The sequence below is a fragment of the Polaromonas sp. DSP2-3-2b2 genome (genome assembly GCF_049895905.1).
Taxonomy (GTDB): Bacteria; Pseudomonadota; Gammaproteobacteria; order Burkholderiales; family Burkholderiaceae_C; genus Polaromonas.
Genome location: NZ_JAFCTH010000020.1, coordinates 1 through 56,356, shown reverse-complemented (window position 1 = coordinate 56,356; position 56,356 = coordinate 1). Strand labels below are relative to the sequence as shown.

Genomic DNA, 56,356 nt, shown 5'->3' with positions numbered 1-56,356 from the left:
TTTTGCACTCAGCCCATGGGCTTGCAAGCGGCGAACACCGGCGACCGGTAGAAACAGGGGTTGTGTTGCACCGCAACAACTTGCCGGGCCACGCCCTGCCCCGCCTGGCCGCACGTTCAGTCGTAAACTTCGGCATCCGGATCGGTCGCTTCCAACTCGTAGCTGGCCGCCAGCATGGCCAGCCGGGCCACCACGCCGTACATGTAGAAGCGGTTCGGGCCGCTGGAACCGGGCTTTTCACCGTGTTGCGGCAGCCGGCCGCTGTCTGAAAAGGCCAGCGGCTCGTAATGCGCACCGGGCGCGTTGAGGTTCTCGTCCACGCCGCGCTCGGCATGCACCCGGTAAAAGCCGCCGACCACATAGCGGTCCATCATGTAGACCACCGGCTCGGCCACGGCATCATTGATGCGTTCGTTGGTCAGCACGCCTTCCTGGATGATGATTTCAGACGGCGCCATGCCGTCGCGGGCCGCGCTGGGCCGGGCTTTGGCCTTGCGGCCAAGCGCTTCGAGTTCCTTGGCGTCATGCACGGTGATGACGCCCAGGCCCGAGGTGCCGTTGTCCGGCTTGATCATCACGAACGGCTTTTCGTTGATGCCGTATTCCTTGTACTTGCGCTTGATGCGCGACAGCAGCGCATCGACATGCGTGCTCAAGCATTCCATGCCCCGCCCCTGGGCCAGGTCCACGTCGTCGCACTGGGCAAACATCGGGTTGATCAGCCACGGGTCAATGCCCAGCAGCTTGCCAAAGCGCTTGGAAATCTCCTCATACGCCTTGAAATGGTTCGACTTGCGGCGCACCGTCCAGCCGGCGTGCAGCGGCGGCAGCAGGTACTGCTCGTGCAGGTCTTCCAGCATGCCGGGAATGCCGGCCGACAGGTCGTTGTTGAGCAGGATGGTGCAGGGATCGAAATCCTTCAGCCCGAGCCGCCGGTCGGTGCGGATCAAGGGTTCGAGCACCAGGCTTTCGCCGTCGGGCAGCTGCACCGTGGTCGGCTCCTTGATGTCTGGGCTCAGCGAGCCGAAACGCACATTCAGGCCGGCCTGGTGAAAAATGCGCTTGAGCTGCAGGACGTTGGCCAGGTAAGCAGGGTTGCGCGGCTGGTGTTCGGGCACGACCAGCAAGTTGCGTGCTTCGGGGCAGATTTTTTCAATCGCGGCCATGGCGGCCTGCACCGCCAGCGGCATCATTTGCGGCGTGAGATGGTCCCAGCCGCCCGGAAACAGGTTGGTGTCCACGGGCGCGAGCTTGAAGCCGGCGTTGCGGATATCGACCGAACTGTAGAACGGCGGCGTGTGCTCCATCCATTCGAGCCTGAACCAGCGCTCGATGGCAGGCGTGGTGTCCAGGATGCGCTGTTCCAGTTCGTTGATGGGGCCGGTCAGGGCGGTGATGAGGTGCGGAACCATGCGGCCACTTTCGATGGGAATATCGTTATCTTGTTCGGTTGTTCCGAATTCTAGGGCTTATGCAATACGCGCCTTCCGGCTTGCGTGCCAGATGCGGAAATGGCCTACAGGGCGCAAGGCGCCAGCGGATCAGGTGCGCACTTCGCCCTGGCCCAGCACCACGTACTTGAGCGAGGTCAGGCCTTCGATGCCGACCGGCCCGCGCGCATGGAACTTGTCGGTGCTGATGCCGATTTCCGCGCCCAGGCCGTATTCAAAGCCGTCGGCAAAGCGCGTGCTGGCGTTGACCATCACGCTGGCCGAATCGACTTCGCGCAGAAAACGCTGGGCATGCAGGTGGTCGCGCGTCAGGATGGCGTCGGTGTGGTGGCTCGAATAGCGGTTGATGTGGGCAATCGCCTCGTCCACGCCATCGACAACCTTGATGCTGATGACCGGCGCCAGGTATTCCTCAAACCAGTCCTGCTCAATGGCCGGAACAATTTTTGCTATTGATTCAATAGCTGTCTGTGCCCGCAGGATGTGCGCTGAAGCCTGATCGCAACGCATTTCCACACCCTTGGCGGCGTAGAGGGCGCCGATCAGCGGCAAGAACTCGGCAGCCGCGCCGCGCGCCACCAGCAGGCTTTCGAGCGCATTGCACGGGCTGTATTTCTGCGTCTTGGCGTTGTCGGCGATTCTCACGGCCATGGCGATGTCGCACGGGTCATCGACATAGACGTGGCAGTTGCCGTCCAGGTGCTTGATGACGGGCACCTTGGCATCGCGGCTGATGCGCTCGATCAGCCCCTTGCCGCCGCGCGGGATGATCACGTCCACATACAGCGGCATGGCGATGAGAATGCCGACGGCTGCGCGGTCGGTGGTGCCGACCAGTTGCACCGCGTCCGCCGGCAGCCCGGCCGCCTCCAGCGCCTGGCGCACCAGTTCGGCCAGCGCCTTGTTCGATTCGATGGCCTCGGAGCCGCCTCGCAGGATGCAGGCATTGCCGCTCTTGATCGCCAGGCTGGCCGCTTCGATCGTCACGTTCGGCCGGCTTTCGTAAATCATGCCGAACACGCCAATCGGCACGCGCATCTGGCCGACGCGGATGCCGCTGGGCTGTTCCTTCATGCCGATGATTTCACCAATCACGTCAGGCATGGCGGCCAGCTGCTCGCAGCCGAGCGCGACGGTTTCCAGGTCCTTGGCGCCAAGCTTGAGGCGGTCCAGCAGCGGCCCGGCCAGTCCGCCGGCGGCGGCCCGGTTCAGGTCGCGCTGGTTGGCGGCCTGCAGTTCGGCCAGGCTTTGCCGCAGCAGTTTCGCCAATCCGAGGAGCGCTCTGTTTTTAATAGCTGCAGGCGCCCGCGCCATATGCGAAGAAGCCATTTTTGACTGTAAACCGAGGGTCTGCATGTATTCGGCGATGTTCAGGGCGTTCATGAGTCAGGCTTTCGTTCGTTCTTGAATCTGGTCCAACCACTCCACCAGTTGGCGTGCAGCAGCTTGCGCGGCCGACAAAGCCAGCGCCTGACGCAATGGATCATCGGGATACTCATGCGTCAGGATATTGCGCGTGCTGCGCTGCAGCGCCCATTGGTCAACCATCAGGTAACCGCGCCGCTCCAGCAAATTGAGCACGTCGATAAAAGCCGAATCCTCTACGGGTTCGGCCAGCACCTGCACAGCGAACTGACGAAGGACATGCGTTCCCAGCGTATCTTGCAGTTTGATGAACCGCATCACGAACTGGTCCAGCAGGCGGATCAGTTCAGGAGAGGCCTGGTGCAATTGCTCCCCCGTCAGGGGAGAAGGAATCTGGCTCAGCGCGTCATTCATGATGCTGGCGTGCCGCTCGCACTGGCTCAGCGCAACGTTCAGTGGCAAGCTCATAACCAGACTCCCTGCTCGCGGGCAAGCTGGTAAATCGGCAAGTCCAGCCGCCCGGTGTTGACGACGATGTCAATCTTGCGCTCCCCGAGCGCACGGTACAGCTCAGCCGCCATCTGGGTTTCGCGCTGGAAAGCGTCTTGCGGGGACAGGCTCGCTTCAATGTAAAGATCAATATCGCCGCCACGGCGCGCATCATCGACGCGCGAACCGAACAAGCGCGGCGGCACGCCGAACCAGCGCAGGCTGGCGTCATGCAGGGTTTGCTGTTCGGTGGAGGTCAGGCGCATGGATTAAATGAACAGGGTTGAGTGAAATTTAAGAGATGTCGGGCGAGTTCTTACCTGTAGCGTCGCTGTCATCACGTCCTTTTTCCAATTCCTTGGGTTGACTGACTTTCCAGGCCTCGGTCAGCGCCTTGAGAAACATATCATCGTATTGATAAGCGTTCACATTGGAAATATGGATCGTGTCTCTGAAGTTAGCCCGCCCGTTGCGCACAAGGTAACAAACCTGACCGTCACATATCTTGGGAAGCGGGTCAACGGTGATGAATTTAGGATTGTTGAGAAATGGAGCGGTAGCTTGCGCAATTTCGCGTCGTACAGCGTCCTGAAGCAGTTCGGGCGTAGCATCCAAACGCCATTCATCAATTGCCCGGCCAGCACGGAACTGATTTTCCATCCATTGCTGCGACACATCGAACCCAATTTTAAGAGAAGGCAGAATCAAGACGACTGTTTTACCAGACGACAAAAGGCGGGTAACGAGTTCTGCCACCTCTTTGGCGCCACCGCCGCCCCAATTGCGTCCCAGAATCACGATGTTGGGCTGCTCGGCAGCACTGACAAATTCCATCACTTCCCGGTTGAACTGATTGCAGGTCTGCGGAACCCCCTGGTCTTGCGCAGAAACGTCCAGAAAAGCGCGGCAGCCGCTCTGCGTGGCAATCAGCCCCTGCAAACCCACGCCGGATGTCGCATGGGTAATAGGTTCCAGGTATTGATTGGCAAGCGAGTCTCCCCACAAGATGACGCTTGGCTTGATGTGGCCGACAGTTGGTACGCCAAACTCGCAAAACCGCTCAGAGGCTTGCTTGGAAGAACTTGCGTTTCGGAAACATTCATCACGTGGCGTATTGGTGCGCCGAGCAAGTTCCGCACGCTGCTGGTAGTCTGGCAGTCGGCCGGGAAATCCATGCGTCTTGAGAACACTAACCGTAAACAACATGAATCCTAAGAAGGCCAGCGCGCAGCCGCTTGCCAAACGCCGTCCTGTCCAAAAGCCACGGCGCGAGCGAAAGGGCTGCTCCACATAGCGATAGGACAGATAGCCCAGCACCAGTGTCACGCCAAGAAGTCCCAGCTTGTGCGCCCATCCTATTGAAAAGCCATTGAATGACGCCCTCTCCAGAAAGAAAACCCAGAGTGGCCAATGCCACAGGTAAATCGAATAGGACCAGTCACCGATGCGCTGTACAGCGGTATGGCCAATGATGTGCTGGCCGATGGACCTGTCGCTGGCGCCCACCACGAGCGCAGCGCCACTCAATGGCAAAAGGGTCAACAGGCCCGGCCAGTGCCCGGATGGCAATGAAGACACGGTACTGATTGCGATCAACAGCCAGCCCAGAGCAACCACATAAGAGCGGTAGCGTGAAACGGCCGATCCGGCATTTTCCGTTGCACGGCTTTTTAAATGCAAATGCAAGCCTGCAATGACGCTGCCAGCCAGTAATTCCCAGGCGCGCGCGCGAAGAGAGAAAAATCCGCTGCCGGGATCCATCATGCCGCGCCACAAGCACCAGGACAGTGACGCGATGGCAACAAGCAATAACCCCCATCGGGCAGCAGAGAGCTTGCTTGATGCCGGGGAGAGCCGCCAAATCATCAATAACAGCAAAGGCAAAGCCAGGTAGAACTGCCATTCAATGGATAAGGACCACGTGTGCAGCAGCGGCTTGGTCTGCGCAGCAGCATCGAAATAGCCACGTTGGCCATCCAGGGTTACGTTAGAGGCAAAGGCCAGTGCGGAAAGCGCCTGCCGTATGTGTTTGAGGTAATCACCCGGCATCGTGAACGCCCAACCCAGCGCCACGGCAAACACGGTCACTGCAAACAGTGCCGGAAAGATACGGCGCAAGCGGGATAGCCAGAAGCCAAACAGGGAAAAGCGTTTTTCCTGCAGCTGACTTAGCACCTGCCCCGTGATGAGATAGCCTGAGATCACAAAAAACAGATCCACGCCCACGAATCCGCCGGTAAAGCCGGGGATTTGAAAGTGATAACCCACGACCGCCAGCACAGCCCAAGCGCGCAGTGCGTTGATGTCCTGACGAAAAGCGTTGCCGCGCTGGCCCCCTTCAGCCCAGGTCGCCGCGTGCGTCATGCGTTGCTAAGGAAATGGCGCATCCCGCCGTTGCAAGGCCACATTGGAGTTCTCATACGCACTCGATCAGGCAGCCTCAAAATCACTCTATTTTCAATAGCAGTAACCTGAATAATTGCCTGCATTAAAGCCATTTTTCTATTGAAAAATAGAAACGCCAACAGACGCAAAAACTTACGACCCAACAGTAAATTTTTGTAAAAATTAAATGCATTCATGTCCGCATTTTGCCCGCGTCAAGAAGCAAAGGACAAAAACGTCACTGCATCGCAGAACGCGATGCTATCGGCAGCGGCGCTAGCGCGGTTTTGCCCTGACCGGAAAAATTGCCTGTCATTCGCGCGCAGGCGGGAATCCAGCCCGGTGTGTGCCGGGCGCACCGCCTTTTGAGCCGCGTCTGGATTCCCGCCTGCGCGGGAATGACGGCCCAGGGGAGCAGCCCGCCCTTGTTTACAACTCAGGACGAATGCGCTCTAGGTTTTCGGCGCAACGCCCCGGCGCTGCATCATGTCTTCGCTCATCGCCTCCAGCGCTGCGGGCGACAGGCTTGCCTCGGCGGCGGGATAGGCGATGCCATTTTCGTCGTCCAGGTGCTGGCGGTACGAGGCGGCAAACCGGTCCAAGGCGGCCGCTTGGTCAGGCGTGAGCGCCAGGCAAACGGAGTCAAGGCTGTCGGCGATGGCCTGCAGCGTGCATCTGGCGTCAACCCAGCGCGCCTCCATCTGCCGGTGGTCCTGCATCAGGCGCTGCGCCAGTTCGCGCAGCGCCGCGTCCGGTCCGGCCAGCAGCGGCGGAAACACATGCAGTTCCTCGTCCTGGTGGTGCAGCGGCGCGGCAATGTCGAAGTAGCGCATCACGTCGCGCGCCGCCTGGCGGGCCGGCTCGTCGCAGCCCTTGGCGCGCAGGTGTGACTGCAGTTTTTTCTGCAGCGCCAGCATGCGCTCGACCCGGTCGTGGCAGGTGGCCAGCATCTCGAAAGGTGCTTCGAATCCGGCGGCCGGCGCGCTATGGCCCGGAAGCTGAACCGGGTGGCGGGTCGATCGGGCAACAGTCCCCATGTCAGCCAATCTGGACGGTGTGGCCCTGGGTGTCGAAGGGAATGTAGCCGCCATGCTCGCCGCGCTTGATGGCCTCGACCATGCGCTGCAGCGGCTCCTCGGCCTCTTCGCTGGTGGGCGCCCGCTTGCCCTTGCCCGACAGGGCGGCGGCAAACACGATGCCCCAAGGCTGTGGGCCGAACTGGATCGATTCCTCGACCAGCGTGGCAAACGACGCCAGTTCGTCGGGGCGCTTGTCCACGCACATCAACGGATGCAGCGCGCCGCCCTGCCCGGCCTCGAAGCGTTCGCGCTGCTCTAGCGTGGCATCGTCGGGCAACTCGACGCCGGCAAAGACGAACAGCAGGCGCTGCGGCTCGGGCTGGGCGCGGGAGGCTTGCAAAAGATCATCAAAAGTTGAAATGTTCATGGAGGTATCCAGTCAAGAAAAAAAATGGAACAAGGCCGGTGTGGCCAGTCTGCTTAAAAACCCGCCGCCACGCCACCGTCCGGCGAGAGGGTACTCACAAAGTCGGCCGGCGCTGGCCGCAACCGAACGGTTTTGCGGGACTGCACCGTGCCGATGCTGACGAAGCACAGCGCATGTTCGCCCACCACCAGGCCGAACAGCGTGCGCAGGCCGGTCGACTTCAGCGCCTTGCCGCTGGTCAGCGCCGAGCCAAAGCCCAGCGCGGTGGCCGTGAGCAGCATGTTCTGGACTGCGCAGCCGGCAGAAACAATGCGCTCGAACAAATCAATCTCCGGGTCGCCCCGCAGTCCATCGACGATGACCAGCAACAGCAGCGGCGAGCGGTGCGCTTTCTCGCGTGCCTGCGCCACCTGCTCGGGCGTGGCGGCGGCGTCGCGCTCGATCAGCGCCGCGCCAAACACCTCGGCCAGACGGGCGCGCGCGGCCTGCGGCACTAGCACGAAGCGCCAGGGCAGGAGCTGGCCGTGGTCGGGCGCGGTGGCGGCAGCATCCAGGATCATGCCAAGCTGGCCCGCATCGGGGCCGGGTGTGGCCAGCCGCTTGGGCAAGATGGTCTGGCGCGACTGCATGAGCGCCGCAGTCATGACCGCCATGTCGTTGTCGGCCAGCGCAGCGGCCGAAGCCTGAACGGGTGAAGCCAGCAAGTTCATCGTTTTTCTCCTTAACCCAGGCGGCCGTCAGCACGCAAGCGGCCATACCAGCCGCCCAGCCGCAGACCCCAGACCGCCATGACGCCAGCCCAGAGCAGAGCCGCAGCCAGCAGCAGCCAGCCCGCAAACACAGTCTGCGCCGCACCAGCAATGCGCAGCAGCGTGGCCGCCTGCAGCAGCCAGAACAGCGACCAGACCAGGCGGTCAGCCACCAGGGCGCGTCCGCTGTGGCCGCAGGACACGCGCGTGACCATGGCGAGCATGAGCGAGGCCAGGCAGCCCATGGTCAGCGCATGCAGGGCGCCAAGACTGAGCACGGGAGCGGCTTGCGCCCAGCCCATCAATTGGGTGACGCCGCCCAGCACCAGCGCCAGGCCCAGCCAGAGAAAACCGATGTGCAGCATCGCAAGCAGGCGGTGCTGAAGGCTTTTCACCAGCCCCCAGGCCAACGCAAGCCAGAGCAACAAGCCGCCGGCGGCCAGTTCAAAAACGCCGCGAACGAGCATTCCTGCAGAACCGTGGGACAGGCCGCCCCATTCCGCCCACACGGCGGCCACTTCCCCGGCCGCCACCGCCAGCATCAGCCACAGCACCCAGGACGGATGCCATGCGCGCATCAGGGGCACGGCGCTGGAGGTGAAAAACGGAATCATGCGGTGCGCGACCGAGACATACACCACCAGTACAAAACCCCACAGGCCGGTGAATACGCAGGCCAGCGCGGCGGCGGGTGCCTCGAGCGCCAGGCTGAGCGCCAGTCCAGCCAGACTCAGGCACCCGACGATGCAGCCCGTGCCGATCGTAAGGGCATGCAAGCGGTCTTGCGCCTGACTGCGCCCGATGAGCTGCCAGAACAGGAGCGTCATCCAGGCCAGGCCGGCCCAGGCCGGCGCGAGCGCGGCGATCGCCAGTTCGGCATCGAGATGCGCGCCCAGGAGCCACAACAGCCAGCCCGCAGCCTGCAGCAGCATGGGCGCCAGCAGCCGGCCGATCGCGAGCGGCCGCGCGCCCAGCCATTTGGGGCCGGCCGTGAACAGAAAACCTGAAAAAAACAAGGGAATGAAACCAAAGGTCATCACCGCCCCATGCACCAGCGAGGGCGACAGCGCATAGGTCAGCGCCAGCGAGCCGGTCATGCGGTCCAGCTGAACCAGCGCCCACCACGCACCCGTCGCCACCAGCACACCCATGGCCAGGAAAAAACCCAGCCGGTGGGGCGCGAGCAGCAGGTAGCGGGCGCGCCAGCTGCGGTCCAGCGCTGCCATCGCCTCGGCGGAAGGCTTGCCATTGAGCCCCCGCACAGCGATGACAGGCGGTGGGTTCATCCGCAGGTGCCGAGGTGACCGCACTGGGTGCAGTAGTCACAGCCGTCCTTGCGAATCACGGCATGGGCGCCGCATTCGCTGCATTTCTTGCCGGCCATGACCGGTGGCGCCAAGGTGGACGACACTTGCGCGGGCTCAGCAGGCGCCAGGCTCACCGCCGACTGGGCAGCGCGCCGGGCCATGATGTTCTGCACCGCATAGGCAATCGCCGCCACTTCCGAGTCGTGCCACAGCGGCACGCGGGTTCCGTCGACTTTCTCGTAGGTTCCCAGCCGCACCGGGCCACGGTCCCAGGCGACCTTGCGCATGTCGCTCAGGGCGCGCTCCAGGAAGCCGCCGCGTGCGGCCAGCGACAGCATGCGCATGCTGGAGGTGATCCACTGCTGCGATTCGCCGCTTTGCCCCACGGGCATGAAAAATTCGATGGCGCGATCGACCATGCCCGCGCCGCTGGCCGCAGGCACCGGCAGGAAAGACACCACCAGGTAGAGCCGCTTGTGGCCTTCCTGGGTCCAGTATTCGACCTTTTCCGCAACCGCCGACAGCGCGCCCTTGGGACGGCTTTCGATCACCGTGCGCATCGGGTCCACCGGCGCGGCAACGGCTTCGGCTGCGGCGGGCGTGGCCTCGGGGGTGGCATGGACTTCCAGCACCGAACCCAAAATGGCATTGGGCCGGTAAGTGGCCAGTCCCTTAAGCCCGGCGCGCCAGGCCTGGTGGTACAGGCTCTTGAAATCGTCGTAGGCGTAGTCGGCCGGCACGTTGACGGTCTTGGAAATCGCCGTATCGATGAAGGGCTGCACCGCCTGCATCATGGCGATGTGGCTGGTCGCCGACATGTCGAGCGCCGAGACGAAATAGCCGGGCAGCTGGTCCACGTCGCCGCCGAGTTCGCGGTACAGGCGCCAGGCATGGTCTTCGACCGCGTAGTCGGTGGTGCTGCCGTCGGACTCGCGCTTCTTGCGCTTGTACATCCAGGAAAACGCCGGCTCGATGCCATTGGAGGCATTGTCGGCAAAGGCCAGGCTGACCGTGCCGGTCGGCGCGATCGACAGCAGGTGGCTGTTGCGGATGCCGCCAGCGCGAATCGCCTGCTGCAGCTCGGCCGGCAGGCGGCTGGCAAAGGTACCGGGGGCCAGGTAGCCGTCGGCATCGAACTTGGGGAAAGCGCCCTTTTCTTTTGCCAGCGCGACTGACGCGGCATAGGCGGCGTCGCGCATGCGCACGGCGATGCGCGCGGCCATGTCGCGGCCTTCGGGCTCGTCGTAGCGCAGGCGCAGCATGGTCAGCGCATTGCCCAGGCCGGTGAAGCCGACGCCGATGCGGCGCTTGGCGGCGGATTCGGCCTGTTGCTGCGGCAAGGGCCAGAAGGTCACTTCGAGCACGTTGTCGAGCGCGCGCACCTGGGTGGCGACGGATGCCTCGAAAGCCTCAAAGTCGAATTCAGGCTCGCCGTCGAAGCCGAACGGATGGCGCACAAAGCGGGTCAGGATGACCGGCCCGAGGTCGCAGCAGCCGTAGGGCGGAAGTGGCTGCTCGCCGCAGTTGTGGACGTAAAGGCCGTTGGCGTCGAAGGCATGAACGTCATGCACGGTCACGTCGAACACTTCTTCAAAGCCGTCGTCAGCCAGTGACTCGACCGTGGCCGCGAAGCGCTCGCGGTTCATTTTTCGGCTGTAGCCGCCCAGGGCCTGCTCCAGACGCGCGGCTTTGTCGGTGTCGGCAAAGCCGATGCGCTCGGCATAAACCCGCAGGTTGTCGCCGCTGATGCTGAGTTCATGCTGCGCGGCCGTGTCGTATAGCTTGAGTCCGCCGCGACCGTCCGGCAATGCGCGTTCTTGCGCCAGTCGGCGGTTCTGGTAAATCGTCGAGGCAATGCCCAGGCGCAGCAGCATGCGCTGCGCGGTCTGGAGCAGCGGCAAGTCGCTTTGCGACAGGCGCACGCTGACGCCTTTTTCCTGCGAGCCCTGCACCGAGCCGTCGGCATCGAACAGGCCGCGCAGCAGGCCGGCGGCAAATTCCGACGAGGTTTTTTCCATCGCCGGCGTGATCGTCTTGTGGCCGGGCCGCATGCCCATTTCATGCGCCAGCTTCCACACGGCGCTGGATGCCATGCGCGCCTCGCCACGACCGGCGACCGGACGCTGGAAACCGCCAAAGTCGGCCCGGTGGCTCAGGGTGGCGGCTGCGGCCTCTGCCGCTTGCACGATTCCGGCGGCGCCGGTCTGGGCAAAAGCCACCGCGCCGTTGCCGACCGCCTTCAACTCGGGCGCCCAGACGGAAATCACGGCCTTGTCGCTCTTGAGCGTCCCGTCGCCGACCAACAGTCCCAGCAAATAGCCTTGAGCCCCGGAGCCGATGCCGTCCCAGCCGCCCAGCGAGCGGTGATCGTTCAGCAAAATTTCATCGCCCGGCTGCAACTGGCCAGCTTCCACCCATTCGGCTTGCAGCAGGTAGCGGGTCTTGTGCGCCACGCGCCGTACCTTGTGCCCGGCGGTCAGGCGGAGCAGATGGCCTTCGCGGGTCTTCAAGGCCAGCACGGGTTGTTGGCCGGTGCTGAAAAAACCCTCGCTTTGCACGCTGTAGGCCTTGCCATCAACCACGGCATCAAAACGCCGGCCGATCAGGTCAGCAACCTGCGCCGGCCCGCCGTCGGTCATGACCCAGGTATCGGCGGTGACGCAGGGATTGGTCGCCGCAATCGCCTCACAGTAGCGCAGGTTGTTATCAAGGTTGATGTTGTCGAGGAACAAGATACCTGGCTCGGCGAAGTCGTAGGCCGACTTCATCACGGTGTCCCACAGCTCGCTCGCGGCCACGGTCCGGTAAACCCACAGGCCGTCGGCGCGCTGGAAGCCTCCTTTTGCGATCAAGGCGGCGCCGGGTTTGGCCTTGTGCACCAGTTCCCAGGGCTGGTCGTCGTTCAGCGCCTGCATGAAGGTATCAAGCATGCCGACCGACACGTTGAAGTTGTTCCAGCGGCCGGGCGTGCGCTTGGCGGTGATGAATTCCATCACGTCCGGATGGTCGATGCGCAGCACGCCCATCTGGGCGCCGCGCCGCGCGCCAGCGCTTTCCACCGTTGAGCACGACTGGTCGAATACGTTGATGTAGCTGCACGGGCCAGAGGCCATCGACGACGTGCCCTTGACCTCGGCATTGCGCGGGCGGATGCGCGAAAAGTCGTAGCCCACGCCGCCGCCGCGCCGCATGGTTTCGGCGGCCTCGCGCAGCGCTTCGTAAATGCCGGGGTAACCGCCGTCGTCAAAGCCCTGGATGCAGTCGCCGACCGGCTGCACGAAGCAGTTGATCAAGGTAGCCTGGATGGCCGTGCCCGCCGCGCTCATGATGCGGCCCGCGCCGATGGCGCCGGCATGCAGGTTTTCGAGGAACAGCGCCTCGTGCTTCTCGCGCTCGGCAGGCAGCTCGACCGACGCCAGCGCCCGCGCCACGCGCCGGTACACGTCTTCAAAGCCGCTTTCACCGGGCTTGAGGTATTTTTCCTTCAGCACGTCGTGGCTGATGGGCTGGGTGGCGGTCAGGTCTTGCGGCCGGCCGAAATGTTCGCGCTTCATGGAGTGTGTTCCTCAGGAAAAAAAGGGGAAAGACCGCGTGGCAGGCATTGCCTGCGGCTGTGGCAACCAGGTTCTGGCGCAGGCCTTGCCGCCGTAAAAAGCGGTTGCTGCGCAAAAGGTAAGAATAGACCTTTTTTACCGATGGGCTGTCGCAAGGACCATACAGGCCAGCGGACTCACGCACATTGCTGATGTAGCGCAACCATAGATCGGTACCGCTGTTTAAGAGAAAATATGGCTATTGCGCTTACCCCGCCTACAGCTATAGCTATTAAATATATAGCAATCCTGGAATGCTGTCTTTTCCGGGCGGAACCCGCTCAGCTGGATATGACCTGCCCGTCATGCTCCACATACGGCTGGTAAGGCCCGGTGCCGCAGTTCGAGGCCAGCGACGCCGGCACAAAGTCGCCCCGCTGGGCGTCGAAGATGTGGATTTCACCCTCCTCGATGACGTAATGCCAGCCGTGCAGGGTCAGCGTTCCGGCTTCCACCGCGCGCCGGACCATCGGATAGTCGAGCAGGCGTTCGAGCTGCAACACGACCGAGCGCTGTTCGGTGCGGCGCAGCGCCTCGGGGCTGGGTTGCACTGGCAACACGGCTTCCTGGACCAGCCGGAGCCAGGCTTTCAAGGCCACGGCTTCCTCCGGCACGCCTTCGTACGCCGCCCGGATGCCGCCGCACTGGCTGTGACCACAGACAACGATGCGCTCGACCTCTAGGCTGAGCACCGCGTACTCGATCGCTGCCGTGGTGCCGTGCAGGCCGTGCGAGCCGTCGTAGGGCGGAATGAAGGCGCCCACGTTGCGCACGATGAACAGCTCGCCGGGGCCGGTGCCGGTCAGCAGATAAGGCACCAGCCGCGAGTCCGAGCAGCCGATGAACAGCGTCTTGGGATGCTGCCCTTGCGACACCAGGTCCTGAAATCGCTGCTGGTGCAGCGGAAAATAGTCGGACTTGAAACGCCGCAGGCGCAGCAGCAGCTCGTCATTGGCTGCGGCGTTTTCGGTCATTGCACCAGCGGCGAATCCGCCCCTTCAAGGTCAATGCCCTCGACCAGCGCCTCGCCGACCAGCAGGCTCATGTACTGGTGCAAGGCCCGGGCGCGCGACTGCATCGCCAGCAGGGCGGCAATGCGCTCGCGCACTTCGGCGTAAGCCGGCTGCTTGCCGGCGCGGCGCTCAAGCACCTCGATGATGTGAAAGCCGAAGCGCGTGTGGATCAGGCGCGGATGCACGCCCATGCCCCACTGCGAATGCTTCTGGTGGAACAGCTCGTTGGCCAGTTCGGGCGCGCAGTCGTCCGGGCCGATCCAGCCCAAGTCGCCGCCCTGCTCGCTGGTCGGGCAGTTCGAGAGTTCTGCCGCCAGCTGGGCAAAGCGCCCGGGCAAGGCGTCCTTGCGCGTCAGTTCCAGCAGGGCCTTTTCGGCATGGATCGTCAGTGCATGCACATTCACGCCCGGTGTGACGGCAAACAAAATGTGCCGCACATGCAGCGCCTGGCCGACCATGAACTGCGACGCATTCGCCTCGTAGTAGCGCTGGCATTCGTCTTCGTTGGGCTGCGGGCTTTGGACCTCAGCATCGACCATGGCCTCAATGACTTTGCGCTCGGCCTCGCCCAGTTCAGGCGTGACCAAGCCGGTGTGGCGCGGCAACAGGCCCTTCGTCACGGCCTGCTGGCGCAGCAGTTCGGTGTAGGCCAGTTCGCGCAGCAAGCTGATGTCCGGGCGCTGGCCGGGCGGGTGCAATTCAATGCCGTTGACAGCGGCGGTCGGCAGCGCCGCCTGGCTGGACAGGTCTGGACTGGCGCACTGGCAACTGCTGCTGCCGCAGCCGGTCACGGTGGAAGTAGGCGTACTCATGAGAATTTGCTTTCTGGCTTCACCGAAGTGACGGAAGCCTGGCCGGCAGCCTTGGTGGCTTGCACAGGCTGCTGTGGACGCGGTGCCGTGCGGGTGGTGGCGCCGACATCCAGGCGGCGGCTGCGCACCACTTGGTAAGGCCGGAACAGGTAGCCGACCGAGGCAAAGCCGCTCCACACATGAACCAGGCGGCTGAACGGAAACAGCAAAAAGATCGTCATGCCAAACACCATGTGGAACAGGTAGGGCCAGGGCAACACCACCAGCGCCGCAGTGTTCACCTCACGCAAGGTGATGATGCGCTGCGCCCAGTCGGCCAGAATCAGCATCACGCTGCCATCGGCATGGCCGTACGAAAGCGGCAGGGTGATCAGGCCGACCGACAGCTGCACCCACAGGATCAGCAAGATCGCCAGGTCGGTCTTGTGGCTGGTGTAGCGGATGCGTTCGTCGAACATGCGGCGGTAGATCAGCATCGACAGGCCGATGAAGCAGATGAAGCCCGCCACGCCGCCCGCGTAGATCGCCATGCGCTGTTTCGTCGGGGCGTCCATGAAAACGCCGTACACCGCATGCGGTGTCAGCAAGCCGACCAGATGACCGAAGAACAGGAAAATGATGCCGAAATGGAACAGGTTGCTGCCCCAGCGCAGCAGGCCGGTGCGCAGCAGCTGCGACGAGTCGCTTTTCCAAGTGTACTGGTCGCGGTCGAAGCGGATCAGGCTGCCCAGCAGGAACACCGTCAGGCAGATGTAGGGATAGACCCCGAAGAGAAAACCGTGCAGTGAGGAGGTCATGCTTGTGCTCCTTGAGAGGGACGTGGCTTGCGGACGATGTGAATGGGTTGGGGCTGGTCGGGTTTGGACTGGCCCTTGGACGAGCAGCCGTCGAATACGACCGGCTCCTGCCAGACGGCGTCGATCGGCTCTTCGGCAGCGATCTCGACGGGCGAGGCTTTCTCGCCAGCCAGTTCCAGCAGGGCGCCCAGCACCGAGGCGTAAGGGCTGGCGCGCTGCTGCAGCGCGGCAAAGATGGCGTTGAAGATGTGCGCCATTTCGGCCAGGAATTCGCGCGCTTCGCGCGGCGGCTGGGTCGAGGTGAATTCGAGCACGACCGGCAGGAAGTCGGGCATTTCGCCTTCGCCCAGGTACATGCCGGCCTTTTCGTAGGTCTGCGCCAGGTCGATCATGGCCGGGCCCCGGTCGCGCGAGTCGCCATGCACATGCTCGAACAGGTGCAGCGACGTGGCGCGGCCCCGGTCGAACAGCTCGACGTAATCGGCCTCGGCTTCCAGCGCTGGCTTGCGCGCCAGCGTGTCGATCAGCGCATCGAGTTCGGCCAGGCGCTGGGGCGCCAAGGCTTTTTCTTCATGCAACGCGCCACGCATATCGGCCAGGTGGCCGCGCAGTTCGGCGTCCGGGTAGCCCAGCAGGCGGGCCAGCACGCGCAGGCTTTTGGTCGCCTTGGGAAGGGTGTTGAACAGTGCCATGGTTTTCAGACCTCTACCTTGATGGGAATCGTGCGTTTCTTGCTGCCGCCGAAGATGCTGACATCGCTGGCGCCGTCGGAGCAGCCATTGCCGAAGGTAAAACCGCAGCCGCCGCGCATGTCAAAAGCGTTTTCGGCGTACTCGCGGTGGCTGGTCGGGATCACGAAGCGGTCTTCGTAGTTGGCAATCGCCATGATGTGGTACATCTCCTCGACCTCGGCCACCGTCAGGCCGGCCTGCGCCAGCACGGCCAGGTTCTGCTCGTTGTCCACATGCTTGCTGCGCTGGTAGGAACGCATCGCCATCATGCGCTGCAGCGAACGGATCACCGGCGCGGTGTCGCCCGCCGTCAGCAGGTTGGCCAGGTACTGCACCGGAATGCGCATCTGGGCAATGTCGGGCAACTCGCCGTTGATGCCGATCTGGCCGGCGTTGGCGGCCGAGGTGATGGGCGACAGCGGCGGCACATACCAGACCATGGGCAGCGTGCGGTACTCGGGGTGCAGCGGCAGGGCGACCTTCCACTCAACGGCCATCTTGTACACCGGGCTGCGGCGCGCGCCTTCGAGCCAGGCTTCGGGAATGCCGTCGAGGCGCGCCTGCGCAATCACCGCCGGATCGTTAGGGTCGAGAAAGATGTCGAGCTGGGCCTGGTACAGGTCCTTGTCGTTTTCCACGCTGGCCGCTTCCTGGATGCGGTCGGCGTCATACAAGATAACGCCGAGGTAGCGGATGCGGCCGACGCAGGTTTCGCTGCACACGGTCGGCTGGCCGGCCTCGATGCGCGGATAGCAGAAGGTGCATTTCTCGGCCTTGCCGCTTTTCCAGTTGTAATAAATTTTCTTGTACGGACAGCCCGAGACGCACATGCGCCAGCCCCGGCACTTGTCCTGGTCGATCAGCACGATACCGTCTTCTTCCCGCTTGTAGATCGAGCCCGATGGGCACGACGCCACGCAGGACGGGTTCAGGCAGTGCTCGCACAGGCGCGGCAGATACATCATGAAGGTGTTCTCGAACTGGCCGACCATGTCTTTTTGCACCTGGTCGAAACTGTCCAGATTGGCGTCCTTGCTGCGCTTGGAAAACTCGCCGCCCAGGATTTCCTCCCAGTTCGGACCCCATTCGATCTTTTCCATGCGCTTGCCGGTGATCAGGCTGCGCGGGCGGGCCGTTGGCGTGGCCTTCATCTCGGGCGCTGACTGCAAATGGTCATAGTCGAAGGTGTACGGCTCGTAATAGTCGTCAATCTGGGGCATATTCGGGTTGGCAAACAGGCGCATCAGCATTTTCCACTTGCCGCCCTGGCGCGGCTCAATGGAGCCGTTGGCGTTGCGAATCCAGCCGCCGTTCCACTTGTCCTGGTTTTCCCATTCCTTGGGGTAGCCAATGCCGGGCTTGGTCTCGACGTTGTTGAACCAGGCGTATTCCATGCCTGGACGGCTGGTCCAGACGTTCTTGCAGGTGACCGAACAGGTGTGGCAGCCAATGCACTTGTCCAGGTTTAGCACCATGCCGATTTGAGCTCGTACCTTCATGCGGATTCTCCCAGTTGTTGCACCGCGAAGGCGCGTTCATCTTCCCGTGGCGTGTCAAGCCAGTCGACCTTGTCCATCTTGCGCACCACGACGAATTCGTCGCGGTTCGTGCCGATGGTTCCGTAATAGTTGAAGCCGTAGCTCAACTGGGCATAGCCGCCGATCATGTGCGTCGGCTTGAGCACAATGCGCGTCACCGAGTTGTGGATGCCGCCGCGCTGGCCGGTGATTTCCGAGCCGGGCGTGTTGACGATCTTTTCCTGCGCGTGGTACATCATCACCATGCCGGGCTTGACGCGCTGGCTGACCACCGCGCGCGCCGAAATCGCGCCGTTGACGTTATAGGCCTCGATCCAGTCGTTGTCCTCCACGCCGATCAGCTTGGCATCGTCTTCGCTCAGCCAGATGATCGGGCCGCCCCGGCTCAGGGTGAGCATCAGCAGGTTGTCGGTGTAGGTCGAGTGAATGCCCCATTTCTGGTGCGGCGTGATGAAGTTCAGCAATATCTCGGCATTGCCGTTGGAGCGAATGCCGTGCACACCGGCCGTCGCCTTCAAATTCACCGGCGGCCGGTAGCTGGCCAGGCCTTCGCCGAAGGCCAGCATCCACGGATGGTCCTGGTAGAACTGCTGGCGACCGGTCAGGGTGCGCCACGGGATGTATTCATGCACGTTGGTGTAGCCGGCGTTGTACGACACGGTCTCTGACTCGATGCCGCTCCAGGTCGGCGAGCTGATGATCTTGCGCGGCTGCGCCTGAATATCGCGGAAACGGATCTTTTCGTCCTCGCGATGGATCGCCAGGTGCGCGTGTTCACGTCCCGTCTGCTTGGACAGCGCATTCCACGCTTTGACCGCGACATGGCCGTTGGTTTCAGGCGCCAGCTGCAGGATCATTTCGCAGGCGTCGATGTCGCTGTTGATGCGCGGCATGCCTTGCGTCACGCCGGGCTCGGTCACCAGACCGTTCAACTGGCCGAGTTGCGTGACCTCGATGTCGGTGTTCCACGAAATGCCCTTGCCGCCATTGCCGATTTTTGTCAAGAGCGGGCCAACGGCGGTGAAGCGCTTGTACACGTTCGGATAGTCGCGCTCGACCACATGAATTTGCGGCGCGGTCTTGCCGGGGATCAGTTCGCACTCGCCGCGCTTCCAGTCCTTGACCTCGAAAGGCTGGGCCAGTTCGCCCGGCGTGTCGTGCATCACCGGGGTCAGGACAATTTCCTTCTCGACACCCAGGTGGCCGTCGCACAGTTCGCTGAATTTCTTCGCAAAGCCCTTGTAGATTTCCCAGTCGCTCTTGGCCTGCCACACCGGGTCCACGGCGGTGGACAGCGGATGGATGAAGGGGTGCATGTCGCTGGTGTTCAGGTCGTTCTTTTCGTACCAGGTGGCCGTTGGCAGCACGATGTCCGAATACAGGCAGGTCGTGCTCATGCGAAAGTCGAGCGTGACCAGCAGGTCCAGCTTGCCTTCAGGCGCCTTGTCGTGCCAGACGACTTCCTCGGGCTTACCTTCCTCGGCACCCAAATCCTTGCCCTGCACGCCGTTGCTGGTGCCCAGCAGGTGCTTGAGAAAATACTCATGGCCCTTGCCCGACGAGCCGATGATGTTGGAGCGCCAGACAAACATGTTGCGCGGCCAGTTGGCCGGATGGTCCGGGTCTTCGCAGCTCATCTTGAGCGAGCCGTCTTTCAGCGACTTGACCACGTAGTCTTTGGCGTCCAGCCCTGCGGCTTGTGCGTCTTTCACGACCTGTCTCGGATTGGTCTGCAGTTCCGGCGACGACGGTAGCCAGCCCATGCGCTCGGCGCGCACGTTGTAATCGATCATGCTGCCGCCGTATTGCTTCTTGTCGGCCAGCGGCGACAGCACCTCATCGACGCCGAGCTTTTCATAGCGCCACTGATTCGTGTGAGCGTAGAAAAAGCTGGTCGAATTCATCTGCCTTGGCGGGCGAATCCAGTCGAGCGCAAAGGCTAGTGGCGTCCAGCCGGTCTGGGGGCGCAGTTTTTCCTGGCCCACGTAGTGCGCCCAGCCGCCGCCACTTTTGCCGATGCAGCCGCACATCATCAGCATGTTGATGACGCTGCGGTAGTTCATGTCGCTGTGGTACCAGTGGTTCATGCCAGCGCCGATGATGACCATCGAGCGGCCTTCGGTCTTCTCGGCGTTCTCGGCAAACTGGCGCGCGACGGTGATGATCTGGGCACGCGGCACGCCGGTGATCTGCTCCTGCCAGGCCGGTGTGTAGGGCGTGTTGTCGTCAAAGTCTGCAGCGGCCAATTCACCCGGCAGTCCGCGCGGAATGCCGTACTGGGCGGCCTGCAGGTCAAACACGGAAGCGACCAGCACTTCGCGGCTTTCGCCGTCCTTGCCGACCGCAATACGGGAAACCGGCACCGTCCGCACCAGCACGTCGCCCTGCTCGTTGTTCGGAAAATGCTCGTGGTGGATGCCGCCGAAATACGGGAAACCGACGCGGGCGCTGTCGTGGCCGGCTTCGTCGCCTTCCAGCGCCGACAGCCTGAGGCTCACGTCGTTGCCGTCGCGCGCTTCCTTGGCTTCCAGGTTCCACTGGCCCATGTCGGCGCGGCCGTCCGGTCCCCAGCGGAAACCAATCGCGCCCTGCGGCGTGACGACCTGGCCTTGCGCATCGAATGCGACGGTCTTCCAGTCAGGGTTGTTGTCCTGGCCCAGCTGGTCGGCAAAGTCGGAGGCGCGCACATAGCGGTCGGGCACCAGGCAGGTGTCGCCGTTCTCCAGCGTGTGGGACTTGAGCATGACCAGCATCGGCAGGTCGGTGTAGCGGCGCGCGTAGTCGTCGAAATAAGCCGAGCGCGGCTTGCCGTTGCCGCCGAAGTAAAAGTCTTTCAAAATCACATGGCCCATCGCCATGGCGACGGCGGCGTCGGTGCCCTGCTTGGGGTGCAGCCACAGGTCGGACAGCTTGGCGACTTCAGAATAATCAGGCGTGATGGCGACCGTCTTGCAACCCTTGTAGCGCACTTCGGTGAAGAAGTGGGCGTCCGGCGTGCGGGTCTGCGGCACGTTCGAGCCCCACGCGATGATGAAGCTGGAGTTGTACCAGTCGGCCGACTCGGGCACGTCGGTCTGCTCGCCCCACACCTGCGGGCTGGACGGAGGCAAATCGCAGTACCAGTCGTAAAAGCTCATGCACACGCCGCCGATCAGCGACAGATAGCGTGAACCCGAGGCATAGCTGACCATCGACATCGCCGGAATCGGCGAAAAGCCGATGATGCGGTCGGCGCCGTGCTGCTTGATGGTGTAGATATTGGACGCGGCGATCAGCTCGTTGACCTCGTCCCAGGTCGAGCGCACCATGCCGCCCAGGCCGCGCACGCTCTGGTAGTCACGGCGCTTGGCGTCGTCCTGCACCACGGCGGCCCAGGCCTCGACCGGCGGCAGCGTGAGGCGCGCCTCGCGCCAGTGCTTGAGCAATCTGGCGCGGATCATCGGGTACTTGACGCGGTTCGCGCTGTACAAATACCAGCTGTAGCTGGCACCGCGCGAGCAACCACGCGGCTCGTGGTTGGGCATGTCCCACCGTGTGCGCGGGTAGTCGGTCTGCTGGGTTTCCCAGGTCACGATGCCGCCCTTGACGTAGATCTTCCACGAGCATGAGCCGGTGCAGTTCACGCCATGGGTGCTGCGCACCACTTTGTCATGCGCCCAGCGGTTGCGGTAGGCGTCTTCCCAGGTGCGGTCTTCGGCCGTGGTGACGCCGTGGTCGCCCGAAAATGATTCCCGGGGGTTGGAAAAGTGGCTGAGGCGGTCTAGAAAATGACTCATTGAGGTCTCCGGTAAGTCAGGAATTCTTTAAAAAAAACGGTCTGGCTGGATGGTTGGCTTCAGGGGTTCTTGATCTCGGCGCCAGCGCGCAGGTAGAACCACCAGTTCAGCACCAGGCACAGGGCGTAAAAAATCGCAAAGCCGTACATCGCGTTTTGCGGCGTTCCGGCCTTGATTTGGGCGCCGATCACCACCGGGGCGATGAAGGCGCCGTAGGCGGCGATGGCCGATGTCCAGCCCAACACCGGGCCGGCCTGCTGGCGGTCGAAAATCACGCCGATGGTTCGAAAGGTCGAGCCATTGCCGATACCGCTGGCGGCAAACAACACCACGAACAGCAGCATGAAGGCGAGGAAATACTGCTCGGGCGTGGGCGAGTTGTAGGCCAGCAGCATCACGTATCCCACTGCCACCGAGGCAACGACCATGACGGCGGAGATGGCCTGCGTGACGATGGAGCCGCCAACCTTGTCGGCGATCCAGCCGCCCACAGGCCGGATTGCAGCACCCACAAAGGGACCGATCCAGGCATAGGCCAGCACCGCCGGCGCGTTCGGGTTGTTCAGCGTGTGCTGCATCACACCGGCCGCGTTCGGAACATGGCTCACGCCGAAAATCACCTTCATCGCCAGCGGCAGCGCCATCGAAAAGCCGATGAAGGAGCCGAAGGTGACGATGTAGAGAATGGTCAGCGACCAGGTGTGCTTGTTGCTAAAGATGGCAAACTGCTTGGCGACGTTTTCCTTCATCGGGCCGAAGGCCGTGAGCTTGAGCACCATCAGGGTGCTGACGATGATCAGCGGCATCGCCAGCCACATGTTGAGCACGCCCAGACCCGACGGCTTGGGCAGATACAGGTACAGGCCGACGCCAGCGGGAATGAACGACAGGGTGTAGAGCCAGATGATCTTGAGAAAGGCCGGAATCGTTCCGCCAATGGCTGGCGAGACGGTTTTGAGATTGTTCATGCCAAACCAGCACAGGATCGACAGCGGCACCAGCGACAGCACCCACGCAAAGCCCGCGTTCTGGATCCAGGTGGGCGTGCCCGGGGGAATGGCGCCAAAAATCCAGCCGCTTTCCTTGAGCAGCGTCATCGGTTCGCCGCCGAAGCTGCCGAAGATATTCACCGTCATCACCAGTGGAATCACGATCTGCATCGTGGTCACACCGAAGTTGCCCAGGCCAGCATTCAGCCCCAGTCCCGTTCCCTGTAGGCGCTTGGGAAAGAAGCTGCTGATGTTGGACATGGAACTGGCAAAGTTGCCACCGCCCACGCCCGACCACAAGGCCATGAGTTGAAACGACCACAGCGGCCATTCAGGGTGCTGCAATACGATGCCGGTGCCGATGGCCGGGGCCAACAACATCGAAGTGGTGAGGAAAATGGTGTTGCGCCCGCCTGACAGGCGAATCAGGAAGGACGCCGGGATGCGCATCGTGGCCCCAGCCAGGCCGGCAATGGCGGTGAGCGTGAACAGCTCGGCCTGGCTGAACGGGTAGCCCAGGTTCATCATCTGCACGGTGATGATGCCCCACATGCCCCAGACGGCGAAACCGCACAGCAATGCCGGAATCGAAATCCAGAGGTTACGGTAGGCGATACGCTTGCCGGTGTTTTCCCAGAAGGTTTCGTCTTCGGGACGCCAGTCGGTGACGTCGGCGCTGGAACTGTTTTTTGTATTCATGATGGTTTTTTAGATCAACTGGTTACCTAGCGACCCTAGGAAAAATGTGTGTAATCGTCTGTGCGGCAGCCAACTTAGGGTAACTACTGACACAAGAGTGTGTCGCTCCGCATTTCAAGCCTGCGCGCCGGCCGCGTTGCGGCCCATGACTTCGGTGCGGCGCACTTCGGTCCAGTACATCCAGATTAGCGAGACCCAGACCACGCCGTACATCAGCATGAAGGCGCTGGAGCGAACGCCGGTAATGTCCATCAGCGCGCCGAACAGGATGGGCAGCACAAAGCCGCCCAGCCCGCCGGCCAGGCCGACGATTCCGCTGATGGCGCCGATGTTGTGCGAATAGTCGTCGCTGATGTACTTGAAGACGCTGGCCTTGCCAAAAGCAAAGGCCACGCCCAAGATGGCCATCAATCCGGTAAAGGCGTACACGTTCAGTCCCAAGTGAAAGGTTGAGGGGCCGTTGACGGTCAGCAGCGTGAAATCCATCTGCGGATAGGACAGCAGGAACAGGCAGATCCAGCTCACCCACATCACCCACCATGTCACGCTGTGCGCGCCATATTTGTCGGACAACACGCCGCCTACAGCACGTAAAACACCGCCAGGCAATGAAAAACAGGCCGCCAGCAGCGCCGCCGTGCGGATGTCCAGGCCGTATTCGCCGATGTAGTACTGCACCATCCACAGCGACAGCGCCACATAGCCGCCGAACACGATGCTGTAGTACTGGCAGTACTTGAGCACTTTCGGATCTTTCAGCGCCTTGAGCTGATCCTTGAAGCTGACATTGCTGGGCACCAGGTGCTTGGGGTCGCTGTAGCTGAACATCCAGAACAGCACCAGCGTGACGAGCATGATGACCGCATAGGCCTGCGGCACCATGGCCCAGCCAAAGGCCACCAGGATCACCGGCGCGACAAACTTGTTGACGGCAGCGCCCGAGTTGCCCGCGCCGTACACGCCCATCGCCGTGCCCTGCCGGCTCTTGGGAAACCAGCGCGCCACGTAAGGCGTGCCGACCGAGAACGAGCCGCCCGCCAGGCCGACGAACAGGCCGATGGTGAGGAAATGCCAGTATTGCGTGGCGTAGCTCATCATCCAGATCGCCGGCACGGTGATGGCCATCAGCACGGCCATGACGATGCGGCCGCCGTACTTGTCGGTCCAGATGCCCAGCGGCACGCGGACCAGCGAACCCGTCAGCACCGGCGTGGCCATCAGCAGGCCGAACTCGGTGGCGTTCAGGCCCAGCATCTTCTTGATCGGGATGCCGATGACGCCGAACATCATCCACACCATGAAACAGACGGTGAACGCCAGCGTGCTGACGATCAGCACCGACCACGCTCTTCTTGAATTGCTCAGCTCAGAGGCCATGTTTTTCTCTCCAGGGGACATGGCATGACTGTCGCGTTTTTCGCACTTCATCACCATCCGTCTGAAGGACGTGACGGCGGCGCCAAACGAACGATGTCGGCCCTGGCCGCCATCGTTCTGAAGGACTACTCCCCTTTCAATCGGAGGGAAGCTTGATCCAGGTCAACCCTGTTCGCGGCTGGCGGCGTACACAGCCGCCTGCACGCGCGACGTGAACTGCAGTTTGCGGAAAATGTGCTGGACGTGAATTTTCACCGTGGTTTCCGCAATGTCGAGCTTGCGGGCAATCAGCTTGTTGCTGTCGCCCAGCGCAATCAGGGCCAGCACCTCGCGCTCGCGTGCGGACAGCGAATCGCCGTTCTCGCGCACCGGCGTCAATTCGGGCGCCGCCTCGGCCAGCGTTTCGGGCAGCAGCGCGGCCTCGGTGGGCGGCACCGACGGCAGGCCGCGAAATGCGGTCACCAGCTTGGTCATCATCTCCGGGCTGACGACCGATTCGCCGGCCAGCGCCTTGAGGATGAATTCAGACAAATGGTCCAGCTCGACGGTTTTAAGCAGATAGCCATCCGCGCCGGCCTGCAAGGCGGCGGCCAGGTCGTTTTCGTTCTCGCTCACGGTCAGCATCAGGATGCGCACGCCAGGCGCGGTCTGCTTGAGCGAAGCAATGCCATCGATTCCCAACACGCCCGGCAGGTGGTTGTCCAGCAAAATCAGGTCTGGCCGATCGCGTTCCAGGCAGCGCAGCGCCTCGCCCATGTCGCCCGCCTGGCTGGTCACCTCAAAACGCGCATCCTGCGACAGCAGCGCCACCAGGCCCCGGCGAAACAGGTTGTGGTCATCGACCACCAGCAGCCGGACTGTCTTCATTCGCCGGCTCTCAAGCAGATTTCCTGCGTTTCCGACCGGGTTGCAAGGGCACATGAACAGCTACTTTTTTTATAGCTACTCCCGCCCTTGGATATTGTGCAAAAGGCATTATTCATTGTTTTTTTATCCTTGAATCGATGCTTGACGGGCCTGAAGTGCCGGCAAGCGCCCGGCAGCAGGCTCCGGCGCCATTTCCGGCATTTCAGGAATTTCCAGCATTGTCCGGCTGCCGTTCGCCACCGGATGCGCCGGCAGCGTCAGGGTGGTCAGGGTTCCCTTTCCCGGTCCCGACTCAAACGCCACCTCGGCGCCAATGCCGCTGGCGCGCTCGCGCATGATCTTCAGGCCCACATGCGAAGGGCCGTTGCCGTGGCGGGTGTCAAAACCGATGCCGTCGTCGCGCACCATGAAGCGCCACTGCGCGCCCTTTACCACCGCCATCTCGACGCTGGTGGCGCGGGCATGCTTGCGCACGTTGGACAGCGCCTCCTGCATCACATGCAACACCTGCACCTGCACATCGGGCGGCAGCGGCAGGCCGTCGCCCTGAACACTCAAGTGGGTGGGCAGGCCGGTCTGGTGCTGGAACTTTTGCAGCGTTTCCTGCAGCGCCTGCACGATGTCGTCGGTGTTCGTGCGGGTGCGGAAATGCACCAGCAGTTCGCGCACGTCGCCGATGCTCTCGCGCAATCCGGTGTCGAGTTCATCGAGCGCCTGGTTCATCTGCTCAACCTGTCCTTTCTGCGATGCGCCGCGCAGCAGCTGCACCTGGATTTTCAGGAACACCAGCGACTGGGCAATCGAGTCATGCAATTCACGGGCCAGCATCGCGCGCTCCTCGGCCACCGCCGCTTCTCTGGCCAGCGCGGCGGCGCGCAGGCTTTCCAGCGCGCTCGCCAGGTGGCTGGCCAGCGCGTCAAGCAGTTCGGTTTCTTCGGCGTTCAGCGTGACGGCGCTGCGAAAGAACAGGTTGAATTCGCCCAGCAGGCGCTGGTGCAGCCGGATGGGCACGCTGACCACGCTTTGATAGCCTGCCTTGGCGCAGCGCCGAACCGGGATTTCATCGTGGTTCAGGATCGGGATCACGCGCGTCCGGGATTCGGTTTGCAGGTTGCCGCAGGCACAGGCGCCGGCCAGCAAGGTACGCTCTTCTTCAAGCATGTCCTGTGGAAAGCAGTCGGAGGCCAGCATCAGGTAGCGCTGGCTGGCGTCGTCCGACCAGCGGACAGCGCCGGCGTCGGCCTTCATCAGGGTGCGCACACGCTGGGCAAAGCCGCGCGCCAGTTCCTCAATGCTGCTGGCCTGGGCCAGAAAAGCGCTGACTTCATAAAGCGCCTCCAGCCGCACGTGCTGCGCCTCGATGTGCCGGGTCTTGGCCTCGACCTGGGACTCAAGCCCGTGGTACATCGACTCCAGGGTGCCGGCCATGCGGTTGAAGCCGGCCGCCACCTGGCCGAACTCGTCTTCGGTGTCGACCTCGATGCGGGTCGCGAACTCGCCGGACTCGACCTTGCCCAGGCCCTGGCGCAGCCGGCTCAAGGGACTGATCACATACAGGTAGCCGGTGTAAAGCATGACTACCGCTCCGGCGATGGCCAGCGCCATCATGGCGAACTGAAACAGGTTCAGAATCGCGGTCAACCGCGCCAGGTGCCGCTCAATCGCCATCACAAACTGGTCAATGGCCTCGACAAAATTGCCAGCCGTCTGCAGCGAAGCATCCACCGGAAGGGCCGGCACGGCCAGCCAGTGCTGGCGCTGCACCTGCCACAGCGACTCGACCACGGCAAATTGCTTGCGCACCTGGTCATCCCAGGGAACGAACAGCGGCCGGGACGCATCGCCGCTGCGCAATACCGACAGACTCTCTTCAAACTTGCCGACCAGGCGCTGCAGATCAGCGGGGGGCATTCCGGCATGCACGGCGCTGGTCAGGCGCCAGGTCTGCATGCGCATGCGCCCGGCTTCGTTCACGGCCGCCGCGCCGCCTTCAAGCTGCCAGGTCACCCACAAGGTCAGCCCGATGGAGGCCAGGGCAAGCAGCAGCAGGCTGGCGCCGATGCGCAGCAGCTTTTTCGAAAGAGAGGCGGTGTGCAGCATTCGGCTGGTTCCTGGCCCCGGCCGGCAAGGGGCTGGCAGAACAAGGCGCCCGCGACGGCAGGGCGCACTGTTCACTTGAAGTAAACCGCCATCCTGGATGAGCGGTGGCGGAAATGGCATCGGGATTGCACGCAGGCAAGCCCTGGGCTTGAACAAATTATGACCGGGCGGGCGCCTTAAAAAAACTGCAGACTGACAATTCATGCCTTTCAAGGCTACAGCGCATGAATAGCATGCGCAGACAGCTATCAAAATCAGAGCATTTCAGCCCACCATTCGGGCAGTTGCCATGCGCATTCAATGCGTGATGACCACCAGCGCGCTGCAGGGCGCGTGCTCGATCAGGGCCGTGGACACCGGCCTGCTTGGCCTGCTTGTACATAAGGTTGCCCATCGCGGTGCGCCTTCACGGATTGGTTGGCCCTGACATGCGAAATCCCGGGCATTGCGGCAAGGCCAAGTGTCAGCAGAACGCATGCCTGGCCAGGTTTTATGAGGGACAACGTTCATTGCAGGAGTTAACGCTCAGCCGCTTTCTTTCTCCCCCAGGCGACCTCTTGCGGAGGTCTTGCGCCCCGAAGCAGGCACCACTGAACCCGCCTTGCCCAGCCCGAAGGGCGGCATGTTGACGTAGACCGACTCGAAGCGGCCTGGCGAAATGCCGTAGGTTTCATGCCAGATGCCGACAGCGCCATTTGTGCCCACCGCTTGATTGAACGCTTTCCACGCCGGCAGATGCTCTGCTTCACGGTTCGTGGCGTAGGCCAGGAGCTGCTCCATCGAGCGCCAATACTGAACCATGAGCAGCGTGCGCGAAAACCAGTTTTCGGCATGCAGCAAGCCGAGTTCAGGCTGGCGCGTCAACTCCTTGATCATGCGCGGCATCGCAGCTGCCACCGGCAGCCATTGATGAACCCGCAAGGGACGGTTGATGCGCATGCCGATGAGAAACACGACAAACTCCCCAGGCAATTCGGCGGTGACGCGTTCACGGATGAGCATGTTGTGGGCTTTGACGCAAAAAATAACTGAGCTACAGGCTGAGTGGTGCTTGTCAGGTCAAGCAGTTTCGGGCCATTGGATTTGCACTTTGCGGCTATTGGCCAGACAGTCGCGCAGGTAGAGCTTAATCAGGCTCTGGTAGGGAACACCCGGCTCATCGGCCATGGCCTTGAAATACTCGACCACATCTTCTGACAGCCGCATCGTGACGGGCTTTTTCAGTCTGGATGAATAGGGGTTCTTGCGGGACTTCAGTTTGAAGAGATCGTATTCTGCTTTCGTGGGGTTGGCCTGCGGCCCTCGCCCGCGCTTAAGAACCGGCGCGCCCAGCATGTCTTGGGTCCACGCTGGATTGTCCGGGTCGTTAACCTTAGCCGAGGTTTTCTTTGGCAACTTGGTGGTCGTAGCGAGCTTCATGTTTTTCTGCCTTTCGCAGCGACATCACGTGAGGCGCTTTCGAGCGCTCGGTGTAAACCATCACTGCCGCAGGCCGCAAAATGTCTGGTTGAGCGAATGATTAGGCCGCGCCTTTGCAGCATTGGTCTACACGGGTTGGGCGGTGAACTTGACCCCAAGCGCGCGCGCAACTTTCATAACTGTCTCGAAGCGAGGTTTCGCGCCGGGAGCAAGCGCTTTGTAAAGGCTTTCTCTACCGAGGCCTGCATCCTTTGCGACTTGCGCCATGCCTTTAGCGCGAGCCACATCACTAAGGGCCAAGAGAAGGAGATCAGGATCGTTTGCTTCAAGCACAGCGGTCATGTACTCAGCAATGGCCTCATCGTCGTTCAAATATCGTGCGGCATCGAACTCGATAAGCTTCATTGGGGCGAGGGCTTTAGTCATAGATCATCTCCGAGTTCTGAGGCAAGCTTAACTGCGCGACGAATATCTCGCTTCTGAGTTGACTTATCGCCTGCGTTGAGTAAAACCACGATCACCCGGCCACGACGAACGAAGTACAACCGATAACCGGGCCCATAGTGAACACGCATTTCGGAAACTTCGCCTTCAATTGGCTGCCAGTCACCAAAACTGCCTCCCTCCACTTGCCGAAGGCGAGCAGCGATTCGAATCTGCGCCTTCTTGTCCTTAAGATCGTCAAGCCAGGCGACGAATTTTTCTGTTTGACGAACGGTAAACATGAGCGACTGTATTCAATCGGATACACGCAGTCAACATGCGTTTTCAGCGCGGCATAACGTTTGACATGAGCGGTCCGCGAAGGCCGCAGGCCGGAGCGTGTCCGCTCGATGGAAGGGTTAGAAATCATTTGGGCAGAAGCTCGTACTGGCTCATGAAGACGATCAAAGCTTCGGTGAGATCTTCGGCCAAACGTGGATTCGCTCTGTGATTCTTTCCAAATTCAAGTTGAATGGCGTCAATTCCTTCGGAGTGCTGGCTGCCGTAGGCAAAGACCATATGGCCGCCAGCGAATCGCGGGTCTTCACGCAACGTTTCGGCTCCTACCGCTGGATTGACTTGGTAGCCTTTTGTTGCCAAAACGCCGGTGATGCTCTTTTCGCCCTGAAGTGCCGACTGACCAAAGCGAGCGAGCAGAACCTTTGCCGTCAATCCTCCCCGTGTGCCACGGAACGTCGTGTTCGGATCATCTGACTGACCGTGTACGTCCACAAGAAGCGACCCGGCGGGGAATTGCAACTTGACTTCGGATGTAAAGGCACGAACTTGGTCGTGGTAAGCCCGATACGCTGGCAGCGCGTCCTGCGACTCCATGGCGTCTTGCTCTGCGCGGTTCGCGTCTAGGAACTTGCGACTGAACTTGGCAATGACAATGTACGGCCGCTTGCCCAGACGTTTTTCAAGGAGAGATGCAACGTTTTCAGCGAGCTCTCTGGTGCCAGCATCGCGAACCAGGGCGCCCTTGGTTCGAACTGGTAGTAAGCCCAAGAATTCGCCCCCATCGTGGGGGACGGTCAGGATAAGCGGCAATGTGCCCTTGGAGGAGGCAACCAGGCTCGATGGATCGTAGGCGTGCGAAATCTTTGGGATGAGGGTGACCAGGAACAGAGTGAGAAGTGCGCGACGCAACATGAGTGATGATTCCTAACGTAATGTCAACCGCAAGCTCTGCGGTATATATCGGCAACTGCAATGTATTCTGGACATGGAAACCTCCTGAAACTGACTTGCTTATTGGGTTTTTTGTAAATAGTCTGGGATTTCATACGGCTGTCAATACAACCATGAAACCCCGCAGCCCGCCTTTGCAATCGATCCGTTTGCTTGACCAGGTACGGGAGCGGATTGGCTGCTTGCACTGTAGCCTCGCCACCGAGAAGGTTTACCTGTACTGGTTGCGGTTTTTCGTTCGCTGGCGTGACCGCCACGGCACCATGAAGCATCCCCGCAAGATGGGCGCGCCGCAGGTCAAGGCTTACCTGACATGATGCGTTGACGATTACTCCTGATTTGATAGCTGCCTGCGCAGGCATTCATTGCGCTAGCGGCTCAAATGACTGGAATCCTGGGTGTTGCGCAGCCGCGTTGCCATTCCATGAAGCGCCGGGCAACCGCTCTTTCATTGCCTAATCGGCCGCTCGCGCAATGAATACCTGCGCAGGCAGCTATCAATAACAGAGCGTTCGTTCAGCCCGGAACTGAACCGCTGCGGCAGCGCTTTCCGGCCAGCACGCAGCCCCGCCCCGCTCTAGCCTCTGCCGCCCGGCCCCGCGCGGACAGCCGCCGAAGCCCCGGCCCGCGACGGCGCCGCGCACTGCTCGCACACCATGCCCGCCAGCCGGTGCAGCGCCTGCCAGCCGCTGGCCGGCCAGTCGGGCTGCTTCAGGCCCTTGACGATGCCATCGACCTTTTGCGCGGCATCGAGCAGTTTTGCCAATGCGGCATCGCTCATGCCGGGCAGCACGCGTTCATAGAGTTTTTCCTTGGCGCCCCAGACCCGGTTTTCGCGCAGCGCCATCGGCATGGGCCGGCCGGCCTGAATCGCGTCCTTGACCCGCTTCATGCTGCGGATGTCCTCGCTAAGGGCCCAGTGCACCAGCACTTCGGACTCGCCTTCGGATTGCAGGCCGTCAATCATTCGGGCGGCACGAATCGCCTGGCCGCCGAGCACGGCCTCGGACAGCTTGAACACGTCGTAGCGCGCCACATTGAGCACGGCGTTTTCCACCTGCTCAAAGCTCAAAACGCCATCGCCGGTGACCGGGTAGAGCAGCGCGAGCTTCTGGATTTCCTGATGCGCGGCCAGCAGGTTGCCCTCGACCCGGTCGGCAAAGAACTGCAGCGTGCGCTGGCCTTCCTCGCCGCCAGCCACGCGCTGGCCCTGCTGCTGCAGGCGCTGGGCGATCCACTGCGGCAGCATGCGGCGGTCGATCGGGTCGAACTTGACGGTCACGCCAAAGCTCTCTAACGCGCCAAACCAGGCGCCCTTGGTGGTCATGCCGTCCAGCCGGGGCAGCATCACCAGCGTCAGCGTGGAGTCGTCGCCCTGGGCGCGTTCGGCCAGTTGCTGCAGCGCCGCCGAGCCGTCCTTGCCCGGCTTGCCGCTGGGAATGCGGACTTCAACGATCTGTTTGTCGGCAAACAGGCTCAGCGAGCCACCGCTGGCCAGCACCTCGCTCCAGTCGAAATGCGCGCCTGCCACGGTATGCACGGTGCGCTCGGTGTGGCCTTGCTGGCGCGCCGCGGCGCGCAGCGCATCGGCAAACTCCTGCAGCAGCAGCGGTTCGTCGCCATGCAGGGTGTAGAGGCTCCTCAAGCCGCGCTTGAGGTGTTCGGACAGTTGGGCAGGAGCCAGTTGCATAGTGGAGCAATTCTAGGAGAGTCGGTAAGTCTCTAGATGAATACTGGTTTCGGTGTTGCTGATGCCCTTGAGCAGGCGGATGCGCTCCAGCACCTTGGCCAACGCCTGCAGATTTTCGGCGCGGAGTTCGGCCAGCAGGTCCCAGCGGCCGTTGGTGTCATGCAGCGTGGCCACGCCCGGCTCGCCGAGCAGGCTGGCGATCACGGTCCGCGTCTGGTTGCCTTCGACCGCAATGCTCATCCAGGCCTTGATTTCATTGCGCTGCACATCGGGCCGCAGGCGCGCGGTGTAGCCGACGATGACGCTGTCGTCTTCGAGCTTGCGAAGCCGGTTGGTGACCGTGCCGCGTGAAACCCCCAGCCGGCTGGCCAGCGTCGCCACGGAAAGGCGCGCATCCTGGCGCAAAAGGGCTATGAGCTGGTGGTCGGTTTCATCCATTTTGATATTTTAGGCTGCCATAACGGCAACAAACTGGCAATTTGCAAGCATTTGTGGCACTTGTGATTGCCTTGGCTCGGAAAGACACTGGTGCATCTTTTCCAAACCCGCGCGAGGCCCGCATGCAACATCCCACTCCAACCTGCCAGGAAACGCTTTTCCTGAGCCCCGCCGATGTGGCCGCCATGGTCCGCAAGCAAGGCATGGTCCCTACGCTGCGCGGCATGACGGCGTGCATCGAGCAGGATTTTTTGCGCTGGAGCCACTTTGACAAGTCGGCCCGCCTGGCCAGCCATTCGCCGGGTGGCGTGATCGAACTCATGCCGATTGCCGATGCCGGCCACTACAGCTTCAAATACGTCAACGGCCATCCGAAAAACACGGCGCAGGGCTTGCCCACCGTCATGGCGTTCGGGGTTCTGGCCGATGTCGCCACGGGCATGCCGATACTGCTCAGTGAACTGACGCTGGCCACCGCCTTGCGCACCGCCGCCACCTCGGCGCTGGCGGCGCGCGCTCTGGCCCGGCCTGAAAGCCGCGTGATGGCGCTGATCGGCAACGGCGCGCAAAGCGAGTTCCAGGCGCTGGCGTTTCACCATTTGCGTGGCATCGAGGAAATCCGCCTCTACGACACCGATGCCGCCGCCACCGCCAAACTGATGCGCAACCTGCAGGCGAATCCGGATGCCGCAGGCCTGCACCTGCGGGCCTGCGCCAGCAGCCTGGAGGCCGTGCGTGGCGCGGACATCGTGACCACCGTCACCGCCGACAAGACCCAGGCAGCCATCATCACCGCCGGCATGCTCAGTCCCGGCACCCACCTGAACGCGGTCGGCGGCGACTGCCCCGGCAAGACCGAAATCCACCCCGAGGTACTGGCCGCCGCCAAAGTCTTCGTCGAGTACGAGCCGCAAACCCGCGCGGAAGGCGATTTGCAACAGATGCCGTCCGGCTTTGCCGTCACCGAACTGTGGCAGGTGCTGGCAGGCCATGCGGCGGGCCGGGGCAGCGCCGCGCAGGTCACGGTGTTTGACTCGGTCGGCTTTGCGCTTGAGGATTTCTCGGCGCTGCGCTATCTTTACGCCCAGGCCCGGTTGCTCGGACTGGGCCAGAGCCTTCCCCTGATTCCCCGGCTTGACGATCCCAAGGACCTTTACCAGCTTCTCAAGCCGGCCATTCTGAACAGCAAGGCGCCCATGAAACAAATTACCCACAACACCGAATCGATGACCACATGACCCAGCACATCCGACTGATAGGCGCACCTACCGACGTTGGCGCGGGCACGCGCGGCGCCTCGATGGGTCCGGAAGCGTTCCGCGTGGCCGGCCTGCAGCCGACGCTGGAAAGCCACGGCCTCCGCGTCACCGACCAGGGCAACCTGAGCGGACCGGCCAACCCTTGGCAATCGCCCGTCAGCGGCTACCGCCACCTGGTCGAGGTCGCGGCCTGGAACCATGCGGTTCACGAAGCGGTGCACGCGGCGCTGGAAGGCGGCGACATGCCGGTGCTGCTGGGCGGCGACCACTGCCTGGCGATTGGCTCGATCAGCGCGGTGGCCCGCTACTGCCGCCAGCGCGGCAAGAAGCTGCGCGTGCTGTGGCTCGACGCGCACACCGACTTCAACACCGACGCGCTGACGCCGACCGGCAACACGCATGGCATGCCGGTGGCGGTGCTGTGCGGCCATGGGCCGGCCGAACTGACCGGCATTGGCGGGCTGTCGCCGGCGATTGAGCCTTCGGCCATCCGCCAGATCGGCATCCGCAGCGTGGACGCCGGTGAAAAACGCTTTGTCAGTGAATCAGGGCTGGAAGTGTTCGACATGCGCTACATCGACGAAATGGGCATGAAGCGCACCATGGAGGCGGCGCTGGCCGGCATGGACGACGACACGCACCTGCATGTGAGCTTTGACGTGGACTTTCTGGACGCCAGTTTCGCGCCCGGTGTCGGAACGGCGGTCAAGGGCGGCCCCACCTACCGCGAAGCCCAGCTGTGCATGGAAATGATTGCCGACACCGGCCGCATGGCATCGCTTGACGTGATGGAACTCAACCCTGCGCTTGACGTGCGCAATGCCACGGCCGAAGTGGCGCTGGATTTGATCGAAAGCCTGTTCGGCAAAAGCACGCTGATGCGCTAGGGTTAGCGCGAAACCTCCCGGCTCTTTCATCACGGCGAGCGGGTCGTTCAATGGCTATACGCTACTGAATTCATAGCTGCTTGCGCATACTAAACCTGCGCCAGAGGTCTATTTGATACTGAAAATCCTCACGGCGTGACGCACCAGGGCGCGGTATCGTGCGCCAGCCCCATCCACAAGGCCCAGCCAGAAGTCGCAGCCAATGCCAGCCCGGCCAGGCGAATTCCCCATTCACCGCTGCCGCCGCCGCGCAAGCGCAACAGCAGCCAGGGGCCGATCAGCAGGGACACGCTGCTGCCCAGGGCAAACAGCGCCATGGTCAGCGCGCCATCGAGCGGACCGCCGCTGAGGGCCGCCACCAGCACCGCCGAGTACAGCAAGCCGCAGGGCATGAAGGCCCAAAGTGCGCCAATGGCCAGCGGCGCGCCCCGGCCCCAGGACGCATTGAAAGCCCTGACCCGACTCCAGACGCTGCGCGCGGTGCTGTCGAGCCAGACAGGCTGGCGGGCCAGCACGACCAGCATCAGTCCCATCATCATCACGGCCACATGAAACAGCGTCCAGACCGGGCGCATGACCGCCGTCTGAGTGGTCAGCCATCCGAGGCCCTGCATCGACGCTGCCGCTACCGCGCCGAGCGCCGAATAACTGGCCAGCCGGCCGGCCTGGAAGCTCCAGAGAGCTGAAGTCTTGCGCGCGCCGGCCGCGTTGCCGATACCCGCACAGGCTGCGCCGCACATGGCGACGCAGTGCGGCCCACCGGCCAGTCCCATCAGTAAGGCCGTCATGGCCAGCGAAGTTTGCATCAGAGCGTTCTAAATGATCCGGGAAAACCTTGCACGCGTACGGTCAGCCTGAAGGTAACGGTCAAAGACCATGGCTACACCCCGCACCACATACCAGCCCATCGCCGTCACCTGAAGGCCGGTGTCGCTAACCTCCACCACGCCCTGCGCCTGCATGGCGCAAAGCTGCTCCAGTTCGGCGGCAAAATAACTTTTGAAATCAATCAAAAACCCCAGTTCAATCGACTCGAACTCCAACTGGCCCTGGCACAGCAGCGCCATGATGACACTGCGCCGCACCAGGTCGTCGCGGGACAGCGCCAGCCCCCGCACGACGGGCAATTGCCCTTGGTCCAGGTGGTCGTAATACTCTTCCAGGGTCCTGGAATTCTGGCTGTAAGCTGCGCCTACCTTGCCAATGGCCGAGACCCCCAGGCCGATCAGGTCGCAGTCGGGCTGGATGCTATAACCCTGGAAATTGCGGTGCAGGCGGCCTTGGCGTTTGGCAACCGCCAGCGCATCGTCAGGCAGGGCAAAGTAATCCATGCCGACGTGCACATAACCGGCATCCTGAAAAGCCGAAAGAGTGTGCGACAACATGGAGAGCCTAGCGCTGGCGCCAGGCAGTTCAGCCGCATCAATCCGGCGTTGCGGCTTGAAACGCTGGGGCAGATGGGCGTAGGCATACAGGGCGATTCGGTCCGGCCGCAGTTGCAGGACCTGCGCCAGCGTGCGGTCAAACGACTCCGGCGTTTGTCGCGGCAGCCCGTGGATCAGGTCAATACTGACAGATTCAAAACCCCTCAGACGCGCGGCTTCGACCAATGAAAAAACCTGCTCGGCAGGCTGGATGCGATGGACCGCTTTTTGCACCGCCGGATCGAAATCCTGGACCCCGAAGCTCAGCCGGTTAAATCCCAGTTCCGCCAGCGTGGCAAGTCGCGCGGGATCAACGGTTCGTGGATCGACTTCAATGGAATACTCTCCGCCCGGTGCAAACTGGAAACTACGCCGCAGCATGGCCATCAACTGGCGCAGTTCGCCATCATTTAGAAAGGTAGGGCTTCCGCCGCCCAGATCGAGCAGGCTGACCGCTTGACCCGTGCCCAGATGGGCAGTGTACAAATCAAGCTCGCGACCAAGGTAGCGCAGATAAGTTTCACCGCGCTCATGGTGTTTGGTGATGATCTTGTGGCAGGTACAGTAATAGCAAAGCGATTCGCAAAAAGGAATGTGCACGTAAAGCGACAGCGGCAACCGCATGGCAGCCGCCCCGTTTCGGCGCTGCGCGAGTGCCTGCGCTAGCTGTTCGGACGTGAAGGCCTCCACGAAGCGGTCTGTCGTCGGATATGAGGTGTAACGGTGCCCCAGAGCATCGAAACGGCCTATCAGTTCGTGAATGGGGATGGGCATACAATCTGCTGCAGGTACGTTTGCGACGGTTCCTTGAACGCGCACCCGCGGCTACGGAGCAGGCACAGCCAATGTATCGTGAAGTTCGCCTTGTTTGTTTGACATATGTCAGCGGTCAGCATGTCTAAAACCATGTAACGAACCCTCGTGAGGAGAATGTCATGTTTGAGGTTACACCAGAGTCCATGGGGACGGGCAAGCGCGGAGAAGCCTCAAGCGACGCCAGACTCCAGCCCATCAATCCTGCCGCCATAAAAGTTGCATGCTCCAATTGCAACCTTCGTGAACTCTGCATGCCCATGGGCCTGAAGGCCGATGAGATGGACAGGATCGAGGAAGTGGTGGCTGTACGTCGTAAGGTCAAACGCGGCGGCCGCCTGTACAGCAACGGTGAAAAATTCACGTCCCTGTTTGCCATCCGCACCGGCTTTTTCAAAACATGCATTACCACCGAAGACGGTCGTAATCAGGTTACCGGTTTTCAGATGGCTGGAGAGATCATCGGTCTGGACGGCATCGTCAGGGAACACCACACCTGCGACGCTGTAGCGCTGGAAGACGCTGAAGTGTGCGTGATGCCGTTTGACCGCATCGAAGAGTTGTCCAGGGAAGTTGTATCGCTTCAACGCCATGTGCACAAGATCATGAGCCGCGAGATCGTTCGTGAACATGGCGTGATGCTGCTGCTGGGCAGCATGCGCGCAGAGGAGCGCCTGGCCGCCTTTTTACTCAATCTGGTCCAGCGACTCCATGCTCGCGGCTTCTCGCAATCCGAACTTCTGTTGCGCATGACGCGAGAGGAAATCGGCAGCTACCTAGGCTTGAAGCTCGAAACGGTCAGCCGAACTTTTTCAAAATTCGTCGAAGACAAAATTGTGGAAGTCAAGCAGCGCCATGTGCGCATCCTTGATACCGAAGCGCTCAAACTGATCGTGAACAACAACCAGAAAACCTGCTGACACTGAAATTTTTCTGTGTGGGCTGACTGACAAACGTTTTAATTTGCCTTCACTTCTTTGGCACCGCTTTCGAGCCGACCATCTGCGGCCAATTCGCGACGATTTACTTCGAATGGCGACATGGCAAGCAGGGTCGTCAAGGCACTCGACACCATGGTCAGCAGCCAGAATACAAAAAAAGCCAGCGTATAGACGGCGTCCCGAGACAACGCCAGAGGCTGGCCGAACCAATGCAGGCTTTGCGGATCAACCAGGGCAAACACCAGCATCTCTATCACGCCCGCCACCAGAAAGGCAGGCCATGCAATCCACATCATTCGTTGGGCCAGCATAGAATTTAAATCTTTCTTGCAACTTGAGGACTGAATGGACGGATCCTTACCGAATTTCCTTCACTTTTCAAGGCTCGGCAGGCACCTGGACACCTGTGGCCGCATGATTTCGGGCCTGCATCGCTGGCGCCATGTTGGTGGAGGATGCCTCCCGATCCGCTGCAACCGACCGCGTTGCCTGACCGTAGCTGGTCACGACAGGATCGGGAACCTTGATGGCCAGGTACAAGGTGATGAATGAGGCGACGATCACTACGGCGGGTCCTGCGAAAACCATCCACACATGCCCAAATTTCCACCAGGGTTGTCCGTGTTCTTCGTTCATGATATTTCCATTGTTATATGTTAGCGGGGCACCAGAAATACCGACTTCTCGACCACGCGTCCAGGCGAGTTGACAGCCTCGATTTCAAAGTGGATTTCATGCGAGCCTGGACTTGCAGCCTCGTACGGCAATTGCAGGGTAATAGGAACCCCGCGCGCTTGGGTTGCATCGACAGTGAGTGTGCCTTCGGAGGCTAGCATCAGACCCGGCAAGCCTGTGGCGGTAATGCGGTAATGCTGGGTGGTTTCGGTCGCATTCATCACTTGCAGGCGATAAACATTTTCGATCTTTCCGCCGCTGACGATACGCGCCAGCGAAGCACGGTCACGAATCACGTCGACCTTGAATGGGGAGCGCAACGCCAAACTAATGAACAAGGCGGCAGTAACGCCCAGCAAGATGGCCGTGTAGACCAGCACCCTGGGGCGGAATATGCGACGCAAAAGCTGCGATCTGCCCCAGCCCTGTACCACCGCATTCTGTGTTGAATAGCGAATCAGGCCGCGCGGATAGTTCATTTTGTCCATCACGGTATCGCACACATCGATGCACGCCGCGCAACTGATGCACTCGTATTGCAGACCTTTGCGGATGTCGATCCCCGTCGGGCAGACCTGGACACAAAGTGTGCAGTCAATGCAGGAACCCAAGTTCAGGGCAGTCGGATCGGCCTTCTTGGAACGAGATCCGCGGGGTTCACCGCGCGCCTCGTCATAGGTGACAATCAATGTGTCCTTGTCAAACATCGCGCTCTGAAACCGGGCATACGGACACATGTACTTGCAGACCTGCTCGCGCATGTAGCCTGCATTGCCATACGTGGCGAATCCATAAAAGAAAACCCAGAAGGTTTCCCACGGGCCCATGCCTGCATTGATGAAACTGACGCTTAGTTCCTTGATAGGCGTGAAATAACCGACAAAGGTAAACCCCGTCCACAAGGCCAGAGCAATCCACAAAAACTGCTTGCTGGCCTTGCGTGCCAACTTGTTGACGGACATGGAGCTTGCATCAAGTCGCAGGCGTGCCGAGCGGTCGCCTTCGGTGATTTTTTCAAGCCAGAGAAAGATTTCGGTGTATACCGTCTGCGGACAGGCATAACCGCACCACTGGCGACCGGCCACAGCCGTGAACAAGAACAGCGCCAATGCCGAAATGACCAAGATGCCCGAGAGGTAAATGAAATCCTGCGGGTAAAGAACCAGACCAAGAATATAGAAACGCCGTGCTTCCAGATCAAACAATACGGCTTGGCGCTGACCCCATTCCAGCCACGGAAGGCCGTAGAAGACTAGCTGGGTGATAAAAACCGTGGCCCAGCGCCACTTTGAAAAAAATCCCGTGACGCTACGTGGATAAATTTTCTTCTGAGCTTGATAAATGCTGCCAGTCTCACCATCGCCAGTTGCTGACGCGGCCTGCAACTGCTCTCCGGCCATTACCGTGATGGGAATGACTTTTCGAGGAGTTGGCTTTAAATTATCCACAAGTACTACTCCATGCAAAGCCCCAGTAGAAGCCTTGCCGGGTAAAAGATCAATTCAGCGCTACTGCGCCTGGCTTGTTTGACAAGCTCCAAACATACGATGCCAGAACACGAATCTGGGATTCGGTCAGTTTGTCCTTTTGCGCAGGCATCTGGTTTACCTTGCCATTATTGATCATGGCCACGATTGCGTTTTCACCCCATCCGTGTAGCCAGATATCGTCGGTCAGGTTAGGAGCACCGATGGCTTGGTTGCCTTTTCCATCCACACCATGGCAGGCCGCGCAGGCACCGAACTTACTTTTCCCGAGGGAAGCCTTGACCGAGTCGTGTGGGCTGCCTGACATGCTCAGAACATATTGAGCCACGTTGCGCACATCATCCGGGGTTCCTACGGCGGCAGCCATGGGGGGCATGTTGCCAATGCGTCCTCCGACCAAGGTTTCAACAATCTTGTCGGGTGTGCCGCCATGCAGCCAGTCCTTGTCCGAAAGATTTGGGAATCCCTTGCTGCCACGGGCATCTGATCCGTGGCATTGCGAACAGTTGTTCATGAACAAACGCTCGCCAATCGCCATGGCTTGAGGATCGCTTGCCACATCTTCGGGCTTCATGCTGTTGAACCTGGCGTACAGTGGCTCAACTTCTTTGTTGCCTTTGGCCACTTCGGCTTCGTACTGGCCAACCTGGCTCCAGCCAAACTTGCCGGCGAAGTTGCCAAGGCCGGGATACATGGCAAGGTAAGCCAGCCCAAAAATCACGGTAATGATGAACAGCCACACCCACCAGCGTGGCAATGGGTTGTTCATCTCGCGCAGGTCGCCGTCCCAAACGTGCCCGGTCGTATTGTCGTTGGCGGTCATGGCCTTGGCCTTGCCGCTGAACCATAGCAGCAGCAAGCAGGCAAAGATGCCGATCAGCGAAATGCCAGTCACGTAGACCGACCAGAAATTACTGGTGAAATCGCTCATTTTTTTCTTCCTTGTCCAGTTCTTGGGAGCTGTGGGTCTTCGTCTTGTTCAAAGGGCAGTTGGGCTGCCTCGTCGAAGCCCTTGGCATTGCGGCTAGACCACGCCCACACGACGATTCCGATGAAGACGAGAAAAGTGGCCACCGTTACGATGGACCTGAGTGTGTTGATTTCCATGATCGTCTGCCTTCGTCGGCTTATTTGCGGTGAATTCCGAGCACCTGCAGATAGGCGATGACGGCTTCAATCTCGGTTTTCCCTTTGACATCGGTAGCCGCCGACGCAATCTGCTCGTCAGTGTAGGGCGTGCCCACCGTGCGCAGTCCCTGCATGTGGGTTTTGATCGAAGTGTCGTCAACGATGTTTTTCATCAGCCATGGGTAGGCAGGCATGTTTGATTCGGGAACCAAATCACGCGGATTGTTCAGGTGAATCCGGTGCCATTCATCGCTGTACTTGCCACCTACCCGCGCCAGGTCCGGACCCGTTCGCTTGCTGCCCCACTGAAAGGGATGGTCATAGACGGACTCGCCGGCAACTGAGTAAGGACCGTAACGCAGCGTTTCGGCGCGGAAGGGGCGGATCATTTGCGAGTGGCAGTTGTAGCAGCCTTCGCGCTGATAAATGTCTCGCCCGATGACCTGCAGCGCGGTGTAGGGCTGCAGCCCCTTGATGGGCTCGGTCGTCGACTTCTGGAAAAACAGCGGCACAATCTCCACCAAGCCGCCAACAGAGAGCACAAGCAAAATCAGCACGATCATCAGGAAGTTGTTGGTTTCGACCTTCTCGTGAGAAATGCCACCGCTCGATTTTTGATTAGCCATGTTGTTGTTTTCCTCAAGCGTGGGCCACGGCAGCCGGAATGGTGACAGTGACTGAACGACCGGCCGTGGCGGTCTTGTAGGTATTCCAGAGCATGATCACCATGCCACTGAGGTACAGCAAGCCGCCGACCAGACGCAATACATAGAAGGGGAACGACGCCTTGACCGACTCGACGAAAGTGTAGGTCAGCGTGCCGTCGGTGTTGACCGCGCGCCACATCAGACCCTGCATGACGCCGGCAATCCACATGGCCGCGATGTAGATCACGATGCCGATGGTGGCGGTCCAGAAATGCACCTCCACCGCCTTCATGCTGTACATCTGCTTCTGGTCAAAGAGGCGCGGAATCAGGTAGTACATGCTGCCGATGGTGATCAAGCCGACCCAGCCCAGGGCGCCTGAATGCACGTGTCCAATGGTCCAGTCGGTGTAATGTGAAAGTGCGTTGACAGTCTTGATGGCCATCATCGGGCCTTCGAACGTGCTCATGCCGTAGAAGGAAAGCGACACGATCAGGAAGCGAAGAATTGGGTCGTCGCGCAGCTTGTGCCATGCACCTGACAACGTCATGATGCCGTTGATCATGCCGCCCCAGCTTGGCGCCAGCAGGATCAGGGAGAAAACCATGCCGACCGACTGGGTCCAGTCTGGCAGTGCGGTGTAGTGCAGGTGGTGAGGGCCGGCCCACATGTAGGTGAAAATCAGCGCCCAAAAGTGAACGATCGACAGACGGTACGAGTACACCGGGCGCTCGGCCTGCTTGGGAATAAAGTAGTACATCATGCCCAGGAAGCCTGCCGTCAGCAAGAAACCCACGGCATTGTGCCCATACCACCACTGCACCATGGCGTCCTGCACACCGGCGTAAGCCGAGTAGGACTTCATGAAACCGACCGGGATGGCGGCGTTGTTGACCAGGTGCAGCATAGCGATGGCGATGATGAACGCGCCATAAAACCAGTTGGCGACGTAAATGTGCCGGACCTTTCGGGTGCCGATGGTGCCGAAAAACACAAAGGCGTAGGCCACCCAGACCAGTGTGATCAGGATGTCGATGGGCCACTCGAGTTCTGCGTATTCCTTGCTCTGGGTGTAACCCAACGGGAGAGACACGGCCGCAGCCACGATCACCAGTTGCCAGCCCCAGAAAACAAACGCAGCCAGCTTGTCGGAAAACAGGCGCACCTGGCAGGTGCGCTGGACCACGTACAGGGACGTGCCCATCAGCCCGCAGCAGCCAAATGCAAAAATCACCGCATTGGTGTGCAACGGCCGCAATCGCCCGTAGCTGAGCCAAGGAATGCCGAAGTTCAATTCGGGCCAAGCCAGTTGGGAGGCAATGATCACGCCCATCAGCATACCGACCACACCCCAAACCACTGTCATTATGGCGAACTGGCGTACAACGGTGTCGTTGTAGGTAGTGGCCCGTGTATTGGCAAATGTCATTTTTACCTCTTCTTTACTTAGTAACTTCTTAAGGATATCGCGATGTAACGAATTTAAACTTGACTTGCGTCAATCATCACGAAGGATCCGCTCGCCTTCGGCATCGATGTCTTCAAACTGACCTCGGTAAATAGCCCAGCCCAAGCCACCCAGAATAAAAAAAACCAGGATGACCGACAACGGGATGAGTAAAAAAAGGATGTCCATCAAAGGCTTTCCAGAGGTGCAGTGGCCGAGGACAGCCGCAGGGCATTCAGCACGACCAGTAACGAGCTGAGCGCCATGCCCATTCCAGCCAGCCATGCAGGCAACCAGCCGGCCACGGCCAGTGGCACGCAGACGGCATTGTAAACAGCCGCCCACCATAAATTCTGGCGAACAATGCCAAATGTGCGTCGCGCCTGCACCAAGGTCTGGGCCACCGTGCCTAGGCGGTCCCCCATTACCACCAAGTCGGATTGGGCCTGTGCCAGAGGCACCGCTTGGCCAAAAGCAAAAGACACATGGGCGCCCGCCAAGACTGGACCGTCGTTCAGTCCGTCGCCCACCATGGCTACATGGTGCCCCTGAGACTGGAGGCCGCGCAGAAAGGCGAGCTTGTCCTGTGGGGTACAGCCCCCCTGGCTGTTATCGATGCCGGCCTGCCGGGCAACGCTGGCGGCCGATTCCGGCAAGTCGCCCGACAACAGGTAAACCTTGACGCCTTGAGCCGTCAGCGCCGCCACCGTGGCACGGGCGTCGGGGCGCAGGTCTTCTTGCAGCTCAAAAGTGGCAACCCATCCTTTGTCGTCACTCAGGCATGCATGCAGGGCTGCCGTCGCAGGGGGGTCCACATCGCAAAACCGGGCTGAGCCCAAGCGAGCCATGACAGAGGATGCCGCATTGCCCGCACCGCAAAGACGCCCGGCCACGCCCTGCCCGGCGGTTTCCCGTGTGTCCTGCGCCGTCCAGGCTGCCTGCGCTGCGCCACCCTGCCCTGCCGCTGTCAGCGCGCGCGATACCGGGTGCAAGGAATGCTTCGCCAGCGCGGCCGCCATCGCCAGGGCTTCTTCGCTGGAAATGCCCTTGCGGGTATGCACCTCGCCAAGCGCGAACGCATCGCGGGTCAGGGTGCCCGTTTTGTCGAATACCACCGTGTCCACGGCGGCCAATGCTTCCAATGCCTGCAAACGCCGGACCAGTACGCCGCTGCGCGCCAGCGAACCGGCGCTGGCGAGCATGGCGGCAGGCGTGGCCAGCGATAACGCGCAGGGACAGGTGACGATCAGTACCGCCACCGCCACCATCAGCGCATGGCCCGGGTCATGCGACCACCAATAGGCGCCGGCCCCGCCAGCGGCCACCAGCACAAACAAAAGAAAAGGCTTGGCGATACGGTCGGCCAGCTGGGCCAATTGCGGCTTGGAGGTCGAAGCGCTTTCCATCAGTGCGACGATCTGCGCAAACCGCGTCTGGCCGCCAGTGAGCTCAACCCTCACCACCACCGGGGCCGCAAGGTTGTGGCTGCCGGCAATCACGAACCCTCCCTTGCCGCGTGGCAAAGGACGCGATTCACCGGTCAGCAGCGATTCGTCGGCCAGCGTGCGGCCATCCAGAATAATTCCATCTGCCGGAAAGGCTTCACCCGGCAAAACCCGGATCACGTCGCCCGCGCTGAGCCGCCGCACGGCCACACGCTCGAAAACGCCGTCGGCGCCGCGACGCTCGACACTGTCGGGCAGGCGGTTCATGAGCGCTTCAAGCGCGCCTGCGGTTCGGTCGCGCAGGCGCAGTTCAAGCCAGCGCCCGGTAAGCAGGAAAAATACAAACATCGTGAACGAGTCGAAATACACCTCGGCGCCGAAAATCCCGCCGGGCTCGAACGTGCCCATGGAACTGACGGCAAAGGTGATGCCCATGCCGAGTGCCACCGGCAGATCCATGCTGACGCGGCGATGGCGCAGGTCGCGCAGCGCATTGCGAAAAAAAGGCGCGCACGAAAACAGCAGCACCGGCAAGGAAAGTACCCAGGAAGCCCATCGCAGCAGCTGCGCCATGTCAGGCGCCAGGTCGCCCGGCTCGGCCACATAGGCCGGCCATGCGTACATCATCACCTGCATCATGCACAGGCCGGCCACGCCCAGCCGCCACAGCGCCTGGCGGGTTTCGACGCGCCGGCGATCGTTGGCGAAGGCATCGTTGGCAGGCACGGCCGGGTAGCCGGCCCGCGCGGCGGCCTGCATCCAGCCCGATGGGCTAATGCGGGTGTCGGACCAGACGATGCGGCCGCGATGGCTGGCGGCGCTGATGTCAGCCGACAGCACGCCCGGCACCCTGCGCAGGGCATCTTCGATCGTGAGGGCACAGGCGGCGCAGTGCATGCCTTCGAACACCACGCTGGACTCCCAGCACGAAGGCTGCCCAGCCAGCGACCGGCTGAAGGCCGACCACTCTTCGGGATCATCCAGCATGGCCAGCGGCGTGGCGCTGGCTGTCGAGACAGTCAGTCCATCCGTCAGGCTGGACGGCGACAGGGATGGAGGTGACAAGCTAACCGTTTGCATGGATTGTCAGCTTAGCGGCTTTATGGGCCGCTGTCTTGACCTGGATCGAATTCAGGGTAATCCCGATGAACGTCAGGCCACTGGACTCGTTTGCCGTCATTCAGCCAAGCGCCTGGCGCCCTTACTCCAGGCGGGTCACCGCAGCCAGGCGGCGCATGACCTGCTGGACAACGTCGCTCTGCATGTCGCGGTATAGCAGCGCTTCCTCGGCCTCCTTCGCCAGCACCGCCGATTCATTGAAACTGATGTCGCGCTGCAGGGCGATTTCACTTGCCGGAATCAGTTCGCGGCCCGCCAGGGTCCGCAAGCGGAAGGAAAACAGCAGCCGCAACTGGAACTCGCGCACCTGGCCGGACGAGTTCAGGCTGAGCACCACCTTTTCACGCCGGTCCTGGAGAACCTCGAGCACGACCTGCGCCTCGCTGATACGGCGCGCATCGGTGATCACCCTGACTTTGCCGGTGGCCTCCAGCGAGCGCTTGAGTTCCACGCCCAGCGGGGACGACTCGGCCAGGCCGCTGTACAGCGTGGAGAACGCAAAATTCGGCGCCTTGCGCAACGCAAAACCGCAGCCGTTCAGGTTGAGCAACGCCAGCGAGGCGGCGGAAGCCGAAAAAACCAGGAAAGCGCGTCGCTGCATGGGTTGGCCTTGTTGAATCTTGACGAAAGCGCTGTGTCTCACACGACGATGTTGACCAGGCGGCCTGGAACGACGATGACTTTTCTGGCGGGCGCGCCTGCCGCCTGCTTGACGAAAGCCTCCGAAGCCAGCGCCGCCGCCTCGATCTCGGCCTTGCCGGCACCGGCCGGCACCGTGACCGAGCCGCGCAGTTTGCCATTGATCTGCAGCATCAGCTCGATCTCGTCCTGCTGCAGGGCGCTGGCGTCCACTTCGGGCCACGGCGCATCCAGCAGATCGCCGTCCTTTTCGGCATAGCCCAGTTCAACCCACAGCGTGTGCGCCAGGTGCGGCGTTGCCGGATACAGGCAGCGCAGCAGGATACCGAAGCCTTCGCGCAAGGCGCCCACGGAGGCCGCCGAGACTTCGCCCTTGAAATCTTCCAGCGCGTTGAGCAACTTCATGCCGCCCGAGACCACGGTGTTGTACTGCATGCGTTGGTAGTCGTAGTCCACCTGCTTGAGCAGGGTATGCACTTCCAGCCTCAGCGTCTTGGTTTCTTTATCAAAAAGGCCTTTTGCGCTTGCCACATCTGCTCTAGCAGCTCCTGAATTAATAGCATTGAGCTTGACACCGAAATTCCAGACCCGGCGCAGGAAGCGGTAGGAGCCTTCCACCCCGGCGTCGTTCCACTCCAGCGTGGCTTCGGGTGGCGCGGTGAACATGGTGTAGAGCCGCGCGGTGTCGGCGCCGTATTTTTCAATGATGTCCTGCGGGTCAACGCCATTGTTTTTCGACTTGGACATGGTGCCCACGCCTTCGTAGTCGATCAGTGTTCCCGCCGGCAACTCGCCCACGGCGTTCTTGAGCTGCGCGCCGATGACCTTGCCGGCCTCGTCGAGCACATGCTCGACATCGTGCGGCCAGAAGTATTCCTTGGCGCCCCTGTCGGTGCGGCGCGAGTAGATATGGTTGAGCACCATGCCTTGCGTCAGCAGCTTGGTGAACGGCTCATCGACCTTCACCAGCCCGAGGTCGCGCATCACCTTGGTCCAGAAGCGGGCATAAAGCAAATGAAGGATCGCATGCTCGATGCCGCCGATGTACTGGTCCATCGGCATCCAGTAGTCGGCGCCTTCGGCCACCATCGCTTCGCTGTTTTTCGGGTCGCAATAGCGCATGAAGTACCACGAACTGTCCACGAAGGTGTCCATGGTGTCGGTCTCGCGGCGCGCCGGCTTGCCGCAGACCGGGCAGACGACGCCAGCGTGAAAGCCTTCGTGCTTGTGCAGCGGATTGCCCGAACCGTCGGGGATGCAGTCCATCGGCAGCACCACCGGCAGGTCTTGCTCTGGCACCGGCACCGCGCCGTGCTCGTCGCAGTGGATGATCGGAATCGGCGTTCCCCAGTAGCGCTGGCGGCTCACGCCCCAATCGCGCAGGCGCCAGGTGGTTTTTTTCTCGCCCAAGCCCAGGCCGGCTAGGTCGGCGGCGACGGCATCGACGGCTGGCTTGAAGCCGAGGCTGTCGTATTTGCCGGAATTGATGGCCACGCCTTGCTGCTTGTCGCCGTACCAGTCGGCCCAGGCTTCAAGGCTGTAGGCCTTGCCTTGAACATCGGTCACCTGCTTGATCGGCAGGTCATACTTTTTGGCAAACTCGAAATCCCGCTCGTCATGCGCCGGAACGCCCATCACCGCGCCATCGCCATAGCTCATCATCACGTAATTGCCGACCCAGACCTCGACCTTGTCGCCCGTCAGCGGATGCGTGACGAACAGGCCGGTGCGCTGGCCTTTTTTCTCCTGCGTCGCCAGCTCGGCCTCGGTCGTGCCGCCGGACTTGCATTCTTCGATGAATGCAGCCAGCGAAGGGTTCGATGCAGCGGCATGCACCGCCAGCGGATGCTCGGGCGCCACAGCGCAGAAGGTCACGCCCATGATGGTGTCGGCGCGCGTGGTGAACACGTACATCCGGCCGTCGCCAATCAGCGCGCCATCTGCGCCCTGGATGTCGTGCGTGAAGGCAAAACGCACGCCTTCACTCTTGCCGATCCAGTTTTCCTGCATCAGCTTGACGCGTTCGGGCCAGCCCGGCAGCTTGTGCTGCACGCTGTCGAGCAACTCTTCGGCATAGTTGGTGATCTTGAGATAGTAGCCGGGAATCTCGCGCTTTTCGACCGTGGCACCGGTGCGCCAGCCCTTGCCGTCAATCACCTGCTCGTTGGCCAGCACGGTCTGGTCGACCGGGTCCCAGTTCACCACCTGGGTCTTGCGGTAGGCAATGCCTTTTTCCAGCATCTTCAGGAACAGCCACTGGTTCCACTTGTAATAGGTCGGGTTGCAGGTGGCGATTTCGCGGCTCCAGTCGATGGCCAGCCCCATCGCCTGCATCTGCTTTTTCATGTACGCGATGTTGTCGTAGGTCCACTTCGCGGGCGGCACGCCGTTTTTCAGCGCGGCATTTTCAGCCGGCAGGCCAAAGGCGTCCCAGCCCATGGGCATCAGCACGTTATAGCCCTTCATGCGCAAGTAGCGGCTCAGCATGTCGTTGATGGTGTAGTTGCGCACATGGCCCATGTGCAGCTTGCCGCTGGGGTACGGCAGCATGGAGCAGGCATAGTATTTCTTGCGGCTCGCGTCTTCGGTCACGCGGTAGGCGTCGGCGGCGGTCCAATGGTTTTGCGCACTGCGCTCGACGTCGATATGGTTGTATTTGTCTTGCATGAAAAAGTCTGGCTACCGAAAAAAGAAACCCCTGGCCGGGGGGCGGGCAGCCTGGGCTGCGAACACATGATTTTAGGGGCTGGACGCCACCGGCTAACCGCCCGAAGGGGTACTCAAGCCGGCAGGCGGCGACGGCTCGGCGACAAAGCCGATGCGGCTGAGCCCGGCTTTTTGCGCCACGCCCATGACCTCGACCACCTTGCCGTAGGGCACGGCTTCGTCGGCGCGCAGCTGCACCTCGGTGTCGGGATGCTGGCGCGCGGTTTGCGCCAGCTGGCGTGCCAGTTCATCGAGCGGCTGCGGTTGGTCGTCCAGGAATGCCTGGCCGGTCTTGTCGACGACCAGCGTGACAAACCGGGGTGTGCTGAGCGCCTTCGCGGCGTCGGTCCTGGGCAGGTCGAGCCGGATGGCGCTGGCCAGCAAGGGCGCGGTGATGATGAAGATGACCACCAGCACCAGCATCACGTCCACCAGAGGCGTGACGTTGATGTCGCTCATCGGCGGCGAAGCAGGCGTTCGTTCAAGCCGGCCAAAGCTCATGGCGCCACCAGCGGGTTGTTGCGCACCGCCAGCAGTTCACGCAAGTCAAAGGCGAACCCTTCCAGGTCGGCTTCGATGCGGCCAATGCTGCGGCCGAACACGTTGTAGGCCAGCACTGCCGGAATGGCGACTGCCAGGCCGGCCGCGGTCATGATGAGCGCCTCGCCCACTGGGCCGGAAACCTTGTCGATGGTGACCTGGCCCGCCAATGCCATGCCAGTCAGTGCATGGTAAATGCCCCAGACGGTTCCCAGCAGCCCGACAAAAGGCGCGGTGGAGCCGACCGTGGCGAGCAAAACCTGGCCAAACTGCAGCTTTTGCAACACCGCATGCAATGCATCGCGCAGCACGCGGGTCAGTTGCGCCGACTTGTCGCCGGCCGTGGCCAGCGTGCCATGCGCCCTGGCCTGCGTCGCCGCAATAAGCGGCAGCACCAAGGCTTCGCGGTCAAACACGGCGACCTTGTCGCAGGCCGCTTCAACCGACATCGATTGCCAGAAAGCCGCCGTGCTGCGCGCCACGTCGCCCGTGGCACGGCGCAGCAGCCAGCCTTTCCACAAAATGACGACCCAGCTGGCGACGGACATGGCCAGCAGCAGCGCCGCGACCGCCTGGCTGATCAGGCCGCCTTGCGTGATGAGAGCTAGCAGACTCATGCGGGCATCACTTCAGATTGAGCACATCGAACATGTCAAACAGGCCGCTCGCCTGGCTGTCCAGGAAGCGGGCCGCGCGCAGGCTGCCCTGGGCGTAGGTGGCGCGGCTGGAGGACTTGTGGCTGATTTCGATGCGCTCGCCGTCCCCTAGAAACATCACGGTGTGATCGCCAACGATGTCGCCGCCGCGTATGGTGGCAAAACCGATGCTCGACGGGTCGCGCTCGCCGGTGACGCCTTCGCGGGCATAGACGGCGCAGTCCTTGAGGTCGCGGCCGAGCGCGCCAGCGATCACTTCGCCCATCTTGAGCGCGGTGCCCGAGGGTGCGTCGACCTTGTGGCGGTGGTGCGCCTCGATGATTTCAATGTCGTAGCCAGTGGACAACGCCTTGGCCGCCATTTCCAGCAGCTTGAGCGTGACATTGACGCCAACGCTCATGTTGGGCGCCATGACAATCGAGATGTCCCGGGCGGCATCCTGGATTTCTGCTTTTTGAGCGTCTGAAAAACCGGTCGTGCCAATGACCAGCTTGATGCCGAGTTCACGGCAAACGGCCAGGTGGGCGAGCGTGCCTTCAGGCCGCGTGAAATCAATCAGCACGCGTGAATCTTTCAGGCCTTCGCGCAGGTCCGAGTGAATACGAATGCCGCTCGAACGGCCGGCAAACGCGCAAGCGTCCTGGCCGACGGCCGGACTGGACGCCACATCGAGCGCGCCTGTCAGCAGGCAGTCGGCGCTGGCATTCACCGCTTCGATCAGCATGTGGCCCATGCGGCCGCTGGCGCCGGCAATGGCGATCCTGTGCGGACGATCTTGCCCCAATGCGCCTGCGCTCATTGCCTGGGGCTTTCTAGCGGCGGGTAAACCGTGGTCGATGGACCAGCTGGCACATTGGCTGCATCAGCCGGGGCGCCTGGACTGGCTTTGGAAACCGACGCCTTTTCGGCCGCCTTGAGTTGCTCTTCGCTGGCTTGCAGCACGGGCACCTTGCCCAGCACCCGCTTGTTGCTCAGCGTGGAAATGAACTCTGCCTCGCTGGGCATGGGGTCGCCGGAAAAGCGTTCCAGCTGGTCGCCCTTGAAGAAGACGGTGTACTTGAACGCCTGGGGCTCGACACCCTGGCGCTTGAGCGTGAACACGTAATCCCACCGGTCCGCATGAAACAGGCTGGTCAGCAGAGGCGTTCCCAGCACGGCCTTGACCTGGTCGCGTGTCATGCCGGCCTGGAGTTGCTCCACCTGCTCGCGGGAAACAAAATTGCCCTGGATGACATCGACCTTGTAGGGCGTGATCCAGTTGACGGGGTTGATCGAACTGCTGCTCATGGTGCCGCTGCTGCACGACGCCAGCACCCCGCAAGCCACGACAATAAGGATTTTTTGAATGCTGAAATGAGGATTTGCAGGCAGGGCAGACATAGTGGAAGGTGTAGCGATATGATCAAACATTGTAGCGGCTGGGTGCTTTCAGACCTGTTTTCAGGCCCTCCGGGACAGCGCCCCTTTCCCGAAAAGTTTCCAGAGAGATTCCCATGAGCAACATTGACGATCTGAAAAACACCGGCCTGAAGGCAACGCTGCCGCGACTGAAAATACTGGAAATCTTCCAGGCCGGCAAGCAGCGCCACATGACCGCCGAGGATGTTTTCCGGGTATTGCTCGAAGAACGCTCGGACATCGGGCTGGCCACGGTGTACCGGGTGCTGATGCAGTTCGAGCAGGCCGGACTGCTCAACCGCAGCAATTTCGAATCGGGCAAGGCGGTGTACGAGATCAATGAAGGCCAGCACCACGACCACCTGGTCTGCCTCGACTGCGGCAGGGTCGAGGAGTTCTACGACGCCGAAATCGAGAAGCGGCAGCACGCCGTGGCTGAACTCAAGGGCTTCGCCATTGCCGACCATTCGCTGTCGATTTATGCCAATTGCACCAAGCCTGACTGCCCCAACCGGCAGTCAACACCCGGACGGCACCATCACAGTTGAATTGTCGAGCAAATAAGATTCATTTGAGCCTTTTGCGCAATACCCACGGCCCCAACCAGCTATCCATTCAATAGCACGGTGCGCGGTTTCAATCATCTTGTTCCATCGCCCGGCGGTGGCGCTCGACAAATTCCTGGTAAGTGTTGATGCCGCGCAACTGCAAGATGGCATTGCGTACGGCGGCCTCGACCAGCACGGCAATGTTTCGACCTGCTTCTACCTGGATGATGACCTTGCGCACCGGAACGCCCAGCACGTCCTGCGTCAGCGGCTCATACGGAATGCGCTCGTAGTCGCGTTCCAGTGTTTCACGGCGCACCAGGTGCACGATCATTTTCAGGCGCATCTTGCGGCGCACCGCTGTTTCGCCAAAAATCGCCTTGATGTCGAGCAGTCCAATGCCGCGCACTTCCAGCAAGTTTTGCAGCAGGTCAGGGCAGCGCCCTTCAATGGCGGTCTGGTTGATGCGGAACAGGTCGATGGCGTCATCGGCCACCAAACCATGGCCGCGCGAGATCAGTTCCAGCCCCAGTTCGCTTTTGCCCAGCCCCGACTCACCGGTGATCATCACGCCCATGCCCAGGATGTCCATGAACACGCCGTGCATTGAGGTGCGCTCGGCAAAATGCCGGGACAGGTAAGCCCGCAGCACATCGATCACGAAAGCAGCCGACTCGGGCGTGGCAAACATCGGCAACTGGGCACGCTCGCACATCGACAGCAGCGTGTCGGGCGCGGTCTGGCCATCGGCCACCACCAGCACCGGCGGCTCCAGCGTGATGATGCGTGAAATCCGGCGGGCGCCATCTTCAAGGCTCGCATGCGCAAGGTAGGCCACCTCGCGCTCGCCCAGGATTTGCACGCGATACGGATGGATGTAGTTGAGATAGCCGACCAAGTCGGCGCCGGAGCGCGCCTGACTCACCGCCACTTCGTCAAAACGCCGCTCGGATGCCCCCAGGCCGGCGACCCATTCCCATTTCAGGCTGGCGCGGTGGTCTTCGAACAGGACATCTGCGCTGACGACGGTGGGCTTCATGCCAGCCTGGGCCGCAGAAACCGAAAGCTCATGGGCTGACTTCGTGGGCAGACTGCCAGGAAGCAATCAGCTGGTGCAGAGTCGCGGCGCTGGCACTGGTCTTGAGTTGCTCGCGCAGGTTGCTGTCGCTCAGCAGTTCGGCGATTTCAGACAGTATTTCGAGGTGTTTTTGGGTTGCGGCTTCGGGAACCAGCAAAAAAACCAGCAGGTTAACCGCCATCTCATCCGGTGCGTCAAACCCGATGGGCGTCTGAAGCTGGAAAATTGCGGCCATTGGGGTTTTCAGCCCCTTGATCCGGCCATGCGGAATAGCCACTCCGTGGCCCAGCCCAGTGGACCCCAGCCGTTCACGGGCAAAGAGGCTGTCGGTGATGAGCGCACGGTTCAGGCCGTGAAGGTTCTCGAACAGCAGCCCGGCTTCTTCAAACGCACGCTTCTTGCTGGTCGCCTCGACGCGGACCAGCACTTGGGGAGGGGGCAGAATTTGCGAAAGACGGTTCATGGCGCTCTTTTAATCGGCGGATTATGCACTTTACAGTGAATTGATTGAGAAAGAGACAGAAAAAAGCCGTTTGGCATGACAAACGGCCTTTGATGCAACACCTCGGCAACTCAGCGCTGAATGTGGCCATGCCATTTGCATGGCAGGCTTACCACTGAAGTGCGTTTAAAACGCAAGGGTAGGCCCATAGGCCAATTGGAAGGGGGGGGGAAGTGTGCTTCAGGCTTCTGCACGTTTTGCACAGACATGCCCATGGTCTTGTGCCTTGGCCTTGTAGCGGCCAACCTGACGGTCGAGTTTATCGGCCAGTTCATCAACGGCGGCGTACAAGTCGGCGTGTGAGCTTTCGGCAAAAAGATCGCGGCCCTTGACATGGACATTGCATTCCGCCCTCTGGCGTTTTTCCTTCTCTGTCATGTTGTCCACTGCCAATATCACCCTGACATCAACCACCTGGTCGAAATGCCGGGTGATGCGATCAAGCTTGTTCATCACATAGCCGCGAAGCGCTGGGGTGACCTCAAGGTGGTGACCACTAATCGTCAAGTTCATACAGAGACTCCTATTCCAAAAATTGGAACTGGTTGAAAAACGCCGCCAGACGCGTCAGGAAAGGCAGCAGACGGAACACTTTCTTGAGTTCACTATGCCTTCTACAACCGGCAAATGCAAGCCAAGGACTTGATTGATAAGGGTATCCTTTTGACCATGCTGGCGCTCAAAATGCTCCGAAAATTGGCCAATAGGCTGTAGTTTGTTGTTAACGTCCCGCTAGCAAAAATTTGCATTCAATAGTGTCTCAATAACTTTTGCGTTACAAAATAAGTTTATTTGTAAATAAAAGTGTTTTACAGACTTTGAATTCACGCAAAACCCCTTGTGGGTGGCCAAAAACTTGACAATTTGTTTTGACTGCTGCTTTTTGCTTTTGCCCCGACTGCAGCACTTGCAGCCAGAAAATTTTCGCCCGCATCACAGTCCATGGAGCAGCCGTTTTTACGGTGGATAAATACAATTTGCAGTGCCATAATCGCGGCTTATTGACTACGGAGACATCCTTGGAAAGCAGTCCCAGTCGGCCGCTTTCAACACCGCGGACTAGCGCCAGATAAGGCTGGGAAGCGGGCTGAAAGCGAGGCCTTCATCCCTACAACCCGCTCCTGTGCCAAGGCTTCACCACGCCTTGGGCAGGCCGATGCCTATCGAAAAAACCGTCTGTCATGCTCAATATCTTTACGCTCGCCAATGGCCGGCTGTTCCAGGAAGAAATCGAATCCCTGGAAGAACTCTCCCGCTTCCAGCCGATCTGGGTGGACCTGGAATCCCCTACCCTCGAAGAAAAACGCTGGATCAAGCAGTACTACGGCCTGTCGATTCCCGAGGACGCGATGGATGAGGACATCGAGGAATCCGCACGTTTTTACGAAGAAGACAACGGCGAGTTGCATATCCGCTCGGACTTCTTGATTGCCGACGAGGACGAGCCCCGGACGGTGCGGGTCGCCTTCATCCTCAACCTGGTCAATGACAACCTCAAGAGCAAGGGCGTGCTGTTTTCGATTCACGACGAAGACGTGCCGGTGTTCAGGTTGCTGCGCATGCGCGCGCGCCGCGCGCCCGGCCTGATTGAAGACGCCAAGGAAGTTCTGCTCAAGCTGTTCGACGCCGATGCCGAGTATTCGGCGGACACGCTCGAAGGCATTTACGTTGACCTTGAAAAAGTCAGCACCAAGGTGCTGTCAGGCGATGTGACCGACGTGATGGCCGGCGAGGTGCTGGGCGCCATCGCCCGCCATGAAGACCTGAGCGGCCGCATCCGGCGCAATGTGATGGACACGCGGCGCGCCGTCAGTTTCATGATGCGTAGCAAGATGCTCAACGCCGAGCAGTTCGAGGAAGCTCGCCAGATTTTGCGCGACATCGACTCGCTCGACTCGCACACCGCCTTCCTGTTCGACAAGATCAACTTTTTGATGGATGCGACCGTCGGCTTCATCAACATCAACCAGAACAAGATCATCAAGATCTTTTCGGTAGCCAGCGTTGCGCTGCTGCCGCCCACCCTGATTGCCAGCGTCTACGGCATGAACTTCAAGATGATGCCGGAACTGGACTGGACGCTGGGATATCCGTATGCGCTGGGACTGATGATTGCCAGCGCCGTGGTGCCGATGTGGTATTTCAGGAAACGCGGCTGGCTGCAGTGAGCCCTTGCTTGTGATTCAGAACCAAACAAGCCTTTTGCGCAACAACAACGGGCACGAGCAGCTATTTTTTTAGGGGCTTAGGAAGCAGAGGCGATTAAAGCGGGTTGTTTCTGAGCAAGGCCAGCAGGGCATGATAAAGGCTTT

At 61.1% G+C, this 56,356-nt stretch carries 54 protein-coding genes; 6 read left to right on the top strand and 48 right to left on the bottom strand.

The features are described 5' to 3' along the window. Positions 1–116: 116 nt before the first annotated feature. The 26 genes from gshA to ACP7AD_RS14860 form a co-directional block, all read right to left on the bottom strand. On the bottom strand, positions 117–1,412 hold the full coding sequence (gene gshA, locus ACP7AD_RS14985) for a glutamate--cysteine ligase (RefSeq protein ID WP_426148549.1): 1,296 nt from the start codon (positions 1,410–1,412) through the stop codon (positions 117–119). 129 nt (positions 1,413–1,541) lie between these two features. Then, entirely contained in the window at positions 1,542–2,834 is a 1,293-nt protein-coding gene (locus ACP7AD_RS14980) for a glutamate-5-semialdehyde dehydrogenase (protein WP_426148548.1), read from the bottom strand. Between the two features lie 3 nt (positions 2,835–2,837). Further along, on the bottom strand, positions 2,838–3,284 hold the full coding sequence (locus tag ACP7AD_RS14975) for a hypothetical protein (protein ID WP_426148547.1): 447 nt from the start codon (positions 3,282–3,284) through the stop codon (positions 2,838–2,840). Further along, positions 3,281–3,571, bottom strand: coding sequence for a nucleotidyltransferase domain-containing protein (locus tag ACP7AD_RS14970; protein WP_426148546.1), 291 nt, complete (start codon positions 3,569–3,571; stop codon positions 3,281–3,283). The genes ACP7AD_RS14975 and ACP7AD_RS14970 overlap by 4 nt, the downstream gene beginning before the upstream one ends. A gap of 28 nt (positions 3,572–3,599) precedes the next feature. After that, positions 3,600–5,669: an acyltransferase family protein gene (locus tag ACP7AD_RS14965; protein WP_426148545.1), complete on the bottom strand. Its 2,070-nt coding sequence runs from the start codon at positions 5,667–5,669 to the stop codon at positions 3,600–3,602. After that, positions 5,666–5,887 (bottom strand): hypothetical protein, encoded by a 222-nt coding sequence (locus ACP7AD_RS14960; RefSeq protein ID WP_426148544.1) that lies wholly within the window; start codon positions 5,885–5,887, stop codon positions 5,666–5,668. Before ACP7AD_RS14960 ends, ACP7AD_RS14965 begins: the two co-directional genes overlap by 4 nt. Before the next feature lie 255 nt (positions 5,888–6,142). Next, positions 6,143–6,727, bottom strand: coding sequence for a hemerythrin domain-containing protein (locus tag ACP7AD_RS14955; RefSeq protein ID WP_426148543.1), 585 nt, complete (start codon positions 6,725–6,727; stop codon positions 6,143–6,145). Between the two features lies 1 nt (position 6,728). Next, on the bottom strand, positions 6,729–7,136 hold the full coding sequence (locus ACP7AD_RS14950) for a ribonucleotide reductase subunit alpha (protein WP_426148542.1): 408 nt from the start codon (positions 7,134–7,136) through the stop codon (positions 6,729–6,731). A gap of 53 nt (positions 7,137–7,189) precedes the next feature. Continuing rightward, a complete protein-coding gene (locus ACP7AD_RS14945) occupies positions 7,190–7,846 on the bottom strand; it encodes a nitroreductase family protein (protein ID WP_426148541.1) in 657 nt (218 codons plus the stop codon). An 11-nt stretch (positions 7,847–7,857) separates the two neighbouring features. Then, a complete protein-coding gene (locus tag ACP7AD_RS14940) occupies positions 7,858–9,171 on the bottom strand; it encodes an NnrS family protein (protein WP_426148540.1) in 1,314 nt (437 codons plus the stop codon). Continuing rightward, positions 9,168–12,746: an LAGLIDADG family homing endonuclease gene (locus ACP7AD_RS14935; RefSeq protein ID WP_426148539.1), complete on the bottom strand. Its 3,579-nt coding sequence runs from the start codon at positions 12,744–12,746 to the stop codon at positions 9,168–9,170. The genes ACP7AD_RS14940 and ACP7AD_RS14935 overlap by 4 nt, the downstream gene beginning before the upstream one ends. Before the next feature lie 320 nt (positions 12,747–13,066). Next, complete coding sequence (locus ACP7AD_RS14930) at positions 13,067–13,759, bottom strand: carbonic anhydrase (protein WP_426148538.1); 693 nt, start codon at positions 13,757–13,759, stop codon at positions 13,067–13,069. After that, positions 13,756–14,610, bottom strand: a complete 855-nt coding sequence (locus ACP7AD_RS14925; protein ID WP_426148537.1) for a peptidylprolyl isomerase — start codon at positions 14,608–14,610, stop codon at positions 13,756–13,758. Before ACP7AD_RS14925 ends, ACP7AD_RS14930 begins: the two co-directional genes overlap by 4 nt. Continuing rightward, positions 14,607–15,407: a respiratory nitrate reductase subunit gamma gene (gene narI, locus ACP7AD_RS14920; protein ID WP_426148536.1), complete on the bottom strand. Its 801-nt coding sequence runs from the start codon at positions 15,405–15,407 to the stop codon at positions 14,607–14,609. Before narI ends, ACP7AD_RS14925 begins: the two co-directional genes overlap by 4 nt. After that, positions 15,404–16,099, bottom strand: a complete 696-nt coding sequence (narJ, locus tag ACP7AD_RS14915) for a nitrate reductase molybdenum cofactor assembly chaperone (RefSeq protein WP_426148535.1) — start codon at positions 16,097–16,099, stop codon at positions 15,404–15,406. Before narJ ends, narI begins: the two co-directional genes overlap by 4 nt. A gap of 5 nt (positions 16,100–16,104) precedes the next feature. Next, on the bottom strand, positions 16,105–17,637 hold the full coding sequence (gene narH / locus ACP7AD_RS14910; protein ID WP_426148534.1) for a nitrate reductase subunit beta: 1,533 nt from the start codon (positions 17,635–17,637) through the stop codon (positions 16,105–16,107). Continuing rightward, positions 17,634–21,452 carry a nitrate reductase subunit alpha gene (locus tag ACP7AD_RS14905; protein WP_426148533.1) on the bottom strand — a complete coding sequence of 1,273 codons (3,819 nt, stop codon included), beginning with the start codon at positions 21,450–21,452 and terminating at the stop codon, positions 17,634–17,636. Before ACP7AD_RS14905 ends, narH begins: the two co-directional genes overlap by 4 nt. A gap of 59 nt (positions 21,453–21,511) precedes the next feature. Then, the gene (locus ACP7AD_RS14900) at positions 21,512–23,140 is read right to left on the bottom strand and encodes an MFS transporter (protein ID WP_426148532.1); all 1,629 of its coding nucleotides are present in this window, start codon (positions 23,138–23,140) and stop codon (positions 21,512–21,514) included. A 114-nt stretch (positions 23,141–23,254) separates the two neighbouring features. Then, a complete protein-coding gene (locus tag ACP7AD_RS14895) occupies positions 23,255–24,517 on the bottom strand; it encodes an MFS transporter (RefSeq protein ID WP_426148531.1) in 1,263 nt (420 codons plus the stop codon). Between the two features lie 162 nt (positions 24,518–24,679). Continuing rightward, a complete protein-coding gene (locus ACP7AD_RS14890; protein ID WP_426148530.1) occupies positions 24,680–25,384 on the bottom strand; it encodes a response regulator in 705 nt (234 codons plus the stop codon). Positions 25,385–25,507: 123 nt separating this feature from the next. Next, on the bottom strand, positions 25,508–27,484 hold the full coding sequence (locus ACP7AD_RS14885; RefSeq protein ID WP_426148529.1) for a type IV pili methyl-accepting chemotaxis transducer N-terminal domain-containing protein: 1,977 nt from the start codon (positions 27,482–27,484) through the stop codon (positions 25,508–25,510). Positions 27,485–28,009: 525 nt separating this feature from the next. Continuing rightward, on the bottom strand, positions 28,010–28,486 hold the full coding sequence (locus ACP7AD_RS14880; RefSeq protein WP_426148528.1) for a DUF4188 domain-containing protein: 477 nt from the start codon (positions 28,484–28,486) through the stop codon (positions 28,010–28,012). 57 nt (positions 28,487–28,543) lie between these two features. Then, on the bottom strand, positions 28,544–28,903 hold the full coding sequence (locus ACP7AD_RS14875) for a BrnA antitoxin family protein (protein WP_426148527.1): 360 nt from the start codon (positions 28,901–28,903) through the stop codon (positions 28,544–28,546). Positions 28,904–29,029: 126 nt separating this feature from the next. Then, positions 29,030–29,329 (bottom strand): addiction module antidote protein, encoded by a 300-nt coding sequence (locus tag ACP7AD_RS14870; protein ID WP_426148526.1) that lies wholly within the window; start codon positions 29,327–29,329, stop codon positions 29,030–29,032. Next, complete coding sequence (locus ACP7AD_RS14865) at positions 29,326–29,628, bottom strand: type II toxin-antitoxin system RelE/ParE family toxin (protein WP_426148525.1); 303 nt, start codon at positions 29,626–29,628, stop codon at positions 29,326–29,328. The genes ACP7AD_RS14870 and ACP7AD_RS14865 overlap by 4 nt, the downstream gene beginning before the upstream one ends. Before the next feature lie 124 nt (positions 29,629–29,752). Next, a complete protein-coding gene (locus ACP7AD_RS14860) occupies positions 29,753–30,538 on the bottom strand; it encodes a hypothetical protein (protein ID WP_426148524.1) in 786 nt (261 codons plus the stop codon). Positions 30,539–30,543: 5 nt separating this feature from the next. On the opposite strand from ACP7AD_RS14860, the gene ACP7AD_RS14855 reads away from it, so the two are divergent. Further along, complete coding sequence (locus tag ACP7AD_RS14855) at positions 30,544–30,894, top strand: phage integrase N-terminal SAM-like domain-containing protein (protein WP_426166192.1); 351 nt, start codon at positions 30,544–30,546, stop codon at positions 30,892–30,894. Positions 30,895–31,154: 260 nt separating this feature from the next. On the opposite strand, the gene holA is transcribed toward ACP7AD_RS14855, so the two are convergent. Together holA and ACP7AD_RS14845 are read right to left on the bottom strand one after the other, a co-directional pair. Then, positions 31,155–32,267, bottom strand: coding sequence for a DNA polymerase III subunit delta (holA, locus tag ACP7AD_RS14850; RefSeq protein ID WP_426148522.1), 1,113 nt, complete (start codon positions 32,265–32,267; stop codon positions 31,155–31,157). Between the two features lie 12 nt (positions 32,268–32,279). Next, positions 32,280–32,705, bottom strand: a complete 426-nt coding sequence (locus ACP7AD_RS14845) for an Lrp/AsnC family transcriptional regulator (RefSeq protein ID WP_426148521.1) — start codon at positions 32,703–32,705, stop codon at positions 32,280–32,282. A 122-nt stretch (positions 32,706–32,827) separates the two neighbouring features. Between ACP7AD_RS14845 and ACP7AD_RS14840 the strand changes: the two genes are divergently transcribed. Next, a complete protein-coding gene (locus ACP7AD_RS14840) occupies positions 32,828–33,943 on the top strand; it encodes an ornithine cyclodeaminase (RefSeq protein ID WP_426148520.1) in 1,116 nt (371 codons plus the stop codon). Then, positions 33,940–34,851 (top strand): arginase, encoded by a 912-nt coding sequence (rocF, locus tag ACP7AD_RS14835; protein WP_426148519.1) that lies wholly within the window; start codon positions 33,940–33,942, stop codon positions 34,849–34,851. Before ACP7AD_RS14840 ends, rocF begins: the two co-directional genes overlap by 4 nt. A 128-nt stretch (positions 34,852–34,979) precedes the next feature. On the opposite strand, the gene ACP7AD_RS14830 is transcribed toward rocF, so the two are convergent. Beyond that, positions 34,980–35,657, bottom strand: a complete 678-nt coding sequence (locus tag ACP7AD_RS14830; protein ID WP_426148518.1) for a sulfite exporter TauE/SafE family protein — start codon at positions 35,655–35,657, stop codon at positions 34,980–34,982. A gap of 9 nt (positions 35,658–35,666) precedes the next feature. Beyond that, entirely contained in the window at positions 35,667–37,049 is a 1,383-nt protein-coding gene (hemN, locus tag ACP7AD_RS14825; protein WP_426148517.1) for an oxygen-independent coproporphyrinogen III oxidase, read from the bottom strand. A 236-nt stretch (positions 37,050–37,285) separates the two neighbouring features. Here hemN and fnr point away from each other — a divergent pair, with 236 nt between their 5' ends. Next, positions 37,286–38,008 carry a fumarate/nitrate reduction transcriptional regulator Fnr gene (gene fnr / locus ACP7AD_RS14820; protein ID WP_426148560.1) on the top strand — a complete coding sequence of 241 codons (723 nt, stop codon included), beginning with the start codon at positions 37,286–37,288 and terminating at the stop codon, positions 38,006–38,008. A 38-nt stretch (positions 38,009–38,046) separates the two neighbouring features. Here the strand turns inward: fnr and ACP7AD_RS14815 are convergent, their stop codons facing one another. From ACP7AD_RS14815 to ACP7AD_RS14745, 15 genes are all read right to left on the bottom strand, one after another. Continuing rightward, entirely contained in the window at positions 38,047–38,340 is a 294-nt protein-coding gene (locus ACP7AD_RS14815) for a hypothetical protein (RefSeq protein WP_426148516.1), read from the bottom strand. Between the two features lie 67 nt (positions 38,341–38,407). Beyond that, positions 38,408–38,665 (bottom strand): nitrogen fixation protein FixH, encoded by a 258-nt coding sequence (locus ACP7AD_RS14810; RefSeq protein WP_426148515.1) that lies wholly within the window; start codon positions 38,663–38,665, stop codon positions 38,408–38,410. 20 nt (positions 38,666–38,685) lie between these two features. Continuing rightward, positions 38,686–40,152, bottom strand: coding sequence for a cytochrome c oxidase accessory protein CcoG (gene ccoG, locus ACP7AD_RS14805; protein WP_426148514.1), 1,467 nt, complete (start codon positions 40,150–40,152; stop codon positions 38,686–38,688). Positions 40,153–40,201: 49 nt separating this feature from the next. Then, positions 40,202–41,122, bottom strand: coding sequence for a cytochrome-c oxidase, cbb3-type subunit III (ccoP, locus tag ACP7AD_RS14800; protein ID WP_426148513.1), 921 nt, complete (start codon positions 41,120–41,122; stop codon positions 40,202–40,204). Then, the gene (locus ACP7AD_RS14795; protein WP_426148512.1) at positions 41,119–41,298 is read right to left on the bottom strand and encodes a cbb3-type cytochrome oxidase subunit 3; all 180 of its coding nucleotides are present in this window, start codon (positions 41,296–41,298) and stop codon (positions 41,119–41,121) included. Before ACP7AD_RS14795 ends, ccoP begins: the two co-directional genes overlap by 4 nt. Before the next feature lie 20 nt (positions 41,299–41,318). Further along, positions 41,319–41,945 (bottom strand): cytochrome-c oxidase, cbb3-type subunit II, encoded by a 627-nt coding sequence (gene ccoO / locus ACP7AD_RS14790; protein WP_426148511.1) that lies wholly within the window; start codon positions 41,943–41,945, stop codon positions 41,319–41,321. A 13-nt stretch (positions 41,946–41,958) separates the two neighbouring features. Beyond that, complete coding sequence (ccoN, locus tag ACP7AD_RS14785) at positions 41,959–43,395, bottom strand: cytochrome-c oxidase, cbb3-type subunit I (protein ID WP_426148510.1); 1,437 nt, start codon at positions 43,393–43,395, stop codon at positions 41,959–41,961. A 69-nt stretch (positions 43,396–43,464) separates the two neighbouring features. Next, positions 43,465–43,602, bottom strand: coding sequence for a cbb3-type cytochrome oxidase assembly protein CcoS (gene ccoS / locus ACP7AD_RS14780; RefSeq protein WP_029527230.1), 138 nt, complete (start codon positions 43,600–43,602; stop codon positions 43,465–43,467). After that, positions 43,602–45,938 carry a heavy metal translocating P-type ATPase gene (locus tag ACP7AD_RS14775; RefSeq protein WP_426148509.1) on the bottom strand — a complete coding sequence of 779 codons (2,337 nt, stop codon included), beginning with the start codon at positions 45,936–45,938 and terminating at the stop codon, positions 43,602–43,604. Before ACP7AD_RS14775 ends, ccoS begins: the two co-directional genes overlap by 1 nt. A gap of 121 nt (positions 45,939–46,059) precedes the next feature. After that, positions 46,060–46,578: an LPS assembly lipoprotein LptE gene (gene lptE / locus ACP7AD_RS14770; RefSeq protein WP_426148508.1), complete on the bottom strand. Its 519-nt coding sequence runs from the start codon at positions 46,576–46,578 to the stop codon at positions 46,060–46,062. Between the two features lie 38 nt (positions 46,579–46,616). Continuing rightward, positions 46,617–49,283, bottom strand: coding sequence for a leucine--tRNA ligase (gene leuS, locus ACP7AD_RS14765; protein WP_426148507.1), 2,667 nt, complete (start codon positions 49,281–49,283; stop codon positions 46,617–46,619). 93 nt (positions 49,284–49,376) lie between these two features. After that, complete coding sequence (locus ACP7AD_RS14760; RefSeq protein ID WP_426148506.1) at positions 49,377–49,823, bottom strand: ExbD/TolR family protein; 447 nt, start codon at positions 49,821–49,823, stop codon at positions 49,377–49,379. Further along, positions 49,820–50,479 carry a MotA/TolQ/ExbB proton channel family protein gene (locus ACP7AD_RS14755; protein WP_426148505.1) on the bottom strand — a complete coding sequence of 220 codons (660 nt, stop codon included), beginning with the start codon at positions 50,477–50,479 and terminating at the stop codon, positions 49,820–49,822. The genes ACP7AD_RS14760 and ACP7AD_RS14755 overlap by 4 nt, the downstream gene beginning before the upstream one ends. A gap of 7 nt (positions 50,480–50,486) precedes the next feature. After that, positions 50,487–51,317: a 4-hydroxy-tetrahydrodipicolinate reductase gene (gene dapB / locus ACP7AD_RS14750; protein ID WP_426148504.1), complete on the bottom strand. Its 831-nt coding sequence runs from the start codon at positions 51,315–51,317 to the stop codon at positions 50,487–50,489. Then, positions 51,314–51,805: an outer membrane protein assembly factor BamE gene (locus ACP7AD_RS14745; RefSeq protein WP_426166189.1), complete on the bottom strand. Its 492-nt coding sequence runs from the start codon at positions 51,803–51,805 to the stop codon at positions 51,314–51,316. Before ACP7AD_RS14745 ends, dapB begins: the two co-directional genes overlap by 4 nt. Before the next feature lie 206 nt (positions 51,806–52,011). Between ACP7AD_RS14745 and fur the strand changes: the two genes are divergently transcribed. After that, complete coding sequence (gene fur, locus ACP7AD_RS14740; RefSeq protein WP_426148502.1) at positions 52,012–52,464, top strand: ferric iron uptake transcriptional regulator; 453 nt, start codon at positions 52,012–52,014, stop codon at positions 52,462–52,464. Between the two features lie 88 nt (positions 52,465–52,552). Here fur and hprK read toward each other — a convergent pair whose 3' ends face one another. The 3 genes from hprK to hpf form a co-directional block, all read right to left on the bottom strand. Continuing rightward, the gene (gene hprK, locus ACP7AD_RS14735) at positions 52,553–53,503 is read right to left on the bottom strand and encodes an HPr(Ser) kinase/phosphatase (RefSeq protein WP_426148501.1); all 951 of its coding nucleotides are present in this window, start codon (positions 53,501–53,503) and stop codon (positions 52,553–52,555) included. Positions 53,504–53,531: 28 nt separating this feature from the next. Then, positions 53,532–54,005: a PTS IIA-like nitrogen regulatory protein PtsN gene (gene ptsN / locus ACP7AD_RS14730; RefSeq protein WP_426148500.1), complete on the bottom strand. Its 474-nt coding sequence runs from the start codon at positions 54,003–54,005 to the stop codon at positions 53,532–53,534. A gap of 219 nt (positions 54,006–54,224) precedes the next feature. Next, positions 54,225–54,557, bottom strand: a complete 333-nt coding sequence (gene hpf, locus ACP7AD_RS14725) for a ribosome hibernation-promoting factor, HPF/YfiA family (RefSeq protein ID WP_426148499.1) — start codon at positions 54,555–54,557, stop codon at positions 54,225–54,227. A gap of 668 nt (positions 54,558–55,225) precedes the next feature. Here hpf and corA point away from each other — a divergent pair. Beyond that, on the top strand, positions 55,226–56,212 hold the full coding sequence (gene corA, locus ACP7AD_RS14720; RefSeq protein WP_426148498.1) for a magnesium/cobalt transporter CorA: 987 nt from the start codon (positions 55,226–55,228) through the stop codon (positions 56,210–56,212). Positions 56,213–56,356: the final 144 nt, after the last annotated feature.

Coding starts and splice junctions, on each gene's coding strand:
- gshA (WP_426148549.1), bottom strand. CDS start 1,412: ATGGTTCCGCACCTCATCACCGCCCTGACCGGCCCCATCAACGAACTG.
- ACP7AD_RS14980 (WP_426148548.1), bottom strand. CDS start 2,834: ATGAACGCCCTGAACATCGCCGAATACATGCAGACCCTCGGTTTACAG.
- ACP7AD_RS14975 (WP_426148547.1), bottom strand. CDS start 3,284: ATGAGCTTGCCACTGAACGTTGCGCTGAGCCAGTGCGAGCGGCACGCC.
- ACP7AD_RS14970 (WP_426148546.1), bottom strand. CDS start 3,571: ATGCGCCTGACCTCCACCGAACAGCAAACCCTGCATGACGCCAGCCTG.
- ACP7AD_RS14965 (WP_426148545.1), bottom strand. CDS start 5,669: ATGACGCACGCGGCGACCTGGGCTGAAGGGGGCCAGCGCGGCAACGCT.
- ACP7AD_RS14960 (WP_426148544.1), bottom strand. CDS start 5,887: ATGAATGCATTTAATTTTTACAAAAATTTACTGTTGGGTCGTAAGTTT.
- ACP7AD_RS14955 (WP_426148543.1), bottom strand. CDS start 6,727: ATGGGGACTGTTGCCCGATCGACCCGCCACCCGGTTCAGCTTCCGGGC.
- ACP7AD_RS14950 (WP_426148542.1), bottom strand. CDS start 7,136: ATGAACATTTCAACTTTTGATGATCTTTTGCAAGCCTCCCGCGCCCAG.
- ACP7AD_RS14945 (WP_426148541.1), bottom strand. CDS start 7,846: ATGAACTTGCTGGCTTCACCCGTTCAGGCTTCGGCCGCTGCGCTGGCC.
- ACP7AD_RS14940 (WP_426148540.1), bottom strand. CDS start 9,171: ATGAACCCACCGCCTGTCATCGCTGTGCGGGGGCTCAATGGCAAGCCT.
- ACP7AD_RS14935 (WP_426148539.1), bottom strand. CDS start 12,746: ATGAAGCGCGAACATTTCGGCCGGCCGCAAGACCTGACCGCCACCCAG.
- ACP7AD_RS14930 (WP_426148538.1), bottom strand. CDS start 13,759: ATGACCGAAAACGCCGCAGCCAATGACGAGCTGCTGCTGCGCCTGCGG.
- ACP7AD_RS14925 (WP_426148537.1), bottom strand. CDS start 14,610: ATGAGTACGCCTACTTCCACCGTGACCGGCTGCGGCAGCAGCAGTTGC.
- narI (WP_426148536.1), bottom strand. CDS start 15,407: ATGACCTCCTCACTGCACGGTTTTCTCTTCGGGGTCTATCCCTACATC.
- narJ (WP_426148535.1), bottom strand. CDS start 16,099: ATGGCACTGTTCAACACCCTTCCCAAGGCGACCAAAAGCCTGCGCGTG.
- narH (WP_426148534.1), bottom strand. CDS start 17,637: ATGAAGGTACGAGCTCAAATCGGCATGGTGCTAAACCTGGACAAGTGC.
- ACP7AD_RS14905 (WP_426148533.1), bottom strand. CDS start 21,452: ATGAGTCATTTTCTAGACCGCCTCAGCCACTTTTCCAACCCCCGGGAA.
- ACP7AD_RS14900 (WP_426148532.1), bottom strand. CDS start 23,140: ATGAATACAAAAAACAGTTCCAGCGCCGACGTCACCGACTGGCGTCCC.
- ACP7AD_RS14895 (WP_426148531.1), bottom strand. CDS start 24,517: ATGGCCTCTGAGCTGAGCAATTCAAGAAGAGCGTGGTCGGTGCTGATC.
- ACP7AD_RS14890 (WP_426148530.1), bottom strand. CDS start 25,384: ATGAAGACAGTCCGGCTGCTGGTGGTCGATGACCACAACCTGTTTCGC.
- ACP7AD_RS14885 (WP_426148529.1), bottom strand. CDS start 27,484: ATGCTGCACACCGCCTCTCTTTCGAAAAAGCTGCTGCGCATCGGCGCC.
- ACP7AD_RS14880 (WP_426148528.1), bottom strand. CDS start 28,486: ATGCTCATCCGTGAACGCGTCACCGCCGAATTGCCTGGGGAGTTTGTC.
- ACP7AD_RS14875 (WP_426148527.1), bottom strand. CDS start 28,903: ATGAAGCTCGCTACGACCACCAAGTTGCCAAAGAAAACCTCGGCTAAG.
- ACP7AD_RS14870 (WP_426148526.1), bottom strand. CDS start 29,329: ATGACTAAAGCCCTCGCCCCAATGAAGCTTATCGAGTTCGATGCCGCA.
- ACP7AD_RS14865 (WP_426148525.1), bottom strand. CDS start 29,628: ATGTTTACCGTTCGTCAAACAGAAAAATTCGTCGCCTGGCTTGACGAT.
- ACP7AD_RS14860 (WP_426148524.1), bottom strand. CDS start 30,538: ATGTTGCGTCGCGCACTTCTCACTCTGTTCCTGGTCACCCTCATCCCA.
- ACP7AD_RS14855 (WP_426166192.1), top strand. CDS start 30,544: ATGATTCCTAACGTAATGTCAACCGCAAGCTCTGCGGTATATATCGGC.
- holA (WP_426148522.1), bottom strand. CDS start 32,267: ATGCAACTGGCTCCTGCCCAACTGTCCGAACACCTCAAGCGCGGCTTG.
- ACP7AD_RS14845 (WP_426148521.1), bottom strand. CDS start 32,705: ATGGATGAAACCGACCACCAGCTCATAGCCCTTTTGCGCCAGGATGCG.
- ACP7AD_RS14840 (WP_426148520.1), top strand. CDS start 32,828: ATGCAACATCCCACTCCAACCTGCCAGGAAACGCTTTTCCTGAGCCCC.
- rocF (WP_426148519.1), top strand. CDS start 33,940: ATGACCCAGCACATCCGACTGATAGGCGCACCTACCGACGTTGGCGCG.
- ACP7AD_RS14830 (WP_426148518.1), bottom strand. CDS start 35,657: ATGCAAACTTCGCTGGCCATGACGGCCTTACTGATGGGACTGGCCGGT.
- hemN (WP_426148517.1), bottom strand. CDS start 37,049: ATGCCCATCCCCATTCACGAACTGATAGGCCGTTTCGATGCTCTGGGG.
- ACP7AD_RS14815 (WP_426148516.1), bottom strand. CDS start 38,340: ATGCTGGCCCAACGAATGATGTGGATTGCATGGCCTGCCTTTCTGGTG.
- ACP7AD_RS14810 (WP_426148515.1), bottom strand. CDS start 38,665: ATGAACGAAGAACACGGACAACCCTGGTGGAAATTTGGGCATGTGTGG.
- ccoP (WP_426148513.1), bottom strand. CDS start 41,122: ATGAGCGATTTCACCAGTAATTTCTGGTCGGTCTACGTGACTGGCATT.
- ACP7AD_RS14795 (WP_426148512.1), bottom strand. CDS start 41,298: ATGGAAATCAACACACTCAGGTCCATCGTAACGGTGGCCACTTTTCTC.
- ccoO (WP_426148511.1), bottom strand. CDS start 41,945: ATGGCTAATCAAAAATCGAGCGGTGGCATTTCTCACGAGAAGGTCGAA.
- ccoN (WP_426148510.1), bottom strand. CDS start 43,395: ATGACATTTGCCAATACACGGGCCACTACCTACAACGACACCGTTGTA.
- ccoS (WP_029527230.1), bottom strand. CDS start 43,602: ATGGACATCCTTTTTTTACTCATCCCGTTGTCGGTCATCCTGGTTTTT.
- ACP7AD_RS14775 (WP_426148509.1), bottom strand. CDS start 45,938: ATGCAAACGGTTAGCTTGTCACCTCCATCCCTGTCGCCGTCCAGCCTG.
- lptE (WP_426148508.1), bottom strand. CDS start 46,578: ATGCAGCGACGCGCTTTCCTGGTTTTTTCGGCTTCCGCCGCCTCGCTG.
- leuS (WP_426148507.1), bottom strand. CDS start 49,283: ATGCAAGACAAATACAACCATATCGACGTCGAGCGCAGTGCGCAAAAC.
- ACP7AD_RS14760 (WP_426148506.1), bottom strand. CDS start 49,823: ATGAGCTTTGGCCGGCTTGAACGAACGCCTGCTTCGCCGCCGATGAGC.
- ACP7AD_RS14755 (WP_426148505.1), bottom strand. CDS start 50,479: ATGAGTCTGCTAGCTCTCATCACGCAAGGCGGCCTGATCAGCCAGGCG.
- dapB (WP_426148504.1), bottom strand. CDS start 51,317: ATGAGCGCAGGCGCATTGGGGCAAGATCGTCCGCACAGGATCGCCATT.
- ACP7AD_RS14745 (WP_426166189.1), bottom strand. CDS start 51,805: ATGAGCAGCAGTTCGATCAACCCCGTCAACTGGATCACGCCCTACAAG.
- fur (WP_426148502.1), top strand. CDS start 52,012: ATGAGCAACATTGACGATCTGAAAAACACCGGCCTGAAGGCAACGCTG.
- hprK (WP_426148501.1), bottom strand. CDS start 53,503: ATGAAGCCCACCGTCGTCAGCGCAGATGTCCTGTTCGAAGACCACCGC.
- ptsN (WP_426148500.1), bottom strand. CDS start 54,005: ATGAACCGTCTTTCGCAAATTCTGCCCCCTCCCCAAGTGCTGGTCCGC.
- hpf (WP_426148499.1), bottom strand. CDS start 54,557: ATGAACTTGACGATTAGTGGTCACCACCTTGAGGTCACCCCAGCGCTT.
- corA (WP_426148498.1), top strand. CDS start 55,226: ATGCTCAATATCTTTACGCTCGCCAATGGCCGGCTGTTCCAGGAAGAA.